Origin of the sequence: Pedobacter sp. UYP1 (assembly GCF_040547305.1) — a bacterium.
In the GTDB taxonomy this organism is placed as follows: Bacteria; Bacteroidota; Bacteroidia; order Sphingobacteriales; family Sphingobacteriaceae; genus Pedobacter.
Map to the genome: position 1 here is coordinate 173,015 of NZ_JBEPPL010000004.1, position 57,671 is coordinate 230,685.

General features: G+C 38.8%; 54 protein-coding genes (2 of these 54 running past the window's edge). 28 read left to right on the top strand and 26 right to left on the bottom strand.

What is annotated here, in order from left to right:
* Positions 1–1,151, bottom strand: the beginning of a protein-coding gene (locus ABIB30_RS10875; RefSeq protein WP_354301894.1) for a sensor histidine kinase. 1,798 nt of this gene lie to the left of the window's left edge; only the first 1,151 of its 2,949 coding nucleotides appear in the window; it begins with the start codon at positions 1,149–1,151; its stop codon lies beyond the left edge, outside the window.
* Positions 1,141–1,920: a LytR/AlgR family response regulator transcription factor gene (locus ABIB30_RS10880; RefSeq protein ID WP_354301896.1), complete on the bottom strand. Its 780-nt coding sequence runs from the start codon at positions 1,918–1,920 to the stop codon at positions 1,141–1,143. Before ABIB30_RS10880 ends, ABIB30_RS10875 begins: the two co-directional genes overlap by 11 nt.
* 155 nt (positions 1,921–2,075) lie before the next feature.
* On the opposite strand from ABIB30_RS10880, the gene ABIB30_RS10885 reads away from it, so the two are divergent.
* Both ABIB30_RS10885 and ABIB30_RS10890 read left to right on the top strand, forming a co-directional pair.
* Entirely contained in the window at positions 2,076–2,786 is a 711-nt protein-coding gene (locus ABIB30_RS10885) for a ferritin-like domain-containing protein (RefSeq protein ID WP_354301898.1), read from the top strand.
* 11 nt (positions 2,787–2,797) lie between these two features.
* The gene (locus ABIB30_RS10890) at positions 2,798–3,628 is read left to right on the top strand and encodes a ferritin-like domain-containing protein (protein WP_354301899.1); all 831 of its coding nucleotides are present in this window, start codon (positions 2,798–2,800) and stop codon (positions 3,626–3,628) included.
* A 78-nt stretch (positions 3,629–3,706) separates the two neighbouring features.
* Here the strand turns inward: ABIB30_RS10890 and mqnC are convergent, their stop codons facing one another.
* Complete coding sequence (mqnC, locus tag ABIB30_RS10895; RefSeq protein WP_354301901.1) at positions 3,707–4,831, bottom strand: cyclic dehypoxanthinyl futalosine synthase; 1,125 nt, start codon at positions 4,829–4,831, stop codon at positions 3,707–3,709.
* 97 nt (positions 4,832–4,928) lie between these two features.
* On the opposite strand from mqnC, the gene ABIB30_RS10900 reads away from it, so the two are divergent.
* From ABIB30_RS10900 to ABIB30_RS10975, 16 genes are all read left to right on the top strand, one after another.
* The gene (locus tag ABIB30_RS10900; RefSeq protein ID WP_354301902.1) at positions 4,929–6,173 is read left to right on the top strand and encodes a M16 family metallopeptidase; all 1,245 of its coding nucleotides are present in this window, start codon (positions 4,929–4,931) and stop codon (positions 6,171–6,173) included.
* Entirely contained in the window at positions 6,166–7,440 is a 1,275-nt protein-coding gene (locus tag ABIB30_RS10905; protein WP_354301904.1) for a M16 family metallopeptidase, read from the top strand. Before ABIB30_RS10900 ends, ABIB30_RS10905 begins: the two co-directional genes overlap by 8 nt.
* A 170-nt stretch (positions 7,441–7,610) precedes the next feature.
* The gene (locus ABIB30_RS10910) at positions 7,611–8,081 is read left to right on the top strand and encodes a GNAT family N-acetyltransferase (protein ID WP_354301906.1); all 471 of its coding nucleotides are present in this window, start codon (positions 7,611–7,613) and stop codon (positions 8,079–8,081) included.
* Between the two features lie 108 nt (positions 8,082–8,189).
* On the top strand, positions 8,190–9,659 hold the full coding sequence (gene guaB, locus ABIB30_RS10915) for an IMP dehydrogenase (RefSeq protein ID WP_354301908.1): 1,470 nt from the start codon (positions 8,190–8,192) through the stop codon (positions 9,657–9,659).
* A 211-nt stretch (positions 9,660–9,870) separates the two neighbouring features.
* Positions 9,871–10,959 (top strand): hypothetical protein, encoded by a 1,089-nt coding sequence (locus tag ABIB30_RS10920; RefSeq protein WP_354301910.1) that lies wholly within the window; start codon positions 9,871–9,873, stop codon positions 10,957–10,959.
* Positions 10,960–11,096: 137 nt separating this feature from the next.
* A complete protein-coding gene (locus tag ABIB30_RS10925) occupies positions 11,097–11,675 on the top strand; it encodes a hypothetical protein (RefSeq protein WP_354301912.1) in 579 nt (192 codons plus the stop codon).
* Positions 11,676–11,684: 9 nt separating this feature from the next.
* Positions 11,685–12,269, top strand: coding sequence for an LOG family protein (locus ABIB30_RS10930; RefSeq protein ID WP_354301914.1), 585 nt, complete (start codon positions 11,685–11,687; stop codon positions 12,267–12,269).
* A gap of 103 nt (positions 12,270–12,372) precedes the next feature.
* Positions 12,373–14,001 (top strand): acyl-CoA carboxylase subunit beta, encoded by a 1,629-nt coding sequence (locus ABIB30_RS10935; RefSeq protein WP_354301916.1) that lies wholly within the window; start codon positions 12,373–12,375, stop codon positions 13,999–14,001.
* Positions 14,002–14,020: 19 nt separating this feature from the next.
* On the top strand, positions 14,021–14,647 hold the full coding sequence (locus tag ABIB30_RS10940; protein WP_354301918.1) for a toxin-antitoxin system YwqK family antitoxin: 627 nt from the start codon (positions 14,021–14,023) through the stop codon (positions 14,645–14,647).
* Positions 14,648–14,771: 124 nt separating this feature from the next.
* The gene (trxB, locus tag ABIB30_RS10945; RefSeq protein WP_354301921.1) at positions 14,772–15,740 is read left to right on the top strand and encodes a thioredoxin-disulfide reductase; all 969 of its coding nucleotides are present in this window, start codon (positions 14,772–14,774) and stop codon (positions 15,738–15,740) included.
* Between the two features lie 651 nt (positions 15,741–16,391).
* On the top strand, positions 16,392–19,082 hold the full coding sequence (locus tag ABIB30_RS10950; RefSeq protein ID WP_354301923.1) for a glycoside hydrolase family 2 protein: 2,691 nt from the start codon (positions 16,392–16,394) through the stop codon (positions 19,080–19,082).
* A gap of 23 nt (positions 19,083–19,105) precedes the next feature.
* A complete protein-coding gene (gene nagB, locus ABIB30_RS10955) occupies positions 19,106–21,025 on the top strand; it encodes a glucosamine-6-phosphate deaminase (RefSeq protein ID WP_354301925.1) in 1,920 nt (639 codons plus the stop codon).
* 27 nt (positions 21,026–21,052) lie between these two features.
* Positions 21,053–22,315 carry a sugar MFS transporter gene (locus ABIB30_RS10960; protein WP_354301927.1) on the top strand — a complete coding sequence of 421 codons (1,263 nt, stop codon included), beginning with the start codon at positions 21,053–21,055 and terminating at the stop codon, positions 22,313–22,315.
* 50 nt (positions 22,316–22,365) lie between these two features.
* On the top strand, positions 22,366–23,784 hold the full coding sequence (locus tag ABIB30_RS10965; RefSeq protein ID WP_354301929.1) for a glycoside hydrolase family 125 protein: 1,419 nt from the start codon (positions 22,366–22,368) through the stop codon (positions 23,782–23,784).
* A 36-nt stretch (positions 23,785–23,820) separates the two neighbouring features.
* Positions 23,821–25,707: a beta-N-acetylhexosaminidase gene (locus ABIB30_RS10970; RefSeq protein ID WP_354301931.1), complete on the top strand. Its 1,887-nt coding sequence runs from the start codon at positions 23,821–23,823 to the stop codon at positions 25,705–25,707.
* A gap of 120 nt (positions 25,708–25,827) precedes the next feature.
* Positions 25,828–26,451: a hypothetical protein gene (locus ABIB30_RS10975; RefSeq protein WP_354301933.1), complete on the top strand. Its 624-nt coding sequence runs from the start codon at positions 25,828–25,830 to the stop codon at positions 26,449–26,451.
* Positions 26,452–26,473: 22 nt separating this feature from the next.
* Here ABIB30_RS10975 and ABIB30_RS10980 read toward each other — a convergent pair whose 3' ends face one another.
* Complete coding sequence (locus ABIB30_RS10980; RefSeq protein WP_354301935.1) at positions 26,474–27,073, bottom strand: hypothetical protein; 600 nt, start codon at positions 27,071–27,073, stop codon at positions 26,474–26,476.
* Positions 27,060–27,557 (bottom strand): RNA polymerase sigma factor, encoded by a 498-nt coding sequence (locus ABIB30_RS10985; protein ID WP_068401403.1) that lies wholly within the window; start codon positions 27,555–27,557, stop codon positions 27,060–27,062. The genes ABIB30_RS10980 and ABIB30_RS10985 overlap by 14 nt, the downstream gene beginning before the upstream one ends.
* A 172-nt stretch (positions 27,558–27,729) precedes the next feature.
* On the opposite strand from ABIB30_RS10985, the gene ABIB30_RS10990 reads away from it, so the two are divergent.
* The 4 genes from ABIB30_RS10990 to rpmA all read left to right on the top strand — a co-directional run bounded on the left by ABIB30_RS10990 (position 27,730) and on the right by rpmA (position 30,513).
* On the top strand, positions 27,730–29,115 hold the full coding sequence (locus ABIB30_RS10990; protein ID WP_354301937.1) for a dicarboxylate/amino acid:cation symporter: 1,386 nt from the start codon (positions 27,730–27,732) through the stop codon (positions 29,113–29,115).
* A gap of 39 nt (positions 29,116–29,154) precedes the next feature.
* Entirely contained in the window at positions 29,155–29,670 is a 516-nt protein-coding gene (locus ABIB30_RS10995; protein WP_354301939.1) for a hypothetical protein, read from the top strand.
* An 82-nt stretch (positions 29,671–29,752) separates the two neighbouring features.
* Positions 29,753–30,064 (top strand): 50S ribosomal protein L21, encoded by a 312-nt coding sequence (gene rplU / locus ABIB30_RS11000; RefSeq protein ID WP_111631821.1) that lies wholly within the window; start codon positions 29,753–29,755, stop codon positions 30,062–30,064.
* Positions 30,065–30,123: 59 nt separating this feature from the next.
* Positions 30,124–30,513, top strand: coding sequence for a 50S ribosomal protein L27 (gene rpmA / locus ABIB30_RS11005; RefSeq protein ID WP_354301942.1), 390 nt, complete (start codon positions 30,124–30,126; stop codon positions 30,511–30,513).
* 66 nt (positions 30,514–30,579) lie between these two features.
* Here the strand turns inward: rpmA and ABIB30_RS11010 are convergent, their stop codons facing one another.
* On the bottom strand, positions 30,580–30,936 hold the full coding sequence (locus tag ABIB30_RS11010; protein WP_354301944.1) for a helix-turn-helix domain-containing protein: 357 nt from the start codon (positions 30,934–30,936) through the stop codon (positions 30,580–30,582).
* Positions 30,937–31,127: 191 nt separating this feature from the next.
* Here ABIB30_RS11010 and ABIB30_RS11015 point away from each other — a divergent pair, with 191 nt between their 5' ends.
* Positions 31,128–32,093: an ATP-binding response regulator gene (locus ABIB30_RS11015; RefSeq protein ID WP_354301946.1), complete on the top strand. Its 966-nt coding sequence runs from the start codon at positions 31,128–31,130 to the stop codon at positions 32,091–32,093.
* A gap of 14 nt (positions 32,094–32,107) precedes the next feature.
* Here ABIB30_RS11015 and ABIB30_RS11020 read toward each other — a convergent pair whose 3' ends face one another.
* Genes ABIB30_RS11020 through rnr form a run of 3 tightly spaced genes read right to left on the bottom strand, consistent with a single transcriptional unit; the run spans position 32,108 to position 36,382 of the window.
* Positions 32,108–33,076: a polyprenyl synthetase family protein gene (locus tag ABIB30_RS11020; protein WP_354301948.1), complete on the bottom strand. Its 969-nt coding sequence runs from the start codon at positions 33,074–33,076 to the stop codon at positions 32,108–32,110.
* Positions 33,076–34,242, bottom strand: a complete 1,167-nt coding sequence (locus ABIB30_RS11025) for a carboxypeptidase-like regulatory domain-containing protein (protein ID WP_354301950.1) — start codon at positions 34,240–34,242, stop codon at positions 33,076–33,078. Before ABIB30_RS11025 ends, ABIB30_RS11020 begins: the two co-directional genes overlap by 1 nt.
* Before the next feature lie 7 nt (positions 34,243–34,249).
* Entirely contained in the window at positions 34,250–36,382 is a 2,133-nt protein-coding gene (rnr, locus tag ABIB30_RS11030; protein ID WP_354301952.1) for a ribonuclease R, read from the bottom strand.
* A gap of 193 nt (positions 36,383–36,575) precedes the next feature.
* Here rnr and ABIB30_RS11035 point away from each other — a divergent pair, with 193 nt between their 5' ends.
* Complete coding sequence (locus ABIB30_RS11035; protein WP_354301953.1) at positions 36,576–37,466, top strand: mechanosensitive ion channel family protein; 891 nt, start codon at positions 36,576–36,578, stop codon at positions 37,464–37,466.
* Here the strand turns inward: ABIB30_RS11035 and ABIB30_RS11040 are convergent.
* Positions 37,449–39,167: an ABC transporter ATP-binding protein gene (locus ABIB30_RS11040; protein WP_354301955.1), complete on the bottom strand. Its 1,719-nt coding sequence runs from the start codon at positions 39,165–39,167 to the stop codon at positions 37,449–37,451. The two genes, ABIB30_RS11035 and ABIB30_RS11040, sit on opposite strands and share 18 nt — an antisense overlap.
* A 128-nt stretch (positions 39,168–39,295) precedes the next feature.
* On the opposite strand from ABIB30_RS11040, the gene ABIB30_RS11045 reads away from it, so the two are divergent.
* On the top strand, positions 39,296–40,609 hold the full coding sequence (locus ABIB30_RS11045; RefSeq protein WP_354301957.1) for a nicotinamide mononucleotide adenylyltransferase: 1,314 nt from the start codon (positions 39,296–39,298) through the stop codon (positions 40,607–40,609).
* A gap of 19 nt (positions 40,610–40,628) precedes the next feature.
* Here ABIB30_RS11045 and ABIB30_RS11050 read toward each other — a convergent pair whose 3' ends face one another.
* The 4 genes from ABIB30_RS11050 to ABIB30_RS11065 all read right to left on the bottom strand — a co-directional run bounded on the left by ABIB30_RS11050 (position 40,629) and on the right by ABIB30_RS11065 (position 43,281).
* A complete protein-coding gene (locus ABIB30_RS11050; RefSeq protein WP_354301959.1) occupies positions 40,629–41,663 on the bottom strand; it encodes an LLM class flavin-dependent oxidoreductase in 1,035 nt (344 codons plus the stop codon).
* A gap of 88 nt (positions 41,664–41,751) precedes the next feature.
* The gene (locus tag ABIB30_RS11055; RefSeq protein ID WP_354301961.1) at positions 41,752–42,261 is read right to left on the bottom strand and encodes a hypothetical protein; all 510 of its coding nucleotides are present in this window, start codon (positions 42,259–42,261) and stop codon (positions 41,752–41,754) included.
* A gap of 82 nt (positions 42,262–42,343) precedes the next feature.
* Positions 42,344–42,790 (bottom strand): GNAT family N-acetyltransferase, encoded by a 447-nt coding sequence (locus tag ABIB30_RS11060; protein ID WP_354301963.1) that lies wholly within the window; start codon positions 42,788–42,790, stop codon positions 42,344–42,346.
* Entirely contained in the window at positions 42,790–43,281 is a 492-nt protein-coding gene (locus tag ABIB30_RS11065) for a YajQ family cyclic di-GMP-binding protein (protein WP_183878731.1), read from the bottom strand. The genes ABIB30_RS11060 and ABIB30_RS11065 overlap by 1 nt, the downstream gene beginning before the upstream one ends.
* Before the next feature lie 74 nt (positions 43,282–43,355).
* On the opposite strand from ABIB30_RS11065, the gene ABIB30_RS11070 reads away from it, so the two are divergent.
* The 3 genes from ABIB30_RS11070 to ABIB30_RS11080 all read left to right on the top strand — a co-directional run bounded on the left by ABIB30_RS11070 (position 43,356) and on the right by ABIB30_RS11080 (position 47,278).
* Positions 43,356–44,195 (top strand): hypothetical protein, encoded by an 840-nt coding sequence (locus tag ABIB30_RS11070; protein ID WP_354301965.1) that lies wholly within the window; start codon positions 43,356–43,358, stop codon positions 44,193–44,195.
* Positions 44,196–44,329: 134 nt separating this feature from the next.
* Entirely contained in the window at positions 44,330–46,387 is a 2,058-nt protein-coding gene (ppk1, locus tag ABIB30_RS11075; RefSeq protein ID WP_354301966.1) for a polyphosphate kinase 1, read from the top strand.
* Positions 46,388–46,393: 6 nt separating this feature from the next.
* Entirely contained in the window at positions 46,394–47,278 is an 885-nt protein-coding gene (locus ABIB30_RS11080; RefSeq protein WP_354301967.1) for a Ppx/GppA phosphatase family protein, read from the top strand.
* Here the strand turns inward: ABIB30_RS11080 and ABIB30_RS11085 are convergent.
* The 12 genes from ABIB30_RS11085 to ABIB30_RS11140 all read right to left on the bottom strand — a co-directional run.
* A complete protein-coding gene (locus ABIB30_RS11085) occupies positions 47,244–47,807 on the bottom strand; it encodes a 4'-phosphopantetheinyl transferase family protein (RefSeq protein ID WP_354301970.1) in 564 nt (187 codons plus the stop codon). The two genes, ABIB30_RS11080 and ABIB30_RS11085, sit on opposite strands and share 35 nt — an antisense overlap.
* Positions 47,804–48,058 (bottom strand): acyl carrier protein, encoded by a 255-nt coding sequence (locus ABIB30_RS11090; protein ID WP_354301971.1) that lies wholly within the window; start codon positions 48,056–48,058, stop codon positions 47,804–47,806. The genes ABIB30_RS11085 and ABIB30_RS11090 overlap by 4 nt, the downstream gene beginning before the upstream one ends.
* Positions 48,051–49,328 carry a beta-ketoacyl-[acyl-carrier-protein] synthase family protein gene (locus tag ABIB30_RS11095; RefSeq protein ID WP_354301973.1) on the bottom strand — a complete coding sequence of 426 codons (1,278 nt, stop codon included), beginning with the start codon at positions 49,326–49,328 and terminating at the stop codon, positions 48,051–48,053. Before ABIB30_RS11095 ends, ABIB30_RS11090 begins: the two co-directional genes overlap by 8 nt.
* Positions 49,321–49,767 (bottom strand): 3-hydroxyacyl-ACP dehydratase FabZ family protein, encoded by a 447-nt coding sequence (locus tag ABIB30_RS11100; protein ID WP_354301975.1) that lies wholly within the window; start codon positions 49,765–49,767, stop codon positions 49,321–49,323. Before ABIB30_RS11100 ends, ABIB30_RS11095 begins: the two co-directional genes overlap by 8 nt.
* Positions 49,768–49,815: 48 nt before the next feature.
* Positions 49,816–50,868: a type III polyketide synthase gene (locus ABIB30_RS11105; RefSeq protein ID WP_354301977.1), complete on the bottom strand. Its 1,053-nt coding sequence runs from the start codon at positions 50,866–50,868 to the stop codon at positions 49,816–49,818.
* A complete protein-coding gene (locus ABIB30_RS11110) occupies positions 50,865–51,578 on the bottom strand; it encodes a methyltransferase domain-containing protein (RefSeq protein ID WP_354301979.1) in 714 nt (237 codons plus the stop codon). The genes ABIB30_RS11105 and ABIB30_RS11110 overlap by 4 nt, the downstream gene beginning before the upstream one ends.
* The gene (locus ABIB30_RS11115) at positions 51,578–52,711 is read right to left on the bottom strand and encodes an NAD(P)/FAD-dependent oxidoreductase (protein WP_354301981.1); all 1,134 of its coding nucleotides are present in this window, start codon (positions 52,709–52,711) and stop codon (positions 51,578–51,580) included. The genes ABIB30_RS11110 and ABIB30_RS11115 overlap by 1 nt, the downstream gene beginning before the upstream one ends.
* A gap of 174 nt (positions 52,712–52,885) precedes the next feature.
* A complete protein-coding gene (gene pgl / locus ABIB30_RS11120) occupies positions 52,886–53,611 on the bottom strand; it encodes a 6-phosphogluconolactonase (protein ID WP_354301983.1) in 726 nt (241 codons plus the stop codon).
* 1 nt (position 53,612) lies between these two features.
* Complete coding sequence (gene zwf / locus ABIB30_RS11125; RefSeq protein ID WP_354301985.1) at positions 53,613–55,127, bottom strand: glucose-6-phosphate dehydrogenase; 1,515 nt, start codon at positions 55,125–55,127, stop codon at positions 53,613–53,615.
* 85 nt (positions 55,128–55,212) lie between these two features.
* Positions 55,213–56,628, bottom strand: coding sequence for an NADP-dependent phosphogluconate dehydrogenase (gnd, locus tag ABIB30_RS11130; RefSeq protein WP_354301987.1), 1,416 nt, complete (start codon positions 56,626–56,628; stop codon positions 55,213–55,215).
* Positions 56,618–57,394: an ROK family protein gene (locus tag ABIB30_RS11135; protein WP_354301988.1), complete on the bottom strand. Its 777-nt coding sequence runs from the start codon at positions 57,392–57,394 to the stop codon at positions 56,618–56,620. Before ABIB30_RS11135 ends, gnd begins: the two co-directional genes overlap by 11 nt.
* Before the next feature lie 208 nt (positions 57,395–57,602).
* Positions 57,603–57,671, bottom strand: partial view of a YiiX/YebB-like N1pC/P60 family cysteine hydrolase gene (locus ABIB30_RS11140; RefSeq protein ID WP_354301989.1) — the 3' portion only. It continues 564 nt past the right edge of the window; only the last 69 of its 633 coding nucleotides appear in the window; the start codon falls outside the window, past its right edge; its stop codon occupies positions 57,603–57,605.

Here is a 57,671-nt window from a genome sequence, read left to right on the forward strand (position 1 = left end):
ATTTGCTTAATGCTGTTGAACTTTTTCTTATCAGGAAGCTCAATAGTCTGCGTTTGATTGGCTGATTTATTCAGGATATTGATTTTTCCATTGTCCAGGCCAAGCCAGAGGTTACCCGAGTGGTCTTTAGTAATACTTCTGACGGTATTGTTGCTCAACCCCTGACGAGTATCCCTGATATACACTCTTTTAGGCTTTTTAGGTAGCATATAGATACCGTTAGTGGTGGCAAACCACATGTTTTCTCTATTGTCTTTAATCACCTGGTTTGTGGTCAGGTTATGCAGATAATGTGTTTTTGTACCATCTGTTTCCAAATGGTACACTCCTGAGTTGGTCGTTAGCCAAAGATCCTTCTGATTTTCTGCATAAAAATAGCCTGGATTATCTGCAAGTAAGGTACTGTCGATCTTCATCGTCAGTTGTTGTTGTACTCCGTTTTTGAAATTAAGTCCCTTTTTATCCAGAAAATACATGGTCCGGTCGGGCAGGTTTTTAACAGTTTTGTAAGATAAGGGGCTTATTTGAGCAGTTGTTTTATTAAAGGTTTCCCCATCAAAAATGCGCAGACAATGTGCGCTTGATGCCCATATCCTGCCAGATTTGTCTTCATAAATAAAAGTATTGATAAACTGATTGGCGGGATCAGTAGAGGCGTATTTTTTTAATAATTTCCCGTCCCACCTGGCCAGCAGGTTTTTGTTGGTTCCAAACCAGATGTGCCCTTTGCTGTCTTCAAAGAAGGAAGTGACAACACCATTAAATTTTAAAAGCTGAAGTAATTTGTCATTGCTTTCATTGTAAATCACACCATTTTTAAAGTAGCTGAGCTGGCCGTTTAAAGAGAAAAACCAGATTCTTCCTGAGCGGTCTTCGTTTAACCGGATAATCTGGTTGTCGGCTAAACCGTCATCAATGGAGAAGTTTTCAAATACTTTTCCGTCAAAGCGGCTTACACCTGCGTCTGAAGCGACCCAGATATATCCTTTTTTGTCCTGAAGGATAAAGTAGCAGCTGTTGCTGGGCAAACCGTCTTTACTACCGTAATGTTTAATAAAAGTAGTCTGCCCATAGCTGTAGATACCTGAAACTATTAAAAGGAGTAACAGGATGAGTCCTTTGCTATAGAAAGCTCTTGTTTTATTTATCACTGGCGAAATTGGTATATTGTTTAACTTTTTCTGCAAAAATACTCGCTCTGCGTCTTGATACGGCTATTTTCTCTCCGTTTTTTAACAAAACTTCCAGACCGTTTTTTGAGTTATATTCTTTTAGATAATTTAAATTTACAATACTGGATTTATGAATCCGGATAAATTGATCTTCTGGTAAAATCTCTTCGTAATCTTTCAGTACTTTGGATACGGTAATTTTATCCCTGTTATCGAGATGAAAGATGGAATAATTGCTATCTGCTTCTATATGAATAATTTCATTGAGGTCAATCAGAGTGTATCCTTGTCCGTTCGGCAAACTTATTTTCCTGATTTCTGACCGATCTGCTAAATTATTTGCTAAATTTTTTAAGCGCTCATTCCGGTCAGATTCCTGGTCAATCATACGGATTAATTTTGTTGCTTTTTCTACGGTTTCTTTAAGCTCATCGATGTCGATTGGCTTCAGTAAATAGTCCAGTGCATTAGCCTTAATTGCTCTTAAAGCGTACTGGTCATAAGCGGTAGTGAAAACGACCTGAGTGTTGTGCAGTTTCGCGTCTGGAATAAGCTCAAAGCCATTTTTTCCGGGCATAGCGATATCCAGAAAGATCAGGTCGACCTCATGTAAAGAGAGCAGTTCACGTGCCTCATCTACCGATTTTGCAATCCCACTGATGTGCACATTTTCGCAATTTTCCTGTAAGAGAAAAAAAAGTGAAGACCGCGCAAATTCTTCATCGTCTACTATTATCACATTGAACACAAGCCGATATTTTTATAAGGTGAAATTATCAAAAAAATAGGGGAGTCAAGAATTTTTTTGACAAAGTCAAAAACCAAAGCGATTTATATGCCGTATGTCACGGTATAATCATGGGGGCCCTCAACTTAGTTGAACCATAATTTAAATCATTTCTTATGAAAAGTTTACAAGAAGAGAAAGAGATACTGCTTCAGGAGAGCGGTATCCTGACTGCAAAACTGCAACGCAGATCTTTTCTGCAATATGCAGGAGCAGGGGTTGCAGGAGTGGCTTTAATTGCTGCTGGTTGTAAAAAAGATAAAAGTACTCCAGGGTTGGATACAGGTGTGGATTTAGGTACCGGTGATATTGGTATTTTAAATTATGCTTATGCGCTGGAACAATTGGAAGGTGCATTTTATGATGCAGTGGTAAAAAGCCCTTATGCTAACATTCCTGCAAATGAGCTTGCTTTACTAACTGATATCAGAGATCATGAGTTGGCTCACCGTGAATTTTTCAAAAAAGCATTGTCTACAAGTGCGATCGTAAGTTTGCAGGTAGATTTCTCATCGATCAATTTCGCTGACAGAACAAGTGTGCTGAATGCAGCTAAAGCGTTTGAAGATTTAGGAGTTACAGCCTATAATGGAGCTGGTAAATTAATAAAAACAGCAAAATACTTAGAGGTTGCAGGGAAAATTGTCTCTGTAGAAGCGCGTCACGCTGCATTAATCCGTGACTTGATTTCAAATGGATCTTTTGCTGATTCAACTGCTGTTGATGCCAATGGACTTGATGGTGCCAGAACACCTATCCAGGTTTTAACCATAGCTAAAACTTACCTTAAAACTGCAATTAACGCGTCTAATTTACCTACTTCTTAATCCGGGAAATCATGAATATCATTAACATATTAGAAGAAATTGAAAAAGTGGATGCGGAAGTGTATGAACGCTTAAATCCACGCAGAGAGGCAATGAAATCATTTTATGGTTTTGGATCAAAGGTAGCTTTAGCAGCACTTCCAATGGCTTTAGGTTCTATGTTCAAAAAAGCTTATGGACAAACCACAACTAGCGTGATTGATGTGTTAAACTTTGCTTTAACTTTAGAATATATTGAATATAATTTTTATCAGACTGGTATTAATACTGCGGGATTAATTCCTGCGGGTACACCGGCAGTAGCTGCGATCGGTAATATCCGTGATCATGAATTAGCACACGTTAATTTGTTAAAAGGAGCAATTACTGCTTCTGGTGGTACTCCGGTATCTTATACTGCAGCTTCATTTGATTTTACTGCAAAAGGAAATTTCCCAACTGTATTCTCTGATTATCCAACTTTTCTTGCAGTAGCACAAGTGTTTGAAGATACTGGCGTAAGAGCTTACAAAGGTCAGGCTGGTGCTTTAATGAGTAGTCCAAGTGTATTGCAAACTGCTTTACAGATTCACTCGGTTGAAGCGCGCCATGCTTCACATATACGCCAAATGCGTAAGGCGCCGGCTGGTGGAGGCGTAACTGCTTTAAAACCATGGATTACTGGTGCTAATGATAGTGGTGTTGCAGCAGCAGCGGCAAGTTATGCTGGTGAGGATAACGTAACACAGTTAGATATTAATATTCCAAGTCTTGGTTTTTCAGTGAACGCTTCTACAGAAGCTTTTGATGAACCATTAACTATGCCACAGGTACTTGCGATTGCAAGTCTGTTTATCAAATAATTTTTCGAGGGGGAGATATGGTGAGAAAAAGGAAGAGGATTTAAGTTCTCTTCCTTTTTATTTTTACAGTAAAAATGATTAATAATTAATCACTTGTTCTTCTAAATGTTCAGGCAGATCACGGTAATTATACTGCTGACCTCTTAATTGCGGGTCAAAGCCAGCTTCTCTAATGGCATCCTGTATTCCTTTTGCGGTGAAACGGTGTGGCGCTCCGGCAGCAGAAACTACATTTTCTTCAATCATAATAGAACCAAAATCGTTAGCACCTGCATGTAAACATAACTGTGCTACATTTTTACCTACAGTCAGCCAGGAGGCTTGTATATTTTTAATGTTCGGTAGCATAATTCTGCTCAAGGCAAGCATTCTTACATATTCATCTCCTGAAACATCGTTCGTAATTCCTCTTAAACGCTTCAATAAAGTACCATCATCCTGGAAAGGCCATGGAATAAAGGCTAAAAATCCTTTAGCATCTGCTGGTTTTTCACTCTGAACTTCTCTGATCCACACTAAATGCTCAAAGCGCTCGTCTATAGTTTCAACATGACCAAACATCATCGTTGCAGAGGTTGTGATATCCAGCTGATGTGCTGCGCGCATGACATCAAGCCATTCTTGTCCGCCGCATTTTCCTTTAGAAATCAGCCTGCGCACCCTGTCATTCAGTATTTCTGCGCCTGCACCTGGTAATGAATCCATACCGGCTGCTTTCAGCGCACTTAAAACTTCTGTATGGGTAAGTTTATCGATTTTTGCAACGTGTGCAATTTCCGGCGGGCCTAAGGCGTGTAATTTAAGATCAGGATAAAGTTCTTTTAACTTTCTGAACAGGTCAGTATAAAATTCAAGCCCAAGGTCGGGATGATGTCCGCCCTGTAAAAGTAACTGATCACCACCCAGACGGAATGTCTCTTCTATTTTAACTTTATAAGTCTCTATGTCTGTGATATAGCTTTCGTCATGGCCCGGTCTTCTGAAGAAATTGCAAAATTTACAGTTCGCAATACACACATTTGTGGTATTGACGTTTCTATCAATTTGCCAGGTAACTTTTCCGCTCGGTACTTGTTTTTTTCTCAGCTCATTTGCAACAAAGGCCAGATCGGCAGTCGCAGCATTGTGGTACAAAAACACACCCTCTTCTTTAGTTAAAAAGTCGAATTGCAGAGCCCTTTGTAATAATTCAGCAGTATTCATACAGCAAATATACCATTTGTTCTGCTGTTTTTATTTCATGAGATTATCACATTTACCCTAAATCATTATTCCTATATTTGACACAATTATATATTTTATGGTAGATTTTAATCGTTTTACACTAGCTAATGGCTTACGTGTTCTGGTACACGAAGATGATACAACCCCTATGGCGGTATTAAACATCCTTTATGATGTCGGTGCGCGGGATGAGGAAGAGGGTAAAACCGGTTTTGCACATCTTTTTGAGCACCTTATGTTTGGAGGCTCTGTTAATATACCTGTCTATGATGAACCACTGCAAAGAGTAGGAGGGGAAAACAATGCTTTCACAAGTAATGACATTACAAATTATTATATCACTTTGCCGGCTACGAATATTGAAACCGCTTTCTGGTTGGAGAGTGATCGTATGCTGAGCCTGGCGTTTTCTGAGAAAAGTCTGGAAACACAGCGTAATGTGGTTTGTGAAGAATTTAAACAAAGATATTTAAATCAGCCTTATGGTGATGTATGGCTGAAGTTAAGGCCGCTTGCTTATAAAAAGCATGCTTATCGCTGGGCAACTATAGGACAGGATCTTGCACAAATCGAAAATGCTTCGATGGAAGATGTAAAGGCCTTCTTTAAAAAACATTATAATCCGCAGAATGCCATTATGGTTGTGGGCGGAAATGTGAAAACTGAAGAGATCAAATTGCTGGCAGAGAGATGGTTCAGTCCTATTCCTGCGGGAGATAAATATGTGAGGGACCTGGTTCAGGAGCCTGCGCAAATTGAAGCGCGCAAGGAAACTGTGACTGCAAACGTTCCTTTAAATGCATTTTACCTGGCTTTCAAAATGGCCGCGCGCAGAGATGCAGATTACCAGGTTTATGATCTTTTATCTGATGTACTTTCTCAGGGACAGTCTTCCAGGTTATATAACAGTTTACTGAAAGATCAGCAGTTATTTAGTGATATTCATGCATATATCACCAGTAGTCTGGATGAAGGTTTATTCGTTGTAGAAGGTAAACTGAGTGAAGGGGTAACAATGGAAGCAGCAGAAAAAGCTGTTTGGGCTGAACTGGATAAAATTGCAACCGAAGAGGTCAGCCAGATAGAATTGACGAAAGTGAAAAACAAATCGGAATCTATCATGGTATTTGCTGAAATGAGCCTGCTTGATAAAGCAATGAATCTTGCTTATTATGAGTTACTGGGTGACGCAGCAGGATTAAATACCGAAATTCAGAAATATCTTGCTGTTGATGCAGCAAAACTTCTTGAAGTTGCCAAAAAGACTTTCGTAAGAGAGCAATGTTCTACTTTATACTACTTAACTTCCGAAAATGCTTAACCGAACCCTTATACCTGAGTCAAGACAGGTGAATGATATTAATTTTATTGCCCCTCAAAAACAGGAATTAGCAAACGGGATTAAGGTATTTACTGTGAATGCCGGAAAACAGGAGCTTGTTCGTATTGAATTCGTTTTTGAAAATGTAAACTGGGATGAATCTAAGCCATTGCAGGCTATTGCGGTAAACCATTTGATTAACAATGGAACTGATAAGCTGACTGCAAGGGAAATTGCCGATAAGGTGGATTATTATGGTGCCTTTTTGCAAACTGATTATGGTGCTGATCAATCGAGTATCAAAATATATACACTGAATAAACATCTTGGATCGGTACTGCCAATTTTGTGGTCCGTATTAAACGAGAGTATTTTTCCTCAGCAGGAATTAGATATTTTTAAGCAAAATCAACAGCAGTCGCTGAAAGTGAGTTTGCAGAAAAATGATTTTATTGCCAGAAAGAATTTTGCACATGCTATTTTCGGAACTTCAACCTATGGTTCTGATATTGATGTAGAAGATTATCAGGCTATAGAAAGATCCGATTTAGTCGCTTATTTCAGTGCTGCTTACAAGCCTGAAAACTGTACAATATTTGTTGCCGGAAAATTTGAGGCTGCTGAATTCGACCTGTTGAATGCCAATTTTGGTAAAGATTGGAATAATGAAGCTGCTTCTACAATCAATCAATTCTCTTTTGAAGGTGCACCAAAAGGTGAGATCTTTATTGAAAGAGCAGATGCGATACAGTCTGCCATCAGAATGGGGACTTTAAGTATTAATCGTTCTCATCCGGATTTTGCAGGTTTCCAGGTGATGAACTGCTTGTTAGGCGGTTACTTTGGTTCCAGGTTAATGGCGAATATCCGTGAAGATAAAGGCTATACTTATGGTATTGGTTCTGCAATCGTTTCTTTGAAAGATGCTGGTTATTTTTTCATCGCTACAGAAGTTGGCGCTGATGTTTGTACCAGTGCATTAAATGAAATAGAGAAGGAGATCGACTTATTGAAATCGGAAGTAGTTTCTGAGCAGGAGTTAAGTTTGGTCCGCAGCTATATGCTGGGATCTATGCTGGGAAGTTTAGAAAATGCGTTCTCTCATGCCGATAAGTTTAAAAACATTTATTATTCAGGATTGGATTATGACTATTATGATAACTACATCCATACCGTCAAATCAATTACTGCTGTAGAGCTAAAAGCGTTGGCTAATAAATATTTAAATACCGCAGACTTTACGAAAGTTGTGGTTGGTAAAAAATAAGTAAAATGTAATTTTTTAGCGCAATAAACCCGGCAAAGTGGTCAGAAAAAGCATTTTTCACTTCCTTGCCGGGTTTTTCTTTTCGACCATTTTTTTACCTGAAATATTTGCTCATATTTGCGCCGGATAAAGATCATTTCTTCCTTTGGGGATGATTGAAAAATACATTTATGACGCTAAAAAAAATCGATATTAACAGTTTCGTATATAAACTAAATCATGATTTGTCTACGGTTGACTGGACTTATGTTTGTGAGCTTTTCTCTAAGATTGACTGGAGAACAAGGATAGAGCCGGAGATAGAATCTGCCTTCAGAAAAAGCACATGGACTTTGTTTGTTTACCATGAAGATCAGATTATTGCTTTTGGAAGGGTAGTAGGTGATGGACGTTATTATGCTGTGATGGCTGATATCGTTGTTGATCCTGATTTCCAGGGAAATGGTTTAGGAAAAAAGATCATCAATATGCTGAACGGACAGCTTGATAATTACCATTTTGTTAATTTAACAGCGGCTCCGGGTAAAGGTGATTTTTATCAGAAGCTGGGCTGGAAAAAACAAACAACTTCTTATATCTGGCCACAAGGACCTAAGCAGCTGAGACAACATTGTGAACCTGAAGAAGGTTCAGAGATCTAATTTAATTGTCAATTTCTCTCCAATCCTCGTTTATTGGAGAGAAATGTTTCTGATTTCAAATAATTTATGTAGATTTGCCCGGCAAGTAATAACTCCTAATTATTTGCCATGCAACTCGATCCCCAAAAATTTATTGCCGAAGGACTAACATACGATGACGTATTATTAGTTCCAGCCTACTCTGAAGTCCTTCCCCGTGATGTCAACACCGGAAGTTATTTAACAAAAAAAATACGTATTAATGTACCTGTAGTTTCTGCAGCAATGGATACCGTTACTGAATCAGGACTTGCAATTGCAATTGCTCAGGCTGGTGGTATTGGCATGCTGCACAAGAATATGAGTATTGAACGCCAGGCTGAAGAAGTCAGCAAGGTTAAACGTTCAGAAAGTGGAATGATACAAGATCCGGTAACGCTTCGTGCTGATGCCATTGTTGCAGACGCATTCCAGATCATGACTAAATATAAAATAGGCGGTATACCTATTATTGACAATGACAATAAACTGGTTGGTATTATTACCAATCGCGATCTTCGTTTTCAGAAAGATATGCAGCGCCCGATTTCTGAGGTGATGACTTCTGAAAATCTGATCACTGCTGCTGAAGGGACTACCCTGATCCAGGCGGAAGAAATCCTTCAGGATTACAAAATCGAAAAATTACCGGTTATCAATAAAGAAGGTCATCTTGCAGGTTTAATCACTTTCAAAGATATTCAGAAATATAAAAACTATCCTAAAGCTTGTAAAGATGAACGTGGCCGCCTTAGGGTTGGTGCTGCTGTTGGTGTTGCATCTGATAATATTGACCGTGTTGCTGCCCTGGTCAAAGCTGGTGTAGATGTCGTAACTGTAGATACTGCACACGGGCATTCAAAAGGTGTAATTGATATGGTTAAAGCTATCAAAGCCCGTTTCCCTGATTTACAGGTTATCGCTGGTAATATAGCAACTGCTGCTGCTGCTTTAGCCCTTGCTGAAGCTGGCGCTGATGCTGTTAAAGTTGGTATAGGGCCGGGTTCAATCTGTACAACAAGAATCATAGCAGGTGTGGGAGTACCTCAGTTATATGCAGTTTATGAATGTGCACAAGCTTTAAAAGGCACAGGGATCCCTGTTATTGCTGATGGCGGTATTAAACAAACCGGAGATATTGTTAAAGCACTTGCGGCTGGTGCGAGTTCAATCATGGCGGGTTCTTTATTCGCAGGAGTAGAGGAGTCACCAGGTGAAACTATCATCTATGAAGGACGTAAGTTCAAGTCTTACCGTGGTATGGGTTCTGTAGAGGCAATGCAGCATGGTTCTAAAGATCGTTATTTCCAGGATGAGGAAGATGTAGTGACTAAGCTTGTTCCTGAAGGTATTGTAGGCCGTGTTCCTTATAAAGGTACTTTAGCTGAAGTAATCTATCAGTATGTTGGTGGCCTGAGAGCTGGAATGCACTATTGTGGTGCTGCAACTATTGAAGAGCTGCAACAAGCCAAATTTGTAAGGATAACTGCTGCTGGAATGAGAGAAAGCCATCCGCATGATATTTCGATCACTAAAGAAGCTCCAAACTATTCACGCTAGGCCATTAAAAGACCCTGAGTTTTAGTATTAAAAAGCATGCTATTGGTATATCCATAGCATGCTTTTTTTGTGCTGATCAGACTATTCAGGTTTCAAATGGTAAATGTATCGGAATTGTTATTTCATTTTGTGTAAGTTGACCATTCTTATGTGTTAATTAATTTTTATATTAGTGAACTGATTATCTTGTTCAGCATGAAACGATATGAAAATGAAAAAAATAAAATTAGTATTAACAATTGGCTTGTTAGCCTTGATTACCTCTTGCTCTAAATCAAAGGATGAAGTGGTTGCCCCAACGCGTCCGCCGGTAGTGATTCCGCCGGATCCTGTAAAAACTGCAGATGTGTATGTAGCTGGGTGGAAGTATAATAGTCAACTGGCTCCGGTGGCGGCCTTCTGGAAAAATGGAGTGCAAACTGAACTGACTGATGGAACAACTAATTTAGCAAGGGCTAATTCTATTTATGTGAGTAGTACTGATGATGTTTACGTTGCAGGGGAAGATGGTATGAAAAGCGTACTGTGGAAAAATGGTATTGCTAAAGTATTGTGGGGGGGAAGTTCCGTAGCCAATTCGGTTTTTGTAAGTGGTAGTGATGTTTACGTAGCTGGCGCTATTGACAGGAAAGCTGCGATATGGAAAAATGGAGTAGTTGTTAAATTGGCAGACGGACCATATTTTTCAGTAGCTTATTCTGTTTTTGTGAGTGGTACTGATGTTTATGCAGCAGGGTATAGCTATCCGGATGGCCATAGAACTGTTGCTACCTTATGGAAAAACGGAGTTGCTACCAGTTTAACCGACGGATCAAAATATGCCGTTGCTAAAGCTGTTTTTGTGAGTGGTAACGACGTTTATGTATTAAGTAATGAGAATATTAATCCGGATGTGAGTCAATTGCCCGGATATTTAACTTTCGGATCGTCTCCTGCAATAAAATCTGTGGTTAAAATATGGAAAAATGGCGTGACTGAAAACTTGACCGACGGCACAAAACAAGCCATTGGCAACTCTCTGTTTGTGAATGGCATTGATACTTATGTTTCGGGATACGAAAATGACAATACTACTTGCACGGCCATCTTATGGATAAATAAAATAGTCGTTAATGCGGGCTCTGGTTTATATCAAAAAACAGGAATTATTAATGCCAATTCTGTATTTGTACATAAAGATGATCTTTATGTAGTCGTTAATGAGGGCTTGACTTCTAAAACGTGGAAAAATATGTTCAATGTTAAAGAAATTAATAAGGAGGATGGGGGAGCAACTGCACTTTCTGTCTTTGTAAAATAATATATCAGTATATTTGCGGTCTGAGAGCTGGAATGATATTATTCTTCCGCTTTAAAATTGTTTAAATCACTTCAGTGCTTTTTCATAAAGAACTGAGGTGATTTTTTATTATACTGTAAAATATATTATAGAATCTGATGAGAATAGAAATTGAAGTACCTGTTGCGGGTGTTTATATAGCTGATTTTGATCAAATAGCAGCTCCTGCTTTTTTGGAAGAATCGGAAGACGGTGTGAAGTTATCATTCCTTGGCATTGAAGCCTTAAAAGTTTATCAGTCAGAATTATTGGTGGAGGATGAAGCTGCAGGATTTGAAGGACGTAATGAAATACGTGCTAAAATCAAAAAGGAATTGAAAAAAGCGATATCAGAGAACCTGGCGATCATGGATTCGATCAGAAATTATGCTGAGGCTTTATTTACTTTCGTTTATGACCGTGAGGGACATAGAGAAGATAAAAAACAGATTTTGAACAACCTGATTGAAAATATCACATTTACTGAGAATGGTCTGGAACTGGAAGAGGCTGTGAAAGAGTCGGCTTATGAGTTGGGACCACTGGTTTTAAGTTATAAACTTACGTTTAAGAATTACTCTTTTAATACTTTGGATTTTGATTTCCAGGCTATTAAAGAACAGTTGGTTGCTGATTTGGCGAATTTGAGAGATGCATTTATTGCAAATACTAAAAAGCCTAAAACTGATACTAAATAATTTTTTTGAATGAAATCGATTTGTGTTTATTGTGGTGCTAATTTTAACGGCGACCCTATTTTAAGAGCAGCTGTAGAAAATTTGGCGCAGGCATTTGTAGACCATAATATCCGCCTGATTTACGGTGGAGGCAGTGTGGGTATAATGGGGATTATTTCCGAAGAAGTATTGAACCGCAAAGGATTGGTCACTGGTGTAATTCCCCAGTTTTTACTGGATAAAGAAGTTGGAAATTTAGAGGTTACTGAACTGATAGTTACCGGGAATATGCATCAGCGTAAGCAGAAAATGGCTGATCTTTCGGACGGTTTTATTATTCTGCCTGGTGGCTTTGGTACTTTGGAAGAGTTTTTTGAAGTGTTGACCTGGCTGCAGTTAGGATTACATAATAAAGCCATTGGTGTATTGAATGTTGGTGGTTTTTATGACCATTTATTCGCGCAGCTGGATGTAATGGTTGCGCATAAATTGTTGACGCCAAATAACAGAAAGCTGGTTATTGATGCCACAGAGCCGGTAGAGTTAATACAGAAAATGATGGATTTCAAAGCGGCACCTGATTCCGTTTGGTTTGAGGATAGAAATTTGAGTTAATCACCCAATATATAATGTGTCTTATTGACAATAAGAGTGATTTTATCTTGTAAAATTTGCATTTCTCTTTCTATAATTTGGTAGAATGGCTTATCTTGCCCGAATGAACATCGAATTCAACAAAAACGAAGATATTAATAAGCAGCTGGTATATGAACTTAAAACAAGGCTGAAGAAAATATTTGCTGGAGGGGGAGAGAAGAGTGCGGCGAAGCAAAAAGAAAAAGGTAAAATGCTGGCCAGGGAAAGAGTTGCTTACCTGATCGATAAAGAAACAGAATTTTTGGAGATAGGGGCCTTTGCTGCAGACGGTATGTATGCAGAACAAGGAGGCTGTCCATCTGCCGGAGTAATTTGTGGGATTGGTTATGTCTCAGGACGTCAGTGTATGATCGTGGCTAATGATGCTACTGTGAAAGCAGGAGCATGGTTTCCAATGACTGCCAAGAAAAATCTCCGTGCGCAGGAAATTGCGATGGAAAACAGACTTCCGGTAATTTATCTGGTAGATAGTGCCGGAGTTTATCTGCCAATGCAGGATGAAATATTTCCTGATAAGGAACACTTTGGAAGAATGTTCAGGAACAATGCAATGATGTCTGCGGATGGAATTGTACAAATTTCTGCAATTATGGGATCTTGTGTTGCTGGTGGGGCCTATTTGCCAATCATGAGTGACGAGGCTATGATTGTAGAAGGGACAGGTTCTGTTTTTCTTGCGGGTTCTTACCTCGTTAAGTCTGCTATTGGTGAAGATGTTGACAATGAAACACTGGGTGGGGCAACCACGCATTGCGAAATATCTGGTGTTACGGATTACAAGCAACCCAATGACCAGGCCGCACTGGATAGCATCAGGAATATCATGAGTATGCTGGGGGAACCTCAATCGGCTGGTTTTAGCCGGGTGAAGTCTCAGGAACCAAAATTAAATCCTGAAGATATATTTGGAATTCTACCTGAAAACAGGGAAAAGCAGTACGATATGCACGAAATCATTTACCGCCTGGTAGATAATTCGGATTTTGAAGAATACAAAAAGGAATATGGCCAGAGTATTATCTGTGGTTTAGCCAGAATAGATGGCTGGGCTGTCGGAATTGTTGCGAATCAGCGAAAAGTAGTCAAATCTAAAAAAGGCGAAATGCAGTTTGGCGGTGTAATTTATTCTGACAGTGCTGATAAATCGGCACGTTTCATCATGAATTGTAACCAGAAGAAAATCCCTTTGGTTTTCTTACAAGATGTAACAGGCTTCATGGTAGGTAGCAGATCGGAACAAGGCGGAATTATTAAGGATGGTGCAAAAATGGTGAATGCCGTGGCAAATTCAGTAGTCCCTAAATTCACGATTGTAATAGGTAATTCTTATGGTGCGGGTAATTATGCCATGTGTGGTAAGGCTTATGATCCACGCTTGATTTATGCCTGGCCAAGCGCTAAAATTGCTGTAATGGGTGGTTCTCAGGCTGCAAAGACTTTGTTACAAATTCAGGCTGCTTCACTTAAATCAAAAGGAGAAACGATTACCCCGGAGAAGGAAGCTGAATTGCTAAAAGAGATTACCGACCGTTATGATAGCCAGACGACTCCTTTTTATGCAGCTTCCAGGTTATGGGTAGATGGAATTATTAATCCGCTGGAGACCCGTAAGGTTATTTCTATGGGAATTGAAGCGGCAAATCAGTCCCCGATAAAAAGACAATTCAATGTTGGAATTATCCAGACCTAGTCCCTAACTTTGTACAACAATGAAACGGATACTTGTTTGTTTTCTTCTTCTGTTTGCTGGGTTGAGTAGTTATGCCCAGATCAAAACGATTTTGCTTGATGGTAAAGATCAGCTTACGCTGGATTCAACTCAGGCAGTAACTTATGCTGTGCTGGGTAAAATTACCGGAGATACGGTTTATACTTTTAAAAAGTATGATTTTAGCGGTGTATTGTTGGCTTCTGGTTCTTTCAGGGATGATAATATGGAAATCCCCGTTGGTAAATTTGTTTATTATAACTGGATCACTCCCGAAAATAATAACAGAAATGATGGCTTTGAGATCAACGGAAAGGAAAGATATATTGAACTGATTGGTTCTTATCAAAATGGAAGGCGTAATGGCCGCTGGATCAGTTTTTATCCTGACGGTAAAATGAAGCAGATCATTACTTTTTCGCAGGGAATTATCCATGGATCTTTTAAAGCTTTCGATAGCAGAGGTGAGGAGCAGGTATCTGGTGTATACACCAACGGGAAAAAAGAAGGTACCTGGACACTTAATGGTGGTAAACAGGAAAATGAGTATGTCAACGATCAGCTGGTTTCTACCTTAAAAGGTAAAAAACTCCGCGAAAAGCAGGCAGAACGCCCTAAGACGAATTAACCGCTTTTAGGTTTTGCGCATCCCGCTTTAAAGCTTAATTTTGTACATTAAAAGAATATAAGATCACCTGTAAAACTTAAAAACTTATAGGTGTATAACTATCATAATATTAATAAATAAATAGATGAATACTTCTCAAGAAATAGAACACGTTCAGTGTCTGATCATAGGTTCAGGGCCAGCAGGTTATACTGCTGCAATTTATGCTGCCAGAGCAGATTTGAAACCAGTGTTGTATACCGGAATGGAAGCTGGAGGACAATTGACGCAGACTACTGATGTAGATAATTTCCCGGGTTACCCTAATGGAATCATGGGCCCCGAAATGATGGAAGATTTCCGAAAACAAGCAGAACGTTTTGGTGCAGATATCCGCTTTGGTTATGTAAGTTCGGTAGATTTTTCATCTACACCACATAAAGTTGTGGTAGATGAGATTAAAACTATTACTGCCGATACAGTGATCATCTCTACTGGTGCTACTGCAAAATGGTTAGGTTTACCTAGTGAGCAGCATTACAATGGTTTTGGAGTTTCTGCATGTGCGGTATGTGATGGATTCTTCTTTAAAAATCAGGATGTAGCTATTGTAGGCGCAGGAGATACTGCTGCCGAAGAGGCGACTTACCTGGCTAAATTATGTAAGAAAGTGTATATGTTAGTACGTCGTGATGAATTCAGAGCATCTAAAGCTATGGTTCACCGTGTATTAAATACGCCAAATATTGAAGTGATCTATAATTCTGAAGCCAAAGAAGTTTTAGGAAATGGTAAGAACGTAACTGGTCTGAAAATTTTAAATAACAAGACTGGTGAAGAAAAAGATTTGGAAGTAGAAGGATTCTTTGTAGCTATTGGTCATAAACCAAATACTGACATCTTTAAAGGCTGGTTGGAAATGGATGATACAGGTTATCTTAAAACTATTCCCGGAACAACAAAAACAAATATTGAAGGTGTTTTTGCTGCTGGTGATGTACAAGACCATTACTATCGCCAGGCCGTAACGGCTGCGGGTTCAGGCTGTATGGCAGCGCTGGACGCGGAACGTTATCTTGCTGCTAAAGAACATGAAGTAAAAGCTGTTTCTTAAACAGTATATAATCTAATTGATATTGGGCCCGTTAGTTTTACTGACGGGCCTTTTTGCGTTAAAAATTAAATTTGTGTTAAGAAATAGGGTTGATAAATTGTTATAATCATATTACAAGGCTTAATGTCAGCTGTAAAAAACACTGCCTTAGTGTTTTATCTTTTGAACAGTCAAATAAATGGCTTATTGTGTTTTGTATTCTCCGTATTTTATTATAATTTCATCAATTTAATAAGCTAAAGCGATTTAACATTGTATTTGCTGTTAGATTTTCAAATAATTTTAGGGTATTACAGTACTTAATTTACTGTTAATATAAATCATTATGAAACCATCATGAGCATCAGTACACAAACCGAAATGAACCGAGATTTTGCGAGCTCTTGAACACAAATTTAAAATAAGAACTTGTGAAAAATAGCAACCAGATAGCACATGATAGCTTCATTACCGATAAAAAACAATATATATACTGATGAAAATGCAATTCTTTTAAAGACCAGCTTCTTCATTTTTTTGAATGATCTTCTGCCTGGTTACGTTCTTTCTGCTGTCAGAACTTCTTGTTTGATAGCAATGCTTCATCCTATGGAAAAATTTGAACATATTTATACCATTATATTAAAAACCAAATAAATACACAAATTCGTAATGTCTAAAACCACCAAATTCCGATTGCTCAAAATGCTGTTTTCCTTACTGATCGTTCTTGCAACATTCAATCAGTCATCAGCTCAAGATCAATATGAACTCAATTCGGGCTGGCTATGTATGCCGTCTACTAAAGTAAAAGCAAAAGGCACTGAAATCTCTAACGCTACTTTCTCTTTGTCAGGCTGGAAAAAAGCAATAGTTCCTGGAACTGTACTCACGACTATGCTGGAAAATAAAGAAGTCCCTGATCCTTTTTTTGGAATGAATAATAAATTGATCCCGGATATTTATGATACGGGAAGGGATTATTATACTTACTGGTTTACTAAAGATTTTAAGGAAGCAATTCCTGGAGCTGATGGCCAGGTATGGTTGAAGTTCAGAGGGATTAACTACAGTTGTGATATCTTCCTGAATGGTAAAAAAGTAAATGACAAGCCTTTCAAAGGAATGTACCTGAGGAAAACATTTAACATTACTTCATTGCTTTCAAAAAGTGGAACGAACAGGTTAGCAGTCATTGTTTATCCTCCTGATGAAGTAGGTAATCCGAATGGCGGACAAGGTGGTGATGGAACGATTGCAAAAGGTGTAGCACATCAATATACCGCTGGATGGGACTGGATCCGTCCAATCAGAGATAGAAATACCGGGATCTGGGATAAAGTATATATTGAAAGAACAGGTGGTGTAAGCCTGGATAATCCACATGTGGTTACCCTGGTACCTGGAAAACGTGAAGCTTCAGGACAGCAGCAGCCTGCAATTATTAAGGTTTCTGCTGAACTTAAAAATACAACCGGCAAACCTGTAACAGGAAACCTGGTTTATACCATGGGTGGACAGAAGGTGACCAAATCGGTTACCTTGAAACCTAACAGTACTAATGAAATCAATCTTCCTGAATTAAGTTTCGCCAATCCTAAGTTATGGTGGCCTGCTGGTTATGGTAAACAGGATTTATATGCTTTAAAAATCAGCTTTTTAGAAAAAGGTACCAAACTTTGTGATAGTCAGACTGTCAATGTAGGGATCAGAGAGATTCAGACGGAATGGAATGTGACCACTAAAAGTAAAGAGATATTAGTTAACGGGCAGAAGATATTTATTAAAGGGGGTAACTGGATCATTTCTGATGCGATGCTTCGTTTTACGGATGCCAGGTATGATACTGAAATCAGGTATCACCGTGATATGAACCTGAACCTGATCAGGATCTGGGGTGGTGCTTTAATTGAACGTCCTGAGTTTTACCAGGCTTGTGATAAATACGGAATGCTGGTTTTACAGGATTTCTGGATGTCGGGTGATTGTAACGGCAGATGGGAAGATCCGATGAAACTGGAAGATCAGTGGAAACGCAGAAAATACCCTGATGATCATCATTTGTTCCTTGAATCGGCTACGGATATGATTAAAATGGTACGTAACCATGCTTCTTTAGCTATCTGGTGCGGAGGAAATGAGATTACTCCACCAGATGATATTCTGATTCCATTGCGTGATTCAATTTTACCAAAATTAGATGGTACACGCTGGTTTATTGATTATTCGAATTCGGACAGTATGTCGCTGAATACAATTGGCGGAAATGGTGACGGGCCTTATACGATCCAGGATGTAAGTACTTTCTGGAAAGACCGGACTTTTCCTTTTAACTCTGAAGTAGGCTCTGTAGGTGTTGGAGATCTGGAATCTCTGGAAAGATTTATTCCTAAAGCTAATTTAATAGCCCCTGTTTATGTCGCTCCGGAAAAACGTGAAGCAAAGGGGCCTTCTGAAAAGGTGGATTCTGTATGGGATTACCACAATTACCTGGGGGTAGGTTATGAGCAGCATATCCTGCCTTATGGCAAGCCAGCTGATGTGGCTGATTTTGCAAAGAAAGCACAATTGGTCAACTATGATCAGTACAGAGGATTGATGGAAGGTTTCAGCGCACATATGTGGGAATGGTATACCGGAGTAATTATCTGGAAAACACAGAATCCATGGACTTCGATGCGTGGACAGATGTATGATTATTACCTGGATCCGAATGCTTGTTTATTTGGTTTGCGCTCTGGAAGTGAGCCTTTACACGCGATGTATAATCCTGTAGATGGCATGCTGATGGTCGTAAACAATGGCTTCAAAGGCAAACAAAATATCATGCTGGACGCCAGAGTATTTGATATGGACGGAAAAGAGACTTCTTTAACTAAAGTATTTTGTTTCCTTGATCCGGCAAGTACTAAAAAGGTAATGTCAGTTAAAAAAATTGTAGACGAGCTTTCTGCTAAAAAAGGATCATTCCTTTCTTTACAATTACTGGATGAAAATAAAAACTTATTGAGTAATAACTTATACTGGTTAGCTGATAGTAAAGGCGGTTATTCAGGACTAAACTCGCTGAAAGGTTCTGCACTTAAAATGACTGCAAAACAGTTGAAAAGCGGGCAGATAGAAGTTTCGCTAAGCAATCCGGCCAATGGTCCTGTCAGCTTCTTTAACAGGGTTTCCCTGGTGAATGCGCAAACTAAAAAAAGAGTTTTACCAGTGTTTTATGATGATAATTATTTCTCTATCCTTCCTGGGGCAGACAAAAAGATCATTATCGATTATCAGCCCGAAAAAGGAGCTGCACTGCCAGTGATCACTTTAACCAACTATGTTGGGCAGGAACAAACCGTCCAGATTAATCCTTAGAACCAAACCTCACAAATATAAACATGTCAAGATTAAATTTATTAGAAGAGACGAGATACGAAAAATTGCCGGTCAGTGTTTACGCCGATGAACAAACTGCAAGTATTGAAGTCGCAAAAAGAATTTCATCTCTTATCCTTTCAAAACAGGAAAAAGGAGAACAGGCTGTTTTAGGCCTGGCTACCGGAGCCACACCTGTGAAAGTATATAAAGAGCTGATCCGTTTGCACAAAGAAGAAGGTCTTAGCTTCAGCAATGTGGTGACCTTTAATCTGGATGAATATTATCCGATGAAACCTGGATCGAATCAAAGTTATGTTCGTTTCATGAATGAAAACCTTTTTGATCATATTGATATTAAAAAGGAAAATATCAATATCCCTGATGGTGAATTGAAAAGAGAAGACATCGAAGATTTCTGTTTGAAGTATGAGCAGAAAATCAGTGGTTTCGGTGGTATTGATTTACAAGTGCTTGGGATAGGAAGAACGGGGCACATTGGTTTCAATGAGCCTGGATCTGCGCCTAATTCTGGAACTAGATTAGTCACACTGGATGAACTGACCAGAAGAGATGCTTCGCGTGATTTTGGTGGAGTAGCGAATGTACCGACCAAAGCGATTACCATGGGTATCGGTACTATTTTCAAGGCTAAGGAAATTATCCTGATGGCCTGGAATGAAAAGAAAGCATCGATCGTGAAAAAAGCGGTAGAAGGTGAAATGTCTGCTGATGTACCGGCTACTTATTTACAGTTGTCTCCTCATGTAGAATTTATTCTGGATCAGGATGCAGCTTCTTCACTGACCCGTTTTGATACGCCATGGTTAGTTAAAGATTGCGCCTGGACTGATGAACAGGTGACTAAAGCCGTTATCTGGCTGGCAAAAACATTGAACAAGCCTATCCTGAAATTAACGGAAGACAATTATAACAATAATGGTATGGCGCAGCTGGCTATTTTACGCGGCCCGGTTTACCAGATCAATATTCATATTTTTAATAAATTACAACATACTATTACTGGCTGGCCGGGTGGTAAACCGAATGCAGATGATAGTCAGCGTCCGGAACGTGCAGAGCCCGCATTGAAACGTGTGATTGTTTTCTCTCCGCATCCGGATGACGATGTGATTTCTATGGGGGGGACATTTATCCGTCTGGCAGATCAGGGACATCAGGTACATGTTGCTTATCAAACCTCAGGTAATACCGCGGTTTGGGATGATGATGTATTGCGTTTCATGGAGTTCAATATAGATTTTGCAGAGTCAAGGGGTGAAGACGCCAAAGATTTAAAAGATACCTATGATAGCATGCGCAATTTTATCAGTGCAAAATTGCCTAACCAGACTGATCCGGAAGAAATCCGCACCGTGAAAAAACTGATCCGTAAAGGTGAAGCTATCGCAGGGGCAAGATTTGCGGGTGTAATCGATGAACGTATCCATTTTATGGATCTTCCTTTTTATGATAGAAGCAAGTTCCAGAAAAATGTGAGTTTTGAGGATGATATCTTGCAAACGATGGAATTGTTACAAGAAGTAAAGCCGCACCAGGTTTTTGCTGCAGGTGATTTTGCAGATCCGCATGGTACACATAAAGTATGTTTCAATATTTTAGTGGAAGCGATGACCCGTTTGAGAAAGACTGAAAGCTGGACAAAAGATTGTTGGTTATGGTTATACAGAGGTGCATGGCATGAGTTTGAAACCCATGAAATTGAAATGGCTGTACCACTTTCACCACAAGAAGTGGAAAGAAAGAAACTGGCAATCTTCAAACATCAGTCGCAAAAGGATCTGCCTGTTTTTCCGGGAGAGGATTCAAGAGAATTCTGGGTAAGGGCAGAGGCACGTACGCAGGAAACTGCCAGGGCTTATGATCAACTTGGACTAGCTGAATATGAAGCTATGGAAGCATTTGTGAAGTGGAAGTTTTAATTGCTTAAACCTAAACCCTAATAGTCAATGACAACAACAGCTAAAAAAGGAATGCCACCTATTATTATAATCGGTGCCCTATTCTTTATTTTCGGATTTGTAACCTGGTTAAATTCAGTGTTGATCCCTTATTTGAAACTCGCCTGTGAGCTTAATAATTTTGAGTCTTATTTGGTCGCGTTCGCATTTTATATCAGTTATCTCGTCATGGCTATTCCATCTGCCAGTGTGCTTAAAGTTACGGGCTATAAAAAGGGAATGGCTTTGGGGCTTGTTGTAATGGGGATTGGTGCATTGGTTTTTATTCCGGCAGCATTGACCCGTACTTACGGTTTGTTTTTACTGGGGTTGTTTATCCAGGGAACAGGACTTGCTTTATTGCAAACGGCTTCTAATCCTTATATTACGATCCTGGGGCCTGCTGAAAGTGCAGCCAAAAGGATCAGTATCATGGGGATTTGTAATAAAGTGGCTGGTGCGATTGCACCAATTGTTTTGGGTGCAATTGCTTTAAAAGATGCGGATGGTTTTCATGACCGCTTGCTGACCATGAACCCGGCAGAGAAAATCGCTGAACTGAATGCATTGGCATCAAGAGTGATTCTGCCTTATGTGATCATTATTATTGTACTGATTATTTTAGCAGTACTGATCTACTTCTCAACTTTACCGGAAATAGATACAGACCAGGAGGATGAAGCTGTTTCGCAGGCTACTGCCGGAAAAACAAGTATCCTGCAATTTCCTCACTTGTTATTGGGGGTATTGACTGTTTTCCTTTATGTAGGGGTAGAAGTAATGGCTGGTGATACGATTATCAGTTATGCACATTATCAGGGTATCCCGCTTTCTACAGCTAAGTTTTTTACCACTTTTACTTTAATGGGAATGATCCTCGGTTATTTGATCGGTATCATTTGTATTCCGAAATACATTAGTCAGGAAAATGCGATGAAATGGTTTGCGGTATTGGGTATTGTATTAACCGTAATTGCGATTTTCACCACAGGTTATACTTCAGTTTTATTTATCGCTTTGCTGGGGCTTGCAAATTCACTGGTCTGGCCGGCAATCTGGCCGCTGGCGCTTTCGGGATTAGGCAGATTTACTAAAATAGCCTCTTCTTTGTTAATTATGGGTATCGCAGGGGGAGCAATCATTCCACTTTGTTACGGTGCGCTTGTGGATGCGTTGAATGCACAGCAAGCTTACTGGATCATGGTCCCTTGTTATGCGTTTATCTTTTATTATGCAGCGGCAGGATATAAAGTAAAGAGCAAAACATATTAAATTATAATAAGCGCCTGCCCCTGTGGCAGGCGTAATAACACCAAATATAGATGAACAGAAAAGATTTCATTACCAGTACAAGTTTGCTTACTGCTGGTTTGTTTTTGAGTAAGGATTTAAGCGCATTTGAGTTGGCTTATCCAAATGTAAGAGTACCGTTGAACAAAAGAAAATTCAGCAGCCCGGCGGTAGAAAAAGCAATCCTTAAATTTCAGCAGAAGGTCTCTGATAAAGAGTTAGGCTGGTTATTCAATAACTGTTTGCCGAATACACTGGATACGACAGTTTCATTTGCAATGAAAGATGGCAAGCCTGATACTTATGTAATTACCGGAGATATTGATGCAATGTGGCTCAGAGATAGTTCGGCGCAGGTCTGGCCATATCTTGCTTTCATGAAAGAGGATAAAAAACTACAGCAGTTAGTTGCAGGAATTATCCACCGCCAGGCACATTATGTAATTAAAGATCCTTATGCGAATGCATTTTACAAGGATGGAGAACAGAAAAGTGAGTGGGCAGGTGACCATACCGATATGCAGCCTGGTGTTCATGAACGTAAATGGGAAATAGATTCGCTTTGTTACCCAATGCGTCTGGCTTATAATTACTGGAAAATGACTGGTGATGCTACGCCATTTGATGAAGAATGGAAAACATCTATCCATACGATCCTGAAAACTTTCAAAGAGCAGCAGCGTAAAACAGGTTTAGGCCCTTATCATTTTCAACGTGATACGGCTAAGCCAACAGATAGCTTACCGATGGCGGGTTACGGCTTCCCGGTAAAACCTGTAGGATTGATTTGTTCGATGTTCAGACCGAGTGATGATGCCACAATTTTCCCTTTCCTGATTCCTTCTAACTTTTTCGCCGTTGTGAGTTTGAAACAAATGGCAGAAATGTTCAGGGCAATTTTCAAAGAAGAAGCTTTTGCTGCTGAACTAAGTGCTTTGGCAACAGAAGTAGAGACTGCAATCCAGAAATATGCAGTAGTTGAACATCCGGTTTATGGAAAAATCTATGCTTTTGAGGTAGATGGATTTGGAAATGTAAACTTGATGGATGATTCGAATGTGCCAAGCTTGCTTTCTCTTCCTTACCTGAATGCGGTGCCTGTAACAGATCCTATTTATCAGAATACCCGGAAATTTGCGCTATCAGAACATAATCCATATTTTTATAAAGGGAAGGATATAGAGGGAATTGGAGGTCCGCATGTAGAGCAGCAGGACATGATCTGGCCGCTGAGTATCATTTGCAGAGGACTGACCAGTACGGATGACGAAGAGATTAAACAATGTATTGCCGCTTTGAAAAAAACACATGCTGGTACTGGTTTTATGCATGAATCCTTTAAAAAGGATCATCCCGAAATCTTTACAAGACCATGGTTTGCCTGGACCAATACAATCTTCGGCGAGTTTTTATGGGAAGTGTTTTTAGCACGCCCGCATTTATTGAGCTAACCAACAATGAACCAAATATAAACTTTAATCAAAATCATGAAGAAAATCATTTCAGGGCTTATTCTGGCCTGTGTCACGCTGAGTGTTAGCGCACAGACGGATGAAAACTTAGGTATTATACCTGCACCGGTATCGGTAGAAAAAAAGGCCGGTGTTTTTAAACTGGACAAAACTGTGGTACTGGTTTCCAATGAAACCTCTAATGCGGCAACAGCAGATGTTTTGAATGCTTATATCGCCAGTCAGGGCGGCTTCGCATTGAGACCATCTAAAGCAGCAGCTACCAATGAACGCGCCATTGTATTAAGTTCTGTTGGCGCTGAAAAATTGCCAGCTGAAGGTTATGAGCTTCAGGTTACTGCCCGGAATATTACGGTTACCGGAAAAGGCGCTGGCTTATTTTACGGTGTGCAGTCACTGATGCAAATGATGCCTGAGAAAAAAGGTCAGGAAATTGATGTACCTGCCAGTATCATCAAAGATTATCCCAGGTTCCAGTACAGAGGAATGCACCTGGATGTAGGGAGACATACTTTCCCTGTCTCTTTCATCAAGAAGTATATTGACTTGATGGCAGCTTATAAACTGAATAATTTCCATTGGCATTTAACAGAAGATCAGGGCTGGAGAATAGAAATTAAAAAATATCCTAAGCTGACGACTGTCGGAGCAGAAAGAAACGGTTCAGTGGTAGGTCACCACCCTGGAGTGACTTCTGATAACACGCCTTACAAAGGTTTCTATACGCAAAATGAAGTGAAAGAAGTGGTTGCATATGCGACAAGGAAGTTTGTGACTGTAATTCCTGAAATTGAATTACCAGGTCACAGTTCAGCAGCAATTGCGGCTTATCCTCAGTTGAGCTGTTTTCCAGACAGAGATACCTTTGTTGATCCTAAAACACCTTGGGCAGGCTCAAGAAAAGGTAAGCAGGTACAGCAGCAATGGGGTGTTTTTGACGATGTATTTGCACCAACTGAATATACTTTTAAATTCTTAGAAGATGTTTTAGATGAGGTAATGGTTCTGTTTCCTTCGAAATACATCCATATCGGTGGTGATGAAAGTCCAAAAGAATATTGGAAACAATCTCCTTTCTGCCAGCAGTTGATTAAAGAAAAAGGGTTGAAAGATGAGCATGAATTGCAAAGTTATTTCATTCAGCGTATAGAGAAATATATCAATTCTAAAGGAAGATCTATCATCGGATGGGATGAGATTTTAGAAGGTGGATTAGCGCCAAATGCGACAGTAATGTCATGGCGTGGTGTTGAAGGTGGTATTGCTGCTGCAAAACTGAACCATGATGTGATTATGACTCCTGGAAATCAAGGTTTATATTTTGACCATGCACAGTCTAAATCAAGCGGCGAGCCTGTTAATATCGGTGGAAATTCACCTTATTCGGTAGCTTATGCCTATGATCCTGTTCCGGAAGTTTTATCGGCAGATCAAAAGAAATACATCAAAGGTGTACAGGCTAATTTATGGACAGAATACATTGAAAGCCCTGAGAAAGCAGAGTACATGATTTTACCAAGAATGTTCGCTTTAGCTGAAATTGCCTGGACTCCACTAGACAAAAAGAACTTCAAGAACTTTTCTGAAGAAAGAATCCCATTACATTTAGCCCGTCTGGATAAAACCAATACAAATTACTGGGTTCCAGTTCCGGTGGGACAGTCTGACAAACAGATTGATGGGGAAGATGTTACTGTGGATTTGAAAGTGCCTGTTCAGGGAGCTAAAATCTATTATACTTTAGATGGTACCACTCCATCCGATGTTTCTAATCAGTATCGTTCTGCTTTAAAAGTCAATGTACCTAAGGGCACTAAAATTTTATTGAAGACTATTGTGATCACGCCAAAAGGAAAACGCAGTGTGATTTCGGAAACCCCTTTAAATAACGGAGCGAAGTAATTTCTTTTTTATTCCTTGCAATATAAAGCCTGTTTGAAATTCATCATTTGAATTTTAAACAGGCTTTATATTTGGTTAAAACGCTTTTTTAGTATAAATTGCTAAAATAAAATGAACCAAATGAAACGAAAACTATATATTTTACAGCAGTCTGCACTCTGTGTGGGATTGTTATTTTTGTTTGCTTGTCAACAAGATAAGCCAGTTAAAATTTCTCCGGCAGCTGACGTGAAGACTGTGGCTAAGCATACCGCCGGGACTTTTCCTTTTCATAAGGATATCGTGATCAAACCAGGGCTTCACTTTGAAATATTAAGCTGGGGGAGAGGAGTAGACAGTCTTGGTGGTTACCTGATCCTGATGTCTGATTCAACAAAAAATAATTATAAATCTTTCTCCTTAGAACGCGATGGTATAATTACCGATGCCTGGAATATGGATATGGACAATGATGGTAATCCGGAATTGTATATCGAATTGCTGAGTAAAAAGAATGTTAAAGATCTTAACGTTTATGAATATAACGGCAGCTTTAATAAAATCAGCTTTCCGCCTTTAAGTGCTAAAATGAAGAAGATTTATGGTGGAGACGATAAGTTTATCCAGAAAAACGGAGAGTTGTTCAGATCGTTCCCAATTGTTAATTCTTCTGACAGTACACAAAAGAATGGTACACTAAAAATGCTGCATTACAGCCTGAGAGGAAACAATTTCTCTGCAGATGAAGTTAAAGAACAAGAGTAATCCTCTTGTTCTTTAAACTAATTTAAACGGACTCTTTAAACTGCGCGCTGATTCTTTCAAATTTCTCAATTAAAAGGTCAATGCGTTCTTTTTCTTTATTCATATAAGACTTACGCAGGATAGTTGCACAGAAGCCCATCCAGATCACTGTAAATAGTACGATTGCGATTTGTATCCAGGTATTCAGATGGTTCAGCGTTTCAAAGAAGAAAAGAATGAAACCAACTGACACTGCTGCAGCATAAAACCAGTAGAGTTTATTGTACAAATTGAAACGGCTCAGCTGGTATTCATGAAGTTTTTTCAGAAATGCTCCCGGATGTTCCGTGAAATCGTTCCGTGAAATTAACCGGTGTTCTCTGTATAATAAAATTGTATAGATCGCTACTGCCAGTACGATAATTCCGATTCCTAAGAACGTAGCCCAGGAGCTGAAATCAAAGTAAACCAGTAAGGAGCTGATCGCGAGAAATGAAATAACCATTCCTCCGATATTAAAGAGTGATTTGGTACGAATGGAATTCACCTCTTTTTTTGCCTGATCGAGCATCTCTTCTGAAGTGATTTTTACCTCCACAGAATGAGATTGCCAAAGAGACTGTATATGTTCAAATTCTTGCATGATGATTGTATAATTCGGTGAGTTTTTGTTTAATACGGTGAATCTTAACCCTGAGATTTCCTTCGCTGATTCCTGAAATGTCGGCTATCTCATGATAAGGAAGCTCATCAAGAACCATAGTAATAATTAAACGGTCGTTTTCTTCTAATTTGGATATTGATTTATATAAAAGAGCCACCTGCTCATTTTTTTCAGAGAACTCTTCTACTCTGTTCTCAATAATATTTTCCGTTAGCTCGTCTTTTGCCTGTCTTTTCTCCGAACGGAGATAAGTAAGACAGGTGTTTACTGCGATCCGGTAAATCCAGGTCGAAATTAGTGATTTCTGTCTGAATTTATCAAGATTTTGCCAAACCTTAAGGAAAGTCTCCTGTAACAGATCATTTGCAGACTCAGCATCACCTGTATAGCCATAGCACAAATGGAATATTTTCTTGGAGTTAGTATCGAAGATTTGCTTAAATAAGATGTCTTTCTGATCCAATTGAGTCGTTATTTTTGTTGTTTGACACTGTTAATAGTAAATTGTTACAAGGCTAAAATGTTTTTAAATGCAATATAACATTTCCACAATACTACAAAAACGGAGTACCCGATTCTGAAAATAAGTTTATTATTGTAGTTTTACGCTCGGAAAAAACACTCAACCAAATATAATGTCAAAAAACAACAGATTAACATTCTTTATATTTTTAGCACTGGTACTAGGAGTTATCTTAGGATATGTATTAAATGTAAACTCATTTGATACCTATAACAATAAGATTACCAACGCAGATGCTCAAATTAAAACTTTAGATATAAAGATGGGTGAGAGAACTGATACAGCATCTGTACAGTACTTGCAACTGAAGACACAAAGAGCAGAGCACGTTAAAATAAGAAGAGATAACGAAACTGAAAGAGAGAAAAAGCTGGAACCACTTACTTTATTAAGTGATATTTTTCTAAGATTAATTAAAATGATTGTAGCTCCGCTGGTTTTTACCACACTGGTAGTTGGGGTAGCTAAAGTAGGGGACATTAAAGCGGTAGGAAGAATCGGTGGTAAAACCATGCTTTGGTTTATGAGTGCTTCCTTATTATCATTATTCCTGGGATTGATCATGGTAAATATATTCAGACCTGGTGAGGCGATGAATTTGCCACTTCCAAGCAGTCATGAAGATACAGGAATTCATAAAGTGGCTTTGTCCATGAAAGACTTTATTGCGCACATCATTCCTAAAAGTATGACTGAAGCGATGGCAACCAATGAAATCCTTCAGATTGTGGCTTTCTCCTTGTTCTTTGGTGTTGCAACTGCTGCTATTGGTGAAAAAGGTAAAATTATCATTGAATTTTTCGATTCAGTTGCGCATGTAATCTTAAAAGTAACCGGATACGTGATGAATTTTGCCCCTTTTGCGGTATTTGGTGCGATGGCAGCGATTATTGCGAAGCAGGGTTTAAGTGTCCTTTCTACTTATGCTTTATTTATTGGAGAATTCTATTCCACGATGCTGCTGTTGTGGCTGGTACTGATTATGATTGGTTATCTTATTCTCAAAGGAAGAGTATTTAACCTGATGAACAGGATGAAAGAGCCGGTAATTGTTGCTTTTAGTACAGCAAGTAGTGAAGCGGCTTATCCGAAAACGATGTTGCAGCTGGAGCGCTTTGGCTGTAAAGATAAAATTGTGAGTTTCGTATTACCATTAGGGTACTCCTTTAATTTGGATGGTTCAATGTTATATATGACCTTTGCGTCCTTATTTATTGCACAGTCTTACGGGATTCATTTGTCGTTTCAACAGCAGATTACTATGCTGCTGATCCTGATGCTGACCAGTAAAGGTATTGCAGGTGTTCCGAGAGCTTCATTAGTAGTCATTGCAGGTACAATTGCAACTTTTAATATTCCTGAAGCAGGACTGGCCTTATTGATCGGTATTGATCCTTTGCTGGATATGGGCAGGTCAGCGACTAATGTAATTGGTAATAGTCTGGCAACAGCTGTGGTCAGCAAGTGGGAGGGAGAGCTTACAGAGCCTCTGGATTAGATAAGTTAAGAATGCAAGACCAATTAATATAGATTAAAAATGATGAGTACCAACGCGAAAAAATTATTTCTACTGCTCACTATTGTAGTTCCATTTCTGGCCTACTGTGTGTTTTATTATATGCCTATTATTAAAAATGCACCTTTCAGATCTGATGAATTCGTCTCTTTCCAGTTCAAATGGGGAGCAGGTAATGACCTGGTGAATTCTTATGATTCTGCTACAGGTGACTATCAATACCTGAATGCCAAAGACTCACTGATCAAAACCAATGTGAAATTAAGGGAGAATGATATCATTTATATCCATAATAAGGCAAGTGAGCTTGGCTTCTGGAATTTTCCGGATGTCATTGCCAATGCAGAGACTGACCTTAATAAATCTAAAGTACTGCGTTATGTGATGCAGTTTAACTATAAACGTAAAACTAAAAAGGTGATTTTTGTTACAGATTATAACGACATCGCCAAATTAAGAGATGTAGCCAAGCAAATGAAGACCCTTTTGGAGCAGAGTATCAACGATGCAGAAGAAAGATATGGTAAGAAAAAGTAAATCATTATGAATTTATAAATATATATTCTATATTTGCACCTCGATAAAAAAATAAACAATTTAAAATACTAATTATTTAACAATGTACGCAATAGTAAATATAGCAGGACAGCAATTCAAAGTTGCAAAAGACCAGCACCTTTTTGTACACCGTTTGCAAGGAGATGAAGGCGCTAGTATTGAATTTGACAATGTATTGTTGGTTGAAGACGGAGGTAAGATCTCTGTTGGTGCCCCTTTATTATCAGGAGCTATCGTTTCAGCTAAAATCGTGTCTCATTTAAAAGGCGATAAAGTAATCGTTTTCAAAAAGAAACGTAGAAAAGGTTACAAAAAGAAAAATGGCCACCGCCAGTATTTCACAAAAATCCAGATCTCTGGTATCAGTTTATAATTAGTTGTTAAACAAAAATTATCAGTTTTACACTGTTAGTTGATAAAATATAAAACAAAATGGCACATAAAAAAGGAGCCGGTAGTTCGAGAAACGGACGTGAGTCTCATAGTAAACGCTTAGGTATCAAAATTTTTGGTGGTCAGGAAGCAATTGCAGGAAACATCTTAGTACGTCAACGCGGAACTAAACACCATCCTGATAAAGGCGTAGGTATTGGTAAAGACCATACTTTATTCGCTCTTGTTGCTGGTACTGTAGTTTTCAGAAAGAAACAAGATAACAAATCTTACGTTTCTATCTTACCTGCAAGTGTAATTAGCGAAGTTGTTGAAAAAGCTGCTGCTACTAAAAAAGTAGAAGAAGCTGCTGCTCCGGTAGCTGAAGCACCAGCTAAAAAAGCACCAGCTAAAAAAGCTGCTAAAGCTGACGCTGCTCCGGCAGAATAATCTTTAAAACATTAGCATAAAAAAGCCGCAACGTATTCGTTGCGGCTTTTTTATTGACCCTTATTTTTAAGATACGTCAATTTTTATCTTAATACTTTGCAGTTCGTTTTCCAGTTTTTCTAAACACAAAGAGAAATTTTTAAGCGTTGCCTCCAGTTCATTCATCAGTCCTGCTACAGGAAATACAGCTTGTGGTTCATTGTTCTCTTCTCCGTGTAAAAGCCATTCATAACTCTTCTTATAGTGCCTTGAAAGGGCACAAAGTGTATGAAATGTGGGGTATTGGTTGCCAAGCTCAATTTGAGAATAATTGCTCCTGGATAAATTCAATAAATTTGCTACATCAACCTGAGCATAAGCTCTTTCTAGTCTTAATGACTTAATCCTCTTCCCTAATATTTTCTTTGATAGAATTTCTTGCATAAATAATATTTTTTTTGTTGGTTTGTGACTTTATTCTATTGGTGTAAAAAAGACAATTATCGAACCATTACATCCACGAGTATAATTTGGTTATCTTTATAGGAAGATTTCGAGTTTTAAAGTAGGTTGTTATATGTTAAAAAAAAATTAAATGAGTGCTTGTATTTGTGTCATACTAAAGGAAATCAACTATGAAGCTTAGTGCTTACTGTGATTGTTATACCGATAACTCTTATTTTCTTTTTAATAAAAAAAATCACATTACTTTTTTCAATATTCATTCCATAGAAAAAATAGGGTATTTTTTAGCCAAAAATCCCACTATTGGGGAATCTTTTGTGGAAATCATTTCACAAAAATATGAACGGACGTTCTCTAAACTTGTTGCAGAGTGCTTTGAAGGGAAGGTTTTCAGTATAGAAAAGCGGTTAAAGGTTAAAGATATGGATGATGTATTGCTGCAGATCGTATTGACTCCTGTTTTTACTGATCCTGGCAATCCGCAGGTGGCCTGTACCATTATTGACAGCAACAGGAAATCCAATCAGATGAAATTGCTGGATGAATATTCACACCTGGCTTCACATGATCTCCGTGCTCCGATCACAAATATCTTAAGTTTATCCAGTCTGATGAATTTTCCGGATATGGAATCATTTGATACAAGCAAGATCAAAGAATTATTAAAAGATATTAACTTCCAGGCCGAAAAGCTGGATGATATTATCAAAATGCTGAACAGGCTGATCAATAAAGAACATGAAGCTGATGATTTCATCGCAGAATCTACCAGGATAGACTCCAAACATATCATGCTGATCGATGATGACTCGCTAACCAATAAACTGCATCATATGATCATTACAAAACACAACAAGAATAAAAGAGTAGTACAGTTTGGAAGTTCAATAAGTGCGCTTGACTATCTGAAGGAAAATAAACCTGATTTAATTTTGCTTGACCTGAATATGCCTGAGATTGATGGCTGGACCTTTTTAAGGCTCCTGGAAGAACAAAAGCCAGAGGTAGACGTAGTTATCATCTCTTCTACAATTGATCCCGCAGAACGCACAAGAGCGCAGTCCTACAGATCAGTTAAGGATTTCCTGACGAAACCCTTAACCTATGAAAAAATTAAACACCTGGTAGACAATTAACCTCTTATTAAAGATTAGTTTTCTCTGTCAAGAAGTGATTTGGCAAGCTGAATAAGTTCATTCTTTCTGACTGCCTCAATACTAACTTTTTCTAATGCTGTAAAAGCTAAATCAAGACTGCGTTTCATTTCAGTAACTGCAAGTTCTCTGATGTTGTATTGGTTATACAGGTTTGTAATGGATTCAATTTTTGCAGGGTAATCTATATTGGAATATTGTGATTCCAGCAAAACAAGATCACTATCCTTCACTAATTCTTTTAACTTAAGCAAAAGAAACGTTTGCTTATTGGAGATAATATCACCGCCAACCTGTTTGCCGAATTTAACCGGATCGCCATAAACGTCAAGGATATCGTCCTGTAGCTGAAAAGCAATTCCGAAATTCTCCCCAAAATTATAAAGGTGTTCCGCATCGTCGTCACTTGCACCACCTACAATTGCCCCAAGTTTCATTGCTCCACCTACCAATACTGCTGTCTTTAAACGGATCATATTGATATATTCCAAAATACTGACGTCATTTCGCTGCTCGAACTCCATATCGAGTTGCTGACCTTCACAAACTCCTTGTGCAGTGGTATTAAAACAATGCAAAGCATTTTTAAGGATACTGGTATCCAGATTTGTCAAATGTTTGTTGGCCTCGACCATCATCACATCTCCACTAAGGATTGCATTATTTACGCCCCATTTAATGTGAACGGTGTCCTGTCCTCTTCGTAAAGGTGCATTGTCCATAATATCATCATGGATCAGCGTAAAATTATGGAAAGTTTCAATCGCCAATGCTGCTTCTATAGCTTCATTGGCATCAGTATTAAACAATTCACTGGAAAGCAAAAGCAATACCGGTCTGATCCTTTTACCGCCAAGACGCATAATATAACTTATAGGCTCGTATAGTTTGGAGGGAATTGCCGGATATTCGACCTTTTTGATCGCTGTTTCAATTAGTTGTTGTAACTCAAAAATGGTATGCATTATTTTCTTAATGTGGTGTTTTTTTCTAAAATTTCTATTGCTGCCTGTTCCTTCGCTGTTCTTTTGATTCCTGGATTTTTCTTCCAGAAGTCTTCATTGTAAGTCATGGCTTTAACCAGGTTACTATCGTTGATTGTTGAACTTACTTCTTCCAGGATATTTTGGTTTACATGTGCATCATCCATCATGTACAAGGTAGAATAAAGGTCTGTATCCTGAACACCGAGACCTAACATCTTTAGCCTGTTCGTAGAGTTGAAAACAGCATAATCCAAAACGTTGTCTCCTTGTTTGTTCAACCTGTACTGTGCTATAAATTCTGTTTCCTTGTTCTTGATACTGACCGGGCCATTGCTCTTAAAGAACATACCTTTAATTACGCCTTCAATTTTAAGGACATTATTAGTAACAGTGTTCACATAATAAGCACCCTCAAATCTTTTCTCCTTCAATGCACGTTTAGGTGTGCATATAATCTTCGCGATTTCTTCTCCATCTTGCAGATAAGTGCCTGCGAGTTTAAAAGTATAAAGGGAATCTACCCTTTTTAAAAGTGGTTTTTTGTGGAAAGAATTTGCCAGGTAGCCAGACAAGACAAAAGTAACGAAACTCGTATTGGTATAGGATATTCCTTTTTTACCCTGCAGATGACGTGCTTCTGTAGGATGCCAGCCAATCAGTCCATAAGGCTTCCATTCTGCATCCATCCAGATCTCATTCAGATAGATTGGCTCGTTGGCTTCATAGGCAATTTGTCTGAGGAAGGCTTTGCCAAAATTGGATTTATTATAAGTTTTCAGCGCTTTATTAGTTGCATCCTGCATAATTGCAATTGCCGGATTTCCGACAGACACCTCCTTTAAAGTCATTACCTGCGGCTCAAGCTCTATTTTCAATTGCGCATCAGTAGTTTTGACCTCAAAGCTGCCACCGGCATAGTTCAGGTGAGTTATCAATAAAGTAACCGGTAATGAGGTTACGGTAAGTTCAAACTCACCGCTCCCATTAGTTAAAGTACTTTTTTGATTTTTTACCTGTACGGTAGCAAAAACAACAGGATTACCTGTGTTTTTTTCTACTATAACACCTGAAATTCTTTGTTGCGCCAAAACGCATACAGAAGAAAATAAGAGCAGCAAGAAAAGAACAGCGCCTGATTTATACATGTTCTTTTTAATCCTGTACCAGTGAAAAGTCAATCTGACGTTTAGAAAGATCAACTCTTTTTACCTTCACTTTGACTTCATCACCTAATTGATATTTCTTTTTTTTGCGCTGACCTACTATGCAATAGTTTTTCTCGTCCAGTACATAAAAATCATCAGCTATATCTTTCAGTCTGATCATTCCCTCACACTTGTTTTCGATCAGCTCTACATACATTCCCCATTCGGTTACGCCAGAAATAATGCCCATAAAGAGTTTACCTACATTTTCTTCCAGATATTCTACCTGCTTGTATTTAATAGAAGCACGTTCCGCATCTGCAGCACGTTTTTCCATTGCAGAAGAGTGAGAAGCTGCAGTTTCATATTCATCCTCATTTGCAGAGCGCTCTCCGTTAAGATAGGCAGCCAGCAGGCGATGAACCATCACATCAGGGTAACGGCGGATAGGAGAGGTGAAGTGGGTATAGTGATCAAAAGCCAATCCGTAATGGCTGGTTTTTTTAGTCGTGTATACTGCTTTGGCCATCGAACGGATAGCCAGTTGTGTTAATACATTCTGTTCTTTTTTGCCTTCCACATCTTCCATCAGGAAATTCAGTGATTTTGCAATATCCTTATCTGATTTCATGTTGATTTTGTAACCAAAACGAGCAGCAAATAAAGCAAAGTTACCCAGGTTTTCCAGGTTTGGAGAATCATGAGAACGGTATACAAAAGTATATTTAGCCTTTCCTTTGCCTTTTTTAGCAATAAATTCAGCTACTTTTTTATTGGCCAGCAACATAAAGTCTTCAATCAGTTTATGGGCATCTTTACGTTCTTTAACGTAAACACCAACTGGTTTTCCTTTTTCATCCAGTCTGAATTTTACTTCAGTACTTTCAAAACTTATTGCACCATTTTTAAACTTCCTGTCTCTTAAAATATAAGCAAGCTCATTCAGCTTCAGGATTTCCACTGCATAGTCGCCTTCATTATTTTCTATCACTTCCTGAGCTTCTTCATAACTGAAACGTCTGTCGGAGTGAATTACAGTTCTTCCGAACCATTCCTCCACTACGTTAGCTGCCTCATCTAATTCAAAAACAGCTGCAAAGCAGAGTTTATCTTCATTAGGGCGAAGCGAACAAACACCATTACTTAGTCTTTCAGGAAGCATAGGGATTACCCGGTCTACCAGGTAAACTGAAGTCGCTCTCGAATAAGCTTCTTTATCTAAATACGTTTTAGGTTGTACATAATGCGAAACATCGGCAATGTGTACCCCAACTTCATAATTGCCGTTTGGTAATTTTTTGAAGGATATCGCATCATCAAAATCTTTTGCATCAGCGGGATCAATGGTAAAAGTTACCGTATCGCGGAAGTCACGGCGATTTTTCAACTCCTCTTCCGTAATCGCTTCTGGAATTTCATTGGCTTCTTTCTCTACTTCAGGAGGGAAAGATAAAGGAAAACCATATTGCGCAAGGATTGCATTCATTTCTGTGTTATTCTCTCCTTGAGTACCCAGAATATTGATGATTTTTCCAATTGGATTTTTTGCACCTTCCGGCCAGTCAGTAATTGCGACCTGTACTTTTTGTCCGTTTTTAGCACCATCAAGGTCACTAAGCGGTACAAAAATATCATGCAGCATTTTCTTATCGTCGATGGTGACGAATGCAAAACGGTCAGATATTTTAATTACACCTATAAAATCAGTTTTCAGGCGTTGTATAATTTCAACGACCTCACCTTCATTTTTTCTACCTCTTTTTTTAGCGTAGATATAAACTTTTACTTTATCGCCGTTAAGTGCATTATGCAGTTTACGGGCCGAGACGAACACGTCTTTTTCAAACTCATCATCCGGAATGATAAAAGCTGCGCCATCGGCAGTCATATCTACTTTTCCGGTGATAAAGGTCTTTAAATCTTTAAGCTTGAACTTTCCTTTTTCGGGTTCTGAAAAGACCCCTTTTTGTGCTTGTTCTTTCAGGATCTCCAAAATGGTTTCCCTTGCTTCTTCATCTTTTATGTTGAGTTTGGCTGAAACCTGTTTGTAATTCAAGGCTTCATTATTGCTATTCTCTAAAACATCACTGATTAACTGAGTTAAGACGAGTTTTATTTGAGAAGATTTCTTTTTTGCCATAGTATATTTGTCAATATTCCGAAGGTAACACTTTGAAATGATTTATGAAGCCTTAAGGCCTATAAATCCAATATTAAAGGCCTTAAAGCATATCAGGAATTTGTATAATTGCAATTTTTACCGGAGCTTTAGCGGTGATCCAAATTCTGGTCAGGGATATTAAAAGAGCAGTAAGAAAAGGAGAAAATTTAAAATGATAGAAGAAAAACAACGGAGTACAAGAAGGGAATTTCTGATGATTATCATTAAGACTATCATTCTCTTTGTACTGGCGTATTTTGAAACTTATCAGCCGGTAATGTTTACCGATTTTCCTTTTATAGCACTAACTGCACATGCATTTATGGTGTTTTTGGGCCCCAGTGTTGCAGCCTCATTTCTGCGTCTGGTTGTCATTTACTGGTATATCAAGAAACATCGCTTTAAGTCTACGATCAAGGATAACTTTATTCTGGGCATTAACAGGATCGTGTCTATTCTCAATACCGTATTTGGAGTAATTGCAGTCATGATCTGGATGGGGATCAAACCGCTGGAATTCTTAACCAGTATTACGATTGTGGCGGCAGCTATTGCAGTTACTTTTAAAGATTATATTACCAATATGATCAATGGATTGATTATTATGTTTTCAGACCGTTTATCATTAGGTGATCATATCCGTGTAAATGATAATGAAGGTAAAATACTGGACATTACCCTGATTAACATGATTCTTCAGAATGAAGACAATGATATGGTGATTATTCCTAACTCTGTGGTATTCAGCTCTGTCATTATTAACCAGTCCAAACAGAATATTAAGAAATTAAGTGTAGAATTTGAAATGGCACTTCACTTTGGCTATACACCTGATTTTTTAGAAAAGCACTTATATCAGGCTGTGGATAGTTTTAAAGAGAATATTGTGTCCAGTGGCCTGACCATCAAAACACTGGCTATCAATAAAGATATTGCCAAATTTAAAGCACAAGTATTATTGAATAACTATGATAAGCTCAAAGAAAGAGAAATCAGGAGAGTATTGAATACTGCAATTATTAAACTCACTGTACCAGCGCAGCAACTACCTGGCGAGGCTTAATTTTCCAGGAATCGCGGCAATCAGCTTTTGCGTGTAAGCAGTCTGAGGGTGTTCGTAAATGATTTCCGGAAAATCTTCTTCCTCTATTTTTCCCTTATTCATCACAATCATTCTATCCGACAGGTGTTTAACCACTGCCAGGTCATGAGAAATGAAGATATAAGTCAAACCCATTTCCTGCTGTAACCTTCTCAGTAAATTTAGCACCTGGGCCTGTACAGAAACATCCAGCGCAGAGACAGATTCATCGCATATGATTAGTTTAGGCTGAAGTGCAAGCGCACGGGCAATCACTATACGTTGCCGCTGACCTCCAGAAAACTCATGAGGATAACGGTTAAAATGTTCAGGTTTCAGATCTACCAGTTCCAGTAAATGCTGTACATGTGCTTTGCGTTCCGCATTACTGTTAAACACACCATGTACCTGCAGCGGTTCCATTAATGCACTTCCTACAGTAAGCTGTGAATTTAACGAAGAATAGGGGTCTTGAAAAATGAGCTGTATGTCTCTTCTCAGTGTGCGGAGTTTTTCCTTTTTTAAATGTGTAATATCTTGTCCGTCAAAAATAATTGAGCCGGAAGAAGGTTCAATCAGCCGTAAAATAGTTCTGCCCAGCGTAGTTTTACCACAACCAGACTCACCAACCAAACCCAGTGTTTCTCCGGGATAAAGTTTAAAACTTACATCATCTACCGCTTTAACTACATCTTTAGAAGAACCGAACAGACCATTTCTGACCGGAAACCAGGTACAAAGATGATGCACTTCGAGCAGGGGAGATGTGTCATACAAAGCCTCTCTTCTGCTGTCAATTTCCTGTTGCGTATAACTATTGATGGCCAGCAAATGAGCGATCGGCTGATCCGTACCCTGTTTTAGGAAATCGGCTACTACCGGCAATTTTTTCAGACGGTATAAAGGAGAGGGCCTGCAAGCCAGCAAGCCTTTTGTATATGGATGTTTTGGGTTTTTAAAGAGCTGTTCCAGAGAACCTTGTTCTACAATTGTCCCTTTGTACATAACGGCTACTTCATCAGCAATTTCACTGATCACGGCCAGATCATGGGAGATGAAAATCATCCCCATATTCCGTTCTTCTTTTATTTTAAGCAGTAATTGCAGAATCGTTTGCTGTACCGTTACATCCAGCGCTGTGGTAGGTTCGTCGGCAATCAGAAATTCAGGGTTGCAACTTAAAGCCATTGCAATCATTACCCTTTGCTTTTGTCCTCCTGAAAGCTGGTGCGGATAAGTATCGAAAATTGTCTCCGGGCGGGGCAATTGTACTTCTTTGAAAAGTTCAATTGTTTTTTCTTTTGCAGCTCGTTTACTCAGACTTTGGTGGAGCATAATTGCTTCCTGAACCTGGTCACCACAAGTGAAAACAGGATTCAGGGAGGTCATGGGTTCCTGAAAAATCATGGCAATTTTATTGCCCCTGTAAGTATTCATTTCCTTATCGGATAAAGAAAGCAGGCTGATCTCATTAAAGATAATGTCTCCACTAATTTTAGTGTATAACGGATCATGTAAACGCATAATTGCAAATGACGTCACAGACTTTCCAGAGCCAGACTCGCCAACTATCCCTAAGACCTTTCCTCTCTCAGCTTTGAAGCTGATCTGGTTAACTGCGGTTTGCCAGGAGCGGTCTTCCTGATTAAAAAACTGGATATTCAGATCAATTACGTTTAACATCAGCGGGACAAGATAGAGAAAATTGCCCTCAAATTAAGAAGCGATTTAAAATTCATCTAAATAAGCTCTAAACAATTTTATCATTTAAATTTAATCTCCTTCTTCGCATTTTCTGCTATTTTTGCAGAATGGAAAGAGAAATTCTTGATACCAAGCGTAAAGCCCTGAATATTAATCTAAACTCTGATATTTACGGGACTTTCGCTGAGATCGGGGCGGGACAGGAAGTAGCACGCAATTTTTTTACTGCAGGTGCGGCTTCAGGAACAGTGGCCAAAACTATGTCTGCCTATGATATGACTTTTAGTGATGCGATTTACGGGGTCGAAGAAACCGGAAGATACGTAAGTCAATCCAGACTGACTAAAATGCTGAACCATGAATTTGGTTTGCTGACAGAAAGATTATATGGTGAAAAATATGAAACCAGAAGTTTCTTCGCTTTTGCAGATACAGTAACCACCCTGAACTATAATAAATCCAATGATCCGCACGGATGGATCGGAATTAAGTTTCAGACTGAACCAGGAGGAGAACCCAATGAGATTTTTTTCCACGTACGTTTACTGGATACTGATGCTGCATTGCAACAGAATGTATTGGGTATAATTGGGGTTAACCTGGTTTATGCAGCCTTTTACTATCATACTGATCCCAAAAGAATGGTTGAATCACTCGCAGATAACCTGACTGTAGGTTCTGTAGAGATAGATTTGATCTCTGTAAGCGGTCCGGCTTTTAAAAACATAAATAACATCCTGCTGAATCTTTACCTGATTGTAAAGGATTTCTCAGATGCGGCTATTTTTGATTCTCTGGGAAACCCATGTTTGCCTAAAGATTTGCTGTACAAAAAAGATATTATGATTTTGCGGACAAAATATGCGCAGAAATCATTGCCTAACTTTAGTATGTTCAATAAAGCTGTAGATCAGTTTAAAAGAACAGAAAATGTTAAAAAAGACAATCTGAGTGTTTTAATTGAGGTCTTGTTGTCGAATGTTTTAACAGCCGATGAAGAAATCCCTGAAAATATTGACCTGGAAGCAGTAGCACTAAGAGCTGAAGAGCTTTGTAAAACAGGGAATCTCGTGATCGTTTCCAATTTTGCAAGACATAACAAACTGGCCAAATATCTGGACAGATGTAAACCAAAAAGCGTAGGTATTTCAACGAACATCAATAACCTGAAATTTGTATTCAATTCTTCAAATTTTGGAGAGAACTATTCCAGTATGCTATTGAGTTATGTAAGTGATATGTTTACTAAAAATGTGAAACTGTTTGCTTACCCTTTCCTGGATAAAAAATCAAATAAAGTAATTACGACTGTAAATATGCCGGTAACGCCAGAAGCAAAACCACTTTTTGACTTCCTGATCCTGAACGGATATATTACAGATATCAAAGAATATAGTGAAACAGATGTGAAGACCGTTTAAGGTCTTCACAAATGCCTGCTTATTTTTTCAACGCTTCACGAACCTTCGGAGCGATCTTCGTTCCGAAAATCTCGATAGACTTCATCATATCTTTGTGCGCAGGTGCGCCAATATCCATATGTGCTGCAAAGCGCGTCAGACCAAACATTTCCTGTACATATAAGATCTTGTCAATAGCTGCTTCAGCATCGCCTACAAATAATGCCCCGTCTTTTTGTCTGCCATAATCAAACTGATATTTAGTATAAGGAGACCAACCGCGTGATTTTCCTATTCTATCCATTTGTGCTGCATATAATGGATAATAATTAGCAGCTACCTCATCCCCATCTTCACCAAAGAATGCATGTGCATGTATACCTACCTGGAACTTAGCCATGTCATGACCAGCCTTTTGGTATTCTTCCCTGTATAAATTAAATAGAGGTTTAAACTGGCTTGGAGACCCGCCGATAATAGCAATCATCAAAGGCAATCCCAGTTTACCAGCTCTGATCACAGACTCCGGAGTACCACCTACAGCAATCCAGATTGGTAAGTTGTTATCGACCGCTCTAGGCAACACCTGTTGATTAATCAGTTCTGGTCTGAACCTTCCTTTCCAGGTAATGCTGTCTTCTTTATTTATTTTTAACAATAAGTCTAACTTCTCTGTAAACAATTCATTGTAATCATTCAGATTATTTCCGAATAAAGGGAACGATTCAATGAAACTTCCGCGACCAGCCATCAATTCAGCACGACCATTTGATAATAAATCGACCATTGCAAAATTTTGGTACAACTTTACCGGATCAGCAGAACTTAATACACTTACTGCACTGCCTAGCTTAATGTTTTTGGTTACTACAGCTGCTGCTGCCAATAAGATTTCAGGACTTGAAACTGCAAAATCCGGACGGTGATGCTCTCCGATACCGAAATAATCCAGTCCCAGTTCGTCCATTAATTTGATCTCTTCAATAATCTCACCCAGTCGTTGCTGGGCAGGTTGAAATTTATTTGTTATTGGATCAACACGTAAATCCCCGAACATACTAATACCTAATTCCATAATTCCCTTGTTTTAATCTGATACAAAGTTAAGCGGGAAACTAAAACTTCTCGTTAACCTATGATAAGTAATGTTTTCTAAGCGATTTTTACTTACAAGCTTTAGCTAAATCTGCTAAAAGAGTTTTATCGAAGGCCGCTGGTATTAAAGAATCCTGCGCTGTATTGTATTCGAATAGTTGTTTTTTTACAGGATCAAAAGTGAAACTTGCGATTAAGGGCGCATGGTCAGGATAGTTCTCATGAATACTATAATCAAAAGTCTTAGAATAATTCGTGGCACTATCTATTTTGGAATAGGGGCTGCCTTCATAAGAGATATAGAATGAAGTGCCGCCATTTTTGATAATCCTTTCTTTCAATCCATTCGTTAAACTCTGGTAAACAGGTGATGTAGTTAGTATCAAATACGCAATCTGGCTGCAGGTTTTTGTGGAAACAGGTAAAACTGTATCCAATTTTGAAGTTTTGGGCGCTGAAACTACTGTGACTTTGGTTAAAGTGTCGTTGTCAGGCTTCTCTTTTTTTGTTTGCTCTGTACAAGAAGCAGCTAATAACAGACCTGCAAGCGCTAAACTATGGAACTGGATTATTTTCATACCCTGCAAAAGTAATATCATTTGTCAGTTCAGCAAACAGGGAATTCATTTGGCTGGCAAACATTTATAAAAAGCAGGGAGATCAATCTTCCTGCTTTTTATAAATATCTTTGATCGTAACCGCCATTATATTTTCGGGCGATTCCAGTGGCTCAAAACCATATTGGCTGTAAAGACTATGTGCGTCTCTGGTTGCCAGCATGTATCTTCTTAAGCCTTGGAGATCAGGATGAAAAAGCATAAGCGACATTAATTTTTTCGAGAGTCCCATACCACGAAACTCTTCCTCTACATAAACATCTGCCAGATAAGCAAACGTAGCACGGTCAGTAATCCATCTTGCAAATCCTATTTGCCGGGTTTCTTTATAGATTCCAAAGCAAAGAGAATTCCCGATAGATTTAGTCACCGTTTGTAATGGAATTCCCTCAGCCCAATAAGATTGGGTACTCAGGAAAAGATGGACTGCAGCAGCATCGATTTTGCCTTTGTCGTCCGAAAAAATAAAGCCGTTGTCAGCAATTTCCATTAGTTACGCATATTGATGTATTGAAGTGGCTGTCCGAAATCTTCACTTTTACAAAGCGAGATTACCTTTTGAAGGTCATCAATGTTTTTACTTTGTACCCGCAATTGATCGTCCATTACAGAAGCCTGAACTTTAAGTCCGCTTGCTTTGATTTTTGCAACTATCTTTTTAGCGACATCTTTGTCAATTCCTTCTTTGATAGAAACTTCTTTTCTGATCATATTACCAGAAGCATATTGTTCCTTTCCAAAGTCAAGACTTTTAGGATCCAGATTTTGTTTCACCATACGGGAGATAATTGAATCCTCAATTGCTTTCAGACGCATGTCATCTTCAGTTACAATGGTGATCACATTTGTTTTCTTGTCATGATCAATAGTACTCTGAGAGGTAGAGAAATCATAACGGTTAAGGATCTCTTTTTTTGCGTTGTTCATTGCATTATCCAATGTCTGCGCGTCAACTTTACTTACGATATCGAAAGTGGGCATGATTATAGCTTTAGTATAAAAAATATATTAGATTTAGATATTAATTATTTAACGTTCTTGCTAAAAAAATTATTATGAAAACCAATAAATCAAAAGTGCAAAAAAATAATGCTAAAAAAGCAGTTAAAAAAGAATTGGAGCAGACTCTTTCGCAAAAATTTTTTGAAGCAGTTTCTCATTTGGGTCATGATGCCGAAAAAATTGGTGAAGAATTAGCGCATGCAGCGAAATCTGTTGCTAGTAAATTAGCTAAGAAATTTATTGCTGTAAAAGCAGACGCGGCCAAGAAAACTAAGCCAACTAAAAAAGAAATAGTAAAGACTGCGAAAAAACTTAAAAAAGTAACTGCTAAAGGCGCTAAAAAGGTTAAAAAAGAAGTTAAGAAAGCAGTTTCGAGCATAAAACCATCAGTGAACAGCATTAAAGTTCCGGTGATTGCCAGTGAAGAAAAAGCAGCTATACTAATTGCCAAGCCTGCTAAAAAAGTAACAGCAACTGTGAAGAAATCTGCCTCAGCAGTTAAAAAAGCAGTTCCTGCAGTGAAAAATGAAGTGAAAAATGAAGTGAAAAATGAAGTGAAAAAAGAAACTACTGCAGTTAAAAAAGCAGCGACGGCGGTGAAAAAAGAAGCGACTGAAGTCAAAGATAAAACTTTGACTGCTGTTCAAAATGCAGCGCAGACAAAACCTGCTGTACAAGTTGCAAAACGTGTCAGTAAAACAGCTACAGCAGCAGCTGGTGCAGCTAAAAAAGTGGCAACTACAGCTGCAGCTAAAACTGCTCCAGTAAAGAAAGCGGCTGTTAAACGTCTTCCTGCTAAACCTGCTGCAACCTCTGCTAAAACTACACCCGCGGACGTTAAACCTGCGGTGACTTCAGAAAAAACGGAAGAGAAGACTACAGATGAAAGTTAATTCAATTGTAGTTTGACGTTAATTTAACCGCGCTTTTCTGCAGATTAATGCTCAAATAATTAACATTGAATTAACAATAGAATTCGCAGTTTTGAGCATCCGTTCCCACCAGGGATTTTTTGATACTAACCCCCATGACAAAGAAGAAGGTCCCATTTTTAAATAGAGAACTCAGCTGGTTATATTTCAATGAACGGGTTTTACAGGAGGCAACAGATGAAACTGTTCCGCTGATTGAAAGAATTAAATTTTTGTCTATTTTCTCTTCTAACCTGGAAGAATTTTACCGGGTACGTGTAGCTACAATGACCAGGTTGTCTAATTTAAACGACAAGGCCAAAGAACTTTTAGGATTTAATCCTAAAAAAGTGCTGAACGAGATTAAGAATATCGTTGTTAAACAGGAGCGTAAATTTGAACAATTATTTCAGGCTACGCTGATTAATGAACTTGCACAGAACAGGATTTTTATCCTGAACGATACACAGCTCAATGTGGCCAGGGGAGAGTTTGTAAAAGAGCACTTCCGGGATAAAATACTTTCCAATCTGGTACCGATCATGATTGATATGGAAAAACCATTTCCAGAACTCAAAGACCGGTACTTGTACTTTTTTGTAAGGCTTAAAAAGAAAACCGGCAAAAAAGATGAAAAGTATGCATTGATAGAATTACCTCCCGACTTGCCAAGGTTCCTGGTACTGCCAGAAACCAACGGATTAAAATTTATTATTCTTGCTGAGGATATTATCAAATATTGTCTGGATGACATCTTTTACGTATTCAAATACGATGAAATGGATGCCTATTCCATACAACTAACCAGAGACGCAGAGCTGGATATCGATAAAAATGTAAGCGATAAATTTATTGATGAATTAAAAACCAGCCTTGATAAACGGAGAAAAGGTAAACCAATGCGTTTACTTTATGATACAGAAATGCCGTTTGACATGCTCGGTGTACTGGTTGCAAAAATGAAACTGGAAGCAGAAAGTCTGATTCCAGGTAACCGTTACCATAAATTTGGTGATTTTATTCGTTTTCCTAATGTAGGAGATAAAAGCCTTGAATACCCTGCAAATATACCCTTGAAGGTTTTTGGTTTACACCGTACCCAAAGTATATTTAACAAACTTGCAGAAAGAGACTACCTGGTTAATTTACCCTATCAGTCTTACGATTATATCATTCTTTTTCTTCGTGAAGCAGCAATTGATCCTAAAGTTACGGCAATAAATATTACACTATACCGTCTTGCAGAGAATTCAAGAGTAATTAACGCTTTAATTAATGCGGCAAAAAATGGTAAAAAGGTAAACTGTTTGGTTGAGCTTAAAGCACGCTTTGATGAAAGAGCAAATATATTCTGGACCAACAGGCTGGAAGAAGAGGGTGTTCATGTAAACTATGGACTGACAGATTACAAAGTCCATTCTAAAATCTGCCTGGTTACCCGGATAGAAAAAGGCCGTCCCGTTTATTATGCGAATCTGGCCACTGGTAATTTCAACGAGAAAACTGCTAAACTTTACTGTGACCACAGTATTTTTACAGCTAAAAAAGAGATCACACATGATTTGATTAAGCTGTTTGCAGCCTTAAACAAGCGTACCGTAGCTACAGGATTTAAGCACCTGATTGTTTCTCCCCTGGAATCCAGAACTAAGTTTTATACCTTGATAGACCGGGAAATTAAGATCGCGAAATCTGGTAAACCTGCCTATCTTATTTTTAAGGTAAACAGTTTGGCTGATGAAGGGATTGTGGAGAAACTTTATGACGCAAGTAACGCAGGAGTTAAGATTAAATTGATTGTACGGGGTATTTGCTGCCTGGTTCCGGGCATAAAAGACTTCAGTGAAAATATTACGGTCATCAGTATCATTGATAAGTTTTTAGAGCATGCACGTGTTTTCATTTTTGGAAATAATGGTAAAGAAGAAATGTTCCTTTCTTCAGCAGACTTGATGAGCCGCAATTTTGAGCACCGTGTAGAAGTTGGTTTTCCTGTGCTGGATGAAGACGTTAAACAGGAAATCAGGGATATTATTGATTTTCAGTTACAGGATAATGTGAAAGCGAGAGATATTACCAGGTTGAATAATAATAAATATCATAAAAACCGGCTTAGCACTAAGGTGAGAGCACAGGTTCAAACTTATAATTACTTAAAAAACAAACACCAGTAGAAGATTATGCTCAGATATGCAGCAATTGACGTTGGCTCTAATGCCGTTAGACTGCTTATTGCAGATATAACACACAATGAAAATGGGTTTGGTTTTAAAAAGAATACGCTGGTCAGGGTTCCGTTAAGGTTAGGTGATGACGCCTTTCTTGACCATAAAATCTCGGCACGTAAAATCGAAGACCTGATCAAAACTATGCAGGCTTTTAAAAATCTGATGGATGTTTATCAGGTGACCAAATATCTTGCTTGTGCAACATCTTCCATGAGAGAAGCACAAAACGGGCTGGAAATTATTCAAATGATTAAAGAGAAAGCCAATGTTGACCTGGAGATTATTGAAGGTCAGCGGGAAGCTAATATTATTTATGCCAATCATATCGAGGATGACCTTGATATCAAGAAAAACTATCTTTACATAGACGTAGGTGGTGGTAGCACAGAGTTGTCTGTTTTCGTGAACAAAATACCTGTGGCTTCTAAATCATTTGATATCGGAACAATCAGAATTCTTGATAATCAGGATAAAGAAGAAACCTGGGAAGAGATGAGACTATGGGTTAAAGATCAAACCAAGTATCATAAAAATCTGGCAGGGATAGGTACCGGAGGAAATATCAATAAATTGTATAAAATGGCGAATGAAAAAGAGGGAACACCTTTAACTTTTCTGAAGCTCAAATCTCTTTACAATCAATTGAATAGTCATTCCTTAAAAGAACGTATCCAGATTTTTAACCTGAACCCTGATCGTGCTGACGTTATCATTCCGGCCAGTGAGATCTTTATTACCCTGATGAAGTGGACAGGTATCAAGCAGATTCATGTGCCAAGAGTTGGTATGGCAGATGGAATTATCAATCTGTTAATAGAAGAGAATCTGAATAAATAACAGCCAGATAGTCACCGTGGTGACTTATAGAAACAGCATGCTTTTGGCCGGTAATCTGATGGGTTAACTCCGGGATTCCTGAGGGAGTGCCGGCCAGCTGATAAAGCTTGGTTATGGTGTTAAATCCGGCTTTGTAAGCAATACCAGGTTTTAGATACTGCAAATGCAGCTGGTCAAAATCCCTGATGTCCGATACTGCAACAGAATGGATGAAGTTGCTTTTGAGCTCACTTCTAATCAAAAAACGATCCTTGAAATAGCTGACCATTCCTGATATTTCAATCTCCTGCGTATTCAAGGTGCAGCAAAAATTTAAAGGCTCATACTTTCTGACTCCTGTGCTGCGCTGAACAATTTTGCAGGCAGCTTCTTTCATAGTCCAGATCAACCATAACATTTCATCAGGCTTAGCGGCTTCCAGAACCAGCCTTTGCTCTTTAGTTGTACATATCTTGGCGAGGTAGCCTTTTCTTCTCCAGTTGCTCTCTATAGCTGCCTGGCGCAGATCTACCAGATCATTACCAATCATTTTTCAGCAAGTTTAGCTTCAATAACCTCCAGTGTTGATTTAACATCCAGCATTTTTGCCATAGAATCATTATCGATCTCTATGCCGAACTTTTCTTCCAGATCCAGTACAATATCAACCAGGTTGGCAGAATTGATCTTCAGGTCTGTAATAAAACTTGTAGTCTCACTAAGCTGATCCAGCGCTTGCTTGTCCTGGGTATAAGGAGCCGCGACCTCTTTAATATCGGAAATGATAACTTCTCTATCCATGATTATATTTTTTTAAGACCAAACAAGCATTAACATCGCCAAAACCAAAACTTGCCTTGACGAGCAGATTAAATTCTTTGTGCAGACAAACACGGGGGATCCGCTCCGGATCTATTAATACCTCGATTCCAGGATGCAGATCTTCACAATTTATATTGGGGAAAATAAACCCTTCATGAAGCTGTAAAACCGAAGCGACACATTCAATGCTGCCTGCTGCAGAGATGCAATGTCCAATCATCCCTTTAACCGAATTGATATAAGGAAAATCCTTACCAGAACGCCCCAATGCCGTTACCCAATTTTGTATTTCAAGTGTATCTTTTACGGTCGCTGTTAAATGACCATTAATCACATCAACTTCGGCAGGTTCTACGCCGGCATCTTTTAATGCTTTGGACAAGCATCTTTGTACCGCTAATGGATTAGGTGCAGTCATTGTACCTTCACCACGCTGTCCGCCAGAATTGAGATGTCCCCCCAGTATTTCCGCATAAATCCTGGCACCTCTTGCTAAAGCACTGTCCAGGCTCTCTAAAACCAAAGCTCCGGCGCCACTTCCGGGAACAAAACCACTTGCCGTTGCGCTCATTGGGCGGCTTCCTTTTTCCGGATCAGTATTGTGTTTATAAGTGCAAACTTTCATTGCATCAAAACCAGCCCAGATATATGGGCCACTGTCACTTGTACTTCCAGCCAGCATTACTGTTGCCTGACCTGATTTAATGCGCTCATAAGCCATTAAAATACTTTCCGTTCCTGTTGCGCAAGCAGAAGAGTTAGTCGTTACCTGATTACCCAATCCGAGCTTTCCGGCTAATAATGCACTTACTCCGCTTGCCATGGTCTGGGCAACTACAGAACTGCCCAGCTTACGGATCTGCAGGTTATCTAATTTATAAATAGCACCTCTGAATTTGTCAATACCAGAAGTGCCAGTACCGAAAACAGTTCCACTTTCCCAATCCGGCATTTCAACTGGAGCAGTGTTAAGCCCTGCATCCCTCCAAGCATCTAAACCTGCAATTACACCATAGACAATTCCAGTGCTTTCCAGGTTCCTGATTTCAAGGTCAGTGAAATACTGGCTGATCCGCGCTGCATCAATCACTGGTTTTCCTGCGATCTGGCAAGAGAAAAGAAGTTGTTCCAGCTGCGGATCATGCCGGATTCCTGACACACCATTTTTAAGCGCATGCGTGAATTGCGTGATGTCCGCACCATTTGGTGAAACAACCCCTAAACCAGTGACAACAACACGTTTAGTCATTCATTTTTGTAGTTACCATTCCTGATATATTTCCTTTGCAAACTGTTTCTCCTGCTTCATTTTTCATCACGACATTACAATTCAGCTTTTTAAACCTGAAGTATACTTTTTCAGCAGTTACGGTAACCTTTTCACCTGGAAAAACAGGTTTCATAAAATCCATTGCCGTAGAAGTCAGCATCACATGTGCTTTCATTTCTGTATTTGCATTTTCCGATAAATAAATGCCCAGGCAAACCAATCCGATCTGTGCCATGGTCTCGGTTAAGATTACCCCTGGTGTAACTGGTGCATCTTTAAAATGTCCTTTATAGAAATCAAGGTCTTTATCAAAAGTATAAGTCCCTGTTGATCCATTCTCATCGATTTGTAATAACTCATCAACAAATAAAAAAGGTTTGCTGTAAGGTAATTTTGCTAGTATTTCTTGTGTATTCATTAGTATAAGATTATCAATTCTAAGCTGTAAAGTAAATACAAAAAATGCTTACCACTGCAATAAAATTCGTTGCGCAGAAAATCCGGGGCCAAAACTGAGCATCAGCCCCCTTTCTCCAGGCTTTGGTCTGGCATTCATAATCCGCTCAAGCACATAGAGTACGGTAACGCTTGACATGTTTCCATATAACCTTAAAATCGCTTTAGTATCTTCAATATTTTTTCCAAGATCACCAAATAAAGCTTCTACAATTTCAATGATTTTCTTGCCGCCGGGATGAAAAATCAAATGGTCTATAGCCTGAATATTTAATCCGTTTTTTTCCAGAAAAGGATGGATAATAGCGGGGAAATGTGCAGCAATTGTTTCAGGAACAGTAACATCCAGTACCATTTGTAAACCGGTATTGGTCATTTTAAAGCCCATCATTTCTTCTGCATCATAAAAGTGATACATTTCTTCAGCCATTATTTCCGGTCCGTCATCCTCGGGATGTGAAGACAAGAGGATACAGGCTGCACCATCTCCAAAAATAGCAGCACTTACAATGTTGGCCATCGAGAAGTCATTGCGCTGAAAAGTGGCTGTTGGAGATTCAACAGCAATAACTGCAGCTCTTTTTCCTGGATTGGATTTCAAGAAATTCTTAGCATATATAATTCCGGACACACCAGCCGCACAGCCCATTTCTGTAACGGGAAGACGCACAATATCCTGGCGCAGTTTCAAGGCATTGATCAGATAAGCATCTAAAGAGGGGATCATAATTCCCGTGCAACTTACAGTAATGATATAATCGAGATCTTCATTTTTCCAACCTGCCTTCTCAATAGCATCAGTCAGGCATTTTGTACCTAGTTTAATGCCCTCTCTGCAATAAATTGTATTGCGTTCTTCAAAAGTAAGATCGCTGAAAACTTCTTCTGGAGACATAAATGAATAGCGTTTATCTACTGCAGCATTTTCAAATATTTTTTTAACCTTACGGACAAACCGGTCTTCCTGGCCATGCAGCCACCCATCCAGAAAAGGAATGATCTCCGCTGTACTTCTTGAATATTCAGGCAATGCTTTGCTGATGCTTTTTATGGTTACACTCATGATATTTTAACTATCCATTGGTAGCGGAACGCCCATTTCCATTTGATTAAGTAATTTTTAAGGCCTAATGTTTTTGAAAATGACATTAAATCTTTTCTTTTAAATCCGCGGAGAATAGAAACCAGTCCATCTTCACGTGACATTTCATTCAGGCGGAATACAAAACATAAGCCCAGGAACAGGTAATAAGCGATTGCACTCCGTTGTAAATCATTAATCACAAAACCGAGCCTTGCTGTCTGCTGAAAACTTTGCAGCAGCGTAATGATCTCCTGATCTTTAAAATGATGTAATGTTAAAGTACAAAGTATAATATCCGCTGATTTTTCTTCATTCAGCTTATCAAATATATCTACGCATTCATAACTTATATTTTTATAGCCTGCAGACAAGCTTTTGGCATGCTCAATCGTGAAATTATTTGCATCTATACCGGTTAGTATAAAATTTAAATCATTTTTCTCCGCATAAGCTGCAAGGGCTCTTAACATATCTCCATTTCCGCACCCTATATCGGTAATACGGATTAATGCAGATTTTGGTTGTGCCCGCAGTAAATAAATAATTCCTTCAAGTGTAACCTTGTTTCCGCCAAGCAGGCGATTGATGCTGGCGATTTTGTCCAGGGCATCTCTGAGTATTTCTCCCTCCATCTGGAAATTATCCATGATTTCAGGGGCATTGCTTCTGTAAGTGGTATCTACAAACATTATTTATGGACAGTTAAGCTATGGCCGTGTGTGTGTTTAATAATCAAAGGCAGTATAAATGGAAGCCGAACCATTCCACCCAACAATTTTTCTGTTAAATATTCTTTTTCGAACAGTGCTGATAAAGTACTGCCCATCCATAATCTGGATTTAAAGTGGTGATTCCAGGATATAAGATAGCGTTTTTCGAGTGCAGTTCTGTTTGAAATCTCTCCTTTAAGAAACAAAATCAGCAATTCCGAGCAAATTCTGGCACTATGTATTGCCATAGCCATGCCATTACCACATAAAGGATGTATCAATGCCGCAGTGTCCCCAATCATCAGGATATGATCAATGATTGTTTCCCTGGCGCCAAAGGAGAGCTGACTGATCGTTATTGGTGCATCAAACAAGAGTTCTGATTTTTCAAAAAGGCTTTTCAAATGCGTATTTTGATACAATACATTTTCCTGATAAGTTATAATGTTTTTATGTGTTTTGAAGGTTTTATAATTTGCGAGGTAACAGATATTTATCTTTTGATCCTCAATTTTAGAAGCACCGCAATATCCTCCTTTAAAATTATGCAATGCAACAAGCCCGTCTTCAAACTTACCAGTATAATGTGCTTTTACAGCCAGGAATGGTGACTTATACTGGATAAATTCTCTTTTTAACTTGAGGTCAATAGCAGAACGTTTGCCATAAGCACCAATCACCTGTCTGGCTATGTATCGATTTTCACTTTGCGTGGAAACCAGGAAGCTATCTTTTTCAAAAACAACATTGCGCACTGTATCGTGTATTACCTGGCCCCCTCTGGCCAGAAATTTCTGATATAGAAAATGGTCCAGCTGGTAGCGGCTCACTCCAAAACCACCCATAGGTAGCCGGGTAGAAATACTACGCCCTGAAACTGTCGAAAATTGCAATTTGGAAATTACCGAAGGATACAACACAGCCGGATCGGCGTCCAGCCATTTTAAATAGGGGAGAACCTCATTAGAAATGTATTCACCGCAAACTTTATGATGAGGATAAGTATCCTTTTCGATCAGGATCACCTCAATCCCTGCTTGCTGAAGATGTAATGCTGCGGTTAATCCGGCCAGCCCGCCACCTATAATTAAAATATCAGTTTGTACAGGCATAATCAAAAAAGGGGAATAAGAAGCGTAGTCTTATAACACTATACCGGACTATTTGTTTAAATCCATAAAAATATATTACTATTCTATAATTACAAATTAAATTGCTTGCGAAAACCTTACAAAAAAGCCCTGTTCCAAATGAATGAAACAAGGCCTTCTATAAAAAATAGCTGTTTAGTTGTCCAGCAGTTTTGCTGCATCACTATCCAGGAACCAGGTCAGGCTTCCGTCAATCGGATCAATCAATTGAGATGGATACACTTCAGGATTTTTAGGCTCGTCTTCAATAACATGTTTAAGCGCATCAGCTTTAGCTTCACCAAATACAAGAAAGGCAACATTTTTGGCCTTATTGATCAAAGGAGCCGTAAAACTGATTCTGTAAGTCGCTAATTTCTCTACAAATACACTCTCAACCGTTACTTCTTTGCTACCTAAAATATCAGTACCCGGGAATAACGAAGCTGTATGGCCATCATCGCCCATACCTAATAAAATAAGGTCAAAAGCAAGGTCTGCACCTTCAAAATGAGTAGTAATTGCCTTCGCATATTCAATTGCAGCTTTTTCAGGAGCTAATGTAGTATCTACAAAAAAGATATGATCAGCAGCGATATTTAAAGGAGCTAATATTGATTTCTTTGCCATTAAGCCATTATAGCTTTCATGTCCGGGTGGAACATTACGTTCATCTCCAATAAAGAAAAATACTTTTGACCAATCCAGCTTTTCACGGTAGGTGGTAGACAGCATTTCATATAACTCTTTAGGAGAATTACCGCCGGTGAGCACAAAATTAAAACAATCCTTTTCTGCAATCGCCTTTTCTGCAATTGCAATCACGTAATCCGCTAAATCTTTAAGCAGTTCACTTTTTGTTTTATAGATCAGTAAGTTCATGCTAGTCTTTATTTTTTAAAGGTAAGGTGAACCAGTGGAAACCATCTCTGGCAATCAGTGCTTCGGCATCTTCAGGACCCCATGAATCAGCAGGATAGTTAGGGAAACTCAATGAAGTTTTACTTTCCCACGCATTGATTACAGGCATTAACAATTCCCATGCACTTTCTACCTGGTCTGCACGCATAAACTGTGTCTGATCTGCAATCATTACATCCAATAATAAAGTCTCGTAAGCTTCTGGAGCTTCAGCACTATAAGTTCCTTTATAATCGAAAACCATATCAACAGGATTCAATACCATATCCAGTCCAGGTCTTTTCGCCTGTACCTGCAAACGGATACTCATTTCTGGCTGAATACTGATGATCAGCCTGTTTTGCTGCCAGTGTTCAGTTACACCTGCAGGGAAAACCTGGTGAGGGACATCCTTAAACTGTATCGTGATCAGAGAAGAAGTCTGGAACAGACGTTTACCTGTACGTACATAAAAAGGAATTCCCTGCCAGCGCCAGTTATCCACGAAGAATTTGGCTGCTGCAAAAGTTTCCGTATTAGACTGTGGTGCCACATCTTTTTCAGAGCGGTAACCAGGAACTTCTTTACCCTCAACCCATCCTTTAGAATACTGTCCGCGAACAGTGCTCATACGGATATCATCAGGTCCAAAAGGACGCATAGCTTTCAGGACATCAACTTTTTTGTTCCTGATTTCATCAGCATCAAAATTGATAGGAGTTTCCATACCAATTAAACAAAGAAGTTGTAAAATATGATTCTGGATCATATCTCTTAAAGCACCAGCTCCATCATAATAACCACCACGATCTCCAACACCCAATTGTTCTGTTACAGAAATCTGTACGTGATCAATATAAGTACGGTTCCAAAGTGGCTCAAGGAATGAATTGGCAAAACGGAAAGCCATAATATTCTGAACAGTTTCCTTACCCAGATAATGGTCAATTCTATAGATCTGTTTCTCCGTGAAAATTCCGGTTAGCAGTTTATTTAATTCTCTTGCAGTTTCTAAATCGCGACCGAAAGGTTTTTCAATTACGATACGGCAATTTTCTTCATTTCCTGCAAGATCATATTTAGCGATACATTCCGCAATTAGCGGGAATAAATTTGGTGCTACCGCCAGGTAATAGATCACCTGTGTTTTAGGGCCAAATTTTTTCTTAAGCTTTTCAATACTTGTTTTAAGATCCTGGAAAGTTTCAGGAGCAGAAACATCTACAGGATTGTAGTATACGTTTTCTGCAAAACCATCCCACTTCTCTTTTTTAACCTTACCAGCACGGGAAAAACTATTTACCCCCTCCATAATAGTGTTACGGAACTGTACATCAGTGAGCTTGCTTCTCGCTGTTCCGATTATTGCATAATCTTTAGGCATATAGCCATCAGAATACAAGTTATAAAGTGCTGGCGCAAGTTTGCGCATATTTAAATCCCCAGTGCCACCAAAGATGACAAAAACGGTTGGGTTAAGGCATTGACTTGTTTTCATTAGTGCATATTTTATTTATCGGTGATGAAGCCTGAATGCGCTTAGTATAATGTTTATAAACGCATTCAGGTTCATTTCTTTTATATTACGATTTTACTGGATTCCAGATAGCATGAAACGTTCCTTCTGCATCAGTACGTTCAAACTGGTGTGCACCAAAAAAGTCTCTTTGTGCCTGAATTAAATTAGAAGGCATTCTTTCTGTTTTTAACGAATCGAAATAGGTCAGGGCAGAAGCAAATGCAGGAACAGCTAATCCAGTTAATACGGTATGGCTAACTACAGATCTCATTCCAGGAAGAATTTCTTCTAATTTTTTTGCAATACCCGCATCAGCATAAAGATGCTCCAGATCCGGTTGCTTTTTATAAGCCTGGTAAATATCTTCTAAGAATTCTGCTCTGATGATACATCCACCGCGCCAGATTTGTGCGATTTCATGTAAATTCAGTTCATATTCATAAGTGATAGAAGCCTGCCATAATAAATGAAGTCCCTGTGCATAAGAAGAAATTACAGCGAAATATAAAGCCTGTTCCAGCTCAACAATAAACTTGTCCTTATCTCCAACAGCATATTTGCCCTGAGTATAAGTTTTAGATAATGCAGTACGTAAGCTTTTGAATTTAGATAAATCTCTGGTACTTACTGCCTCATTGATAGAAGGAATCGGTAACTGCAAGTCCATTGACACCTGTGATGTCCACTTTCCAGTACCTTTAGATTTTGCTTCATCTTTAATATAATCAACCAGGTAACCACCAGTTTTTTCATCCTTAAAAGCAAAGATATCTTTCGTTACTTCTAATAAAAAAGACTGCAGACGGCCATTGTTCCACTGCTCAAATACATCATGAATCTGCTCATTTGAATATTCAAGTGCATTTTTCATAATGTCATAAGCCTCAGCTAACAACTGCATCATGGCATACTCTATACCATTGTGTACCATTTTCACAAAGTGACCTGAAGCTCCGGGGCCAATATATGCCACACATGGATCACCATTTACTTTAGCAGAAACAGCTTCAAGAATCTCTTTCATCTCGCCATAAGCAGTCTTATCACCACCTGGCATAATGCTTGGACCGAAACGTGCACCTTCTTCACCACCAGAAATTCCCATACCGAAGAAATGCATTCCCTGTCCGGAAAGCTCAGCAGCTCTTTTGCTGGTGTCCGTGAAATGAGAGTTTCCACTATCAATAATAATATCACCTTTATCCAGTAAAGGTAAAAGCTCCTGGATGACACTGTCAACAATTGGTCCTGCAGGTACAAGAAGCATAATTCTTCTTGGTAACTCCAGACTTCCAATAAAATCTTCAAGTGAACTGTAGGCCGTCAGATTATGCTTTGCACCATCTTCCTTAAGTTTCTGGATCATTTTCGGATCCTTGTCATAACCTGTTACTGCAAAGCCTTTATCGGCCATGTTCAGCAATAAATTGCGGCCCATTGTACCAAGGCCTATCATTCCTAATGTGAATTTACTTTCCATTTGTTGTATTTGATTTTGGATAGGTAGTGAAAACGTGATATTTTTCTTCAGCAGCCCATAATTTTGCACCGCCTTTTATCCCATCCCTGTTAGAAACAAGCTGAATATTGTGCTCTAGTTCAAAATTGATGTGTTTAGAATTTCCGCCTCCAAGGTAGAGCACATCGTAGTTAAACACTGTTTTATAAATTTCTATAATTCGTTTTAGTCTTTCATTCCATTTCTTGTCGCCTTCTTTCTGGAATGCCTTTTCACCGATATAATCATCATAATCCTTGTTTTTTGTTACCGGAAGATGAGAAAGTTCAAGATGTGGAAGTAACTCTCCGTCAAAAGTTAAAGCTGTACCGAAACCTGTACCCAATGTAAGTACGATTTCAAAACCTTTACCGGCTATAATACCCAATGCCTGTTGATCTGCATCATTAATTAAGCGGACAGGTTTCCCTAAAATATCACTGATCTGTTGTGCAAGCGGATAACCTGCCCATTTGTTTTTCGCCAAGTTAGGAGCTGTTTCCACGATACCATGTTTAACATAACCGGGGAAACCAATGGCGATTTTACTGTAAGGAGTAAGCGGGGAAACCAATTCATGAATAACTTTAATTACATTTTCAGGAGTAGAATCCTTAGGTGTTGGCAGTTTAGTATATTCAGAGAATAGTTCACCATTTTCTTTTAAGATGCAGGCCTTGATACCGGTCCCGCCAATATCAATTGATAAAATATTGGTACTCTCTTTTTCTTGCTCGTTGTTGGCCATATTTCTTTTTTTATGAATATTGCTTTTTTTGCCTTGCTGCCAATGTTTGACAACTCAAATTAACAAATTTCCAGCCATATAAAACCAAAAACTCTATAAGAATGTCCAATTATCGGGCATAATTGATGAAAAATTCAATAAAGCTTATTTAAACGTGAATTTAGCGGTTAATTTGATATCTATATGACTTTTTGGCTAATTTGTCCAGTTATTTATATTGCCCTAAAATATCAATTTTATCAGATAAAGATATGCCACCGGGGTTACATCCGGGTTT

What these genes read in the sequence shown, in the direction of transcription:
- ABIB30_RS10885 (WP_354301898.1), top strand. Translation starts at nt 2,076, where the DNA reads ATGAAAAGTTTACAAGAAGAGAAAGAGATACTGCTTCAGGAGAGCGGT.
- ABIB30_RS10890 (WP_354301899.1), top strand. Translation starts at nt 2,798, where the DNA reads ATGAATATCATTAACATATTAGAAGAAATTGAAAAAGTGGATGCGGAA.
- mqnC (WP_354301901.1), bottom strand. Translation starts at nt 4,831, where the DNA reads ATGAATACTGCTGAATTATTACAAAGGGCTCTGCAATTCGACTTTTTA.
- ABIB30_RS10900 (WP_354301902.1), top strand. Translation starts at nt 4,929, where the DNA reads ATGGTAGATTTTAATCGTTTTACACTAGCTAATGGCTTACGTGTTCTG.
- ABIB30_RS10905 (WP_354301904.1), top strand. Translation starts at nt 6,166, where the DNA reads ATGCTTAACCGAACCCTTATACCTGAGTCAAGACAGGTGAATGATATT.
- ABIB30_RS10910 (WP_354301906.1), top strand. Translation starts at nt 7,611, where the DNA reads ATGACGCTAAAAAAAATCGATATTAACAGTTTCGTATATAAACTAAAT.
- guaB (WP_354301908.1), top strand. Translation starts at nt 8,190, where the DNA reads ATGCAACTCGATCCCCAAAAATTTATTGCCGAAGGACTAACATACGAT.
- ABIB30_RS10920 (WP_354301910.1), top strand. Translation starts at nt 9,871, where the DNA reads ATGAAAAAAATAAAATTAGTATTAACAATTGGCTTGTTAGCCTTGATT.
- ABIB30_RS10925 (WP_354301912.1), top strand. Translation starts at nt 11,097, where the DNA reads ATGAGAATAGAAATTGAAGTACCTGTTGCGGGTGTTTATATAGCTGAT.
- ABIB30_RS10930 (WP_354301914.1), top strand. Translation starts at nt 11,685, where the DNA reads ATGAAATCGATTTGTGTTTATTGTGGTGCTAATTTTAACGGCGACCCT.
- ABIB30_RS10935 (WP_354301916.1), top strand. Translation starts at nt 12,373, where the DNA reads ATGAACATCGAATTCAACAAAAACGAAGATATTAATAAGCAGCTGGTA.
- ABIB30_RS10940 (WP_354301918.1), top strand. Translation starts at nt 14,021, where the DNA reads ATGAAACGGATACTTGTTTGTTTTCTTCTTCTGTTTGCTGGGTTGAGT.
- trxB (WP_354301921.1), top strand. Translation starts at nt 14,772, where the DNA reads ATGAATACTTCTCAAGAAATAGAACACGTTCAGTGTCTGATCATAGGT.
- ABIB30_RS10950 (WP_354301923.1), top strand. Translation starts at nt 16,392, where the DNA reads ATGTCTAAAACCACCAAATTCCGATTGCTCAAAATGCTGTTTTCCTTA.
- nagB (WP_354301925.1), top strand. Translation starts at nt 19,106, where the DNA reads ATGTCAAGATTAAATTTATTAGAAGAGACGAGATACGAAAAATTGCCG.
- ABIB30_RS10960 (WP_354301927.1), top strand. Translation starts at nt 21,053, where the DNA reads ATGACAACAACAGCTAAAAAAGGAATGCCACCTATTATTATAATCGGT.
- ABIB30_RS10965 (WP_354301929.1), top strand. Translation starts at nt 22,366, where the DNA reads ATGAACAGAAAAGATTTCATTACCAGTACAAGTTTGCTTACTGCTGGT.
- ABIB30_RS10970 (WP_354301931.1), top strand. Translation starts at nt 23,821, where the DNA reads ATGAAGAAAATCATTTCAGGGCTTATTCTGGCCTGTGTCACGCTGAGT.
- ABIB30_RS10975 (WP_354301933.1), top strand. Translation starts at nt 25,828, where the DNA reads ATGAAACGAAAACTATATATTTTACAGCAGTCTGCACTCTGTGTGGGA.
- ABIB30_RS10980 (WP_354301935.1), bottom strand. Translation starts at nt 27,073, where the DNA reads ATGCAAGAATTTGAACATATACAGTCTCTTTGGCAATCTCATTCTGTG.
- ABIB30_RS10990 (WP_354301937.1), top strand. Translation starts at nt 27,730, where the DNA reads ATGTCAAAAAACAACAGATTAACATTCTTTATATTTTTAGCACTGGTA.
- ABIB30_RS10995 (WP_354301939.1), top strand. Translation starts at nt 29,155, where the DNA reads ATGATGAGTACCAACGCGAAAAAATTATTTCTACTGCTCACTATTGTA.
- rplU (WP_111631821.1), top strand. Translation starts at nt 29,753, where the DNA reads ATGTACGCAATAGTAAATATAGCAGGACAGCAATTCAAAGTTGCAAAA.
- rpmA (WP_354301942.1), top strand. Translation starts at nt 30,124, where the DNA reads ATGGCACATAAAAAAGGAGCCGGTAGTTCGAGAAACGGACGTGAGTCT.
- ABIB30_RS11010 (WP_354301944.1), bottom strand. Translation starts at nt 30,936, where the DNA reads ATGCAAGAAATTCTATCAAAGAAAATATTAGGGAAGAGGATTAAGTCA.
- ABIB30_RS11015 (WP_354301946.1), top strand. Translation starts at nt 31,128, where the DNA reads ATGAAGCTTAGTGCTTACTGTGATTGTTATACCGATAACTCTTATTTT.
- ABIB30_RS11020 (WP_354301948.1), bottom strand. Translation starts at nt 33,076, where the DNA reads ATGCATACCATTTTTGAGTTACAACAACTAATTGAAACAGCGATCAAA.
- ABIB30_RS11025 (WP_354301950.1), bottom strand. Translation starts at nt 34,242, where the DNA reads ATGTATAAATCAGGCGCTGTTCTTTTCTTGCTGCTCTTATTTTCTTCT.
- rnr (WP_354301952.1), bottom strand. Translation starts at nt 36,382, where the DNA reads ATGGCAAAAAAGAAATCTTCTCAAATAAAACTCGTCTTAACTCAGTTA.
- ABIB30_RS11035 (WP_354301953.1), top strand. Translation starts at nt 36,576, where the DNA reads ATGATAGAAGAAAAACAACGGAGTACAAGAAGGGAATTTCTGATGATT.
- ABIB30_RS11040 (WP_354301955.1), bottom strand. Translation starts at nt 39,167, where the DNA reads ATGTTAAACGTAATTGATCTGAATATCCAGTTTTTTAATCAGGAAGAC.
- ABIB30_RS11045 (WP_354301957.1), top strand. Translation starts at nt 39,296, where the DNA reads ATGGAAAGAGAAATTCTTGATACCAAGCGTAAAGCCCTGAATATTAAT.
- ABIB30_RS11050 (WP_354301959.1), bottom strand. Translation starts at nt 41,663, where the DNA reads ATGGAATTAGGTATTAGTATGTTCGGGGATTTACGTGTTGATCCAATA.
- ABIB30_RS11055 (WP_354301961.1), bottom strand. Translation starts at nt 42,261, where the DNA reads ATGAAAATAATCCAGTTCCATAGTTTAGCGCTTGCAGGTCTGTTATTA.
- ABIB30_RS11060 (WP_354301963.1), bottom strand. Translation starts at nt 42,790, where the DNA reads ATGGAAATTGCTGACAACGGCTTTATTTTTTCGGACGACAAAGGCAAA.
- ABIB30_RS11065 (WP_183878731.1), bottom strand. Translation starts at nt 43,281, where the DNA reads ATGCCCACTTTCGATATCGTAAGTAAAGTTGACGCGCAGACATTGGAT.
- ABIB30_RS11070 (WP_354301965.1), top strand. Translation starts at nt 43,356, where the DNA reads ATGAAAACCAATAAATCAAAAGTGCAAAAAAATAATGCTAAAAAAGCA.
- ppk1 (WP_354301966.1), top strand. Translation starts at nt 44,330, where the DNA reads ATGACAAAGAAGAAGGTCCCATTTTTAAATAGAGAACTCAGCTGGTTA.
- ABIB30_RS11080 (WP_354301967.1), top strand. Translation starts at nt 46,394, where the DNA reads ATGCTCAGATATGCAGCAATTGACGTTGGCTCTAATGCCGTTAGACTG.
- ABIB30_RS11085 (WP_354301970.1), bottom strand. Translation starts at nt 47,807, where the DNA reads ATGATTGGTAATGATCTGGTAGATCTGCGCCAGGCAGCTATAGAGAGC.
- ABIB30_RS11090 (WP_354301971.1), bottom strand. Translation starts at nt 48,058, where the DNA reads ATGGATAGAGAAGTTATCATTTCCGATATTAAAGAGGTCGCGGCTCCT.
- ABIB30_RS11095 (WP_354301973.1), bottom strand. Translation starts at nt 49,328, where the DNA reads ATGACTAAACGTGTTGTTGTCACTGGTTTAGGGGTTGTTTCACCAAAT.
- ABIB30_RS11100 (WP_354301975.1), bottom strand. Translation starts at nt 49,767, where the DNA reads ATGAATACACAAGAAATACTAGCAAAATTACCTTACAGCAAACCTTTT.
- ABIB30_RS11105 (WP_354301977.1), bottom strand. Translation starts at nt 50,868, where the DNA reads ATGAGTGTAACCATAAAAAGCATCAGCAAAGCATTGCCTGAATATTCA.
- ABIB30_RS11110 (WP_354301979.1), bottom strand. Translation starts at nt 51,578, where the DNA reads ATGTTTGTAGATACCACTTACAGAAGCAATGCCCCTGAAATCATGGAT.
- ABIB30_RS11115 (WP_354301981.1), bottom strand. Translation starts at nt 52,711, where the DNA reads ATGCCTGTACAAACTGATATTTTAATTATAGGTGGCGGGCTGGCCGGA.
- pgl (WP_354301983.1), bottom strand. Translation starts at nt 53,611, where the DNA reads ATGAACTTACTGATCTATAAAACAAAAAGTGAACTGCTTAAAGATTTA.
- zwf (WP_354301985.1), bottom strand. Translation starts at nt 55,127, where the DNA reads ATGAAAACAAGTCAATGCCTTAACCCAACCGTTTTTGTCATCTTTGGT.
- gnd (WP_354301987.1), bottom strand. Translation starts at nt 56,628, where the DNA reads ATGGAAAGTAAATTCACATTAGGAATGATAGGCCTTGGTACAATGGGC.
- ABIB30_RS11135 (WP_354301988.1), bottom strand. Translation starts at nt 57,394, where the DNA reads ATGGCCAACAACGAGCAAGAAAAAGAGAGTACCAATATTTTATCAATT.